Origin of the sequence: Leptobacterium flavescens (genome assembly GCF_010671605.1) — a bacterium.
GTDB lineage: Bacteria > Bacteroidota > Bacteroidia > Flavobacteriales > Flavobacteriaceae > Leptobacterium > Leptobacterium flavescens.
On the sequence record NZ_JAABOO010000001.1, the window covers coordinates 519,045 to 576,715 of the forward strand.

37 protein-coding genes and 6 tRNA genes (1 of these 43 only partly in view) are annotated in these 57,671 nt (G+C 41.4%); 9 read left to right on the forward strand and 34 right to left on the reverse strand.

Features of this window, described 5'->3' with window-relative positions; all coding sequences use genetic code 11:
• From GWK08_RS02390 to GWK08_RS02420, 7 genes are all read left to right on the forward strand, one after another.
• Positions 1 to 1,227: the 3' portion of a serine hydrolase domain-containing protein gene (locus GWK08_RS02390; RefSeq protein WP_163605308.1), read on the forward strand. 105 nt of this gene lie to the left of the window's left edge; the window shows 1,227 of its 1,332 coding nt (coding positions 106–1,332); its start codon lies beyond the left edge, outside the window; its stop codon occupies positions 1,225 to 1,227.
• Positions 1,228 to 1,229: 2 nt separating this feature from the next.
• Complete coding sequence (locus tag GWK08_RS02395; protein WP_163605309.1) at positions 1,230 to 1,403, forward strand: Arc family DNA-binding protein; 174 nt, start codon at positions 1,230 to 1,232, stop codon at positions 1,401 to 1,403.
• A 62-nt stretch (positions 1,404 to 1,465) separates the two neighbouring features.
• On the forward strand, positions 1,466 to 3,655 hold the full coding sequence (locus tag GWK08_RS02400) for a DUF5916 domain-containing protein (RefSeq protein WP_163605310.1): 2,190 nt from the start codon (positions 1,466 to 1,468) through the stop codon (positions 3,653 to 3,655).
• Positions 3,656 to 3,664: 9 nt separating this feature from the next.
• Complete coding sequence (locus tag GWK08_RS02405) at positions 3,665 to 4,468, forward strand: Cof-type HAD-IIB family hydrolase (RefSeq protein WP_163605311.1); 804 nt, start codon at positions 3,665 to 3,667, stop codon at positions 4,466 to 4,468.
• Positions 4,469 to 4,511: 43 nt separating this feature from the next.
• Complete coding sequence (locus tag GWK08_RS02410; protein ID WP_163605312.1) at positions 4,512 to 6,380, forward strand: M61 family metallopeptidase; 1,869 nt, start codon at positions 4,512 to 4,514, stop codon at positions 6,378 to 6,380.
• A gap of 87 nt (positions 6,381 to 6,467) precedes the next feature.
• Entirely contained in the window at positions 6,468 to 7,727 is a 1,260-nt protein-coding gene (locus GWK08_RS02415; RefSeq protein ID WP_163605313.1) for a DUF819 family protein, read from the forward strand.
• A 48-nt stretch (positions 7,728 to 7,775) separates the two neighbouring features.
• Positions 7,776 to 8,492, forward strand: a complete 717-nt coding sequence (locus GWK08_RS02420) for a DUF4369 domain-containing protein (protein WP_163605314.1) — start codon at positions 7,776 to 7,778, stop codon at positions 8,490 to 8,492.
• A gap of 533 nt (positions 8,493 to 9,025) precedes the next feature.
• Here the strand turns inward: GWK08_RS02420 and GWK08_RS02425 are convergent.
• The 5 genes from GWK08_RS02425 to GWK08_RS02445 form a co-directional block, all read right to left on the reverse strand.
• Positions 9,026 to 9,099: transfer RNA gene (locus tag GWK08_RS02425), tRNA-Thr, on the reverse strand.
• 58 nt (positions 9,100 to 9,157) lie between these two features.
• A complete protein-coding gene (locus GWK08_RS02430; protein ID WP_163605315.1) occupies positions 9,158 to 9,427 on the reverse strand; it encodes a hypothetical protein in 270 nt (89 codons plus the stop codon).
• A 43-nt stretch (positions 9,428 to 9,470) separates the two neighbouring features.
• Positions 9,471 to 10,439: a type I phosphomannose isomerase catalytic subunit gene (locus GWK08_RS02435; protein WP_163605316.1), complete on the reverse strand. Its 969-nt coding sequence runs from the start codon at positions 10,437 to 10,439 to the stop codon at positions 9,471 to 9,473.
• Positions 10,436 to 10,894, reverse strand: a complete 459-nt coding sequence (locus GWK08_RS02440) for a peroxiredoxin (protein WP_163605317.1) — start codon at positions 10,892 to 10,894, stop codon at positions 10,436 to 10,438. Before GWK08_RS02440 ends, GWK08_RS02435 begins: the two co-directional genes overlap by 4 nt.
• On the reverse strand, positions 10,894 to 11,304 hold the full coding sequence (locus GWK08_RS02445; protein ID WP_163605318.1) for a 6-pyruvoyl trahydropterin synthase family protein: 411 nt from the start codon (positions 11,302 to 11,304) through the stop codon (positions 10,894 to 10,896). The genes GWK08_RS02440 and GWK08_RS02445 overlap by 1 nt, the downstream gene beginning before the upstream one ends.
• A 112-nt stretch (positions 11,305 to 11,416) precedes the next feature.
• Between GWK08_RS02445 and GWK08_RS02450 the strand changes: the two genes are divergently transcribed.
• A complete protein-coding gene (locus GWK08_RS02450; RefSeq protein WP_163605319.1) occupies positions 11,417 to 12,259 on the forward strand; it encodes an alpha/beta fold hydrolase in 843 nt (280 codons plus the stop codon).
• Here GWK08_RS02450 and idi read toward each other — a convergent pair.
• The 8 genes from idi to GWK08_RS02490 form a co-directional block, all read right to left on the reverse strand.
• Positions 12,245 to 12,766 (reverse strand): isopentenyl-diphosphate Delta-isomerase, encoded by a 522-nt coding sequence (gene idi / locus GWK08_RS02455; RefSeq protein WP_163605320.1) that lies wholly within the window; start codon positions 12,764 to 12,766, stop codon positions 12,245 to 12,247. The genes GWK08_RS02450 and idi overlap by 15 nt on opposite strands.
• A 338-nt stretch (positions 12,767 to 13,104) precedes the next feature.
• Positions 13,105 to 13,776 (reverse strand): response regulator, encoded by a 672-nt coding sequence (locus tag GWK08_RS02460; protein WP_163605321.1) that lies wholly within the window; start codon positions 13,774 to 13,776, stop codon positions 13,105 to 13,107.
• A gap of 34 nt (positions 13,777 to 13,810) precedes the next feature.
• On the reverse strand, positions 13,811 to 15,823 hold the full coding sequence (locus tag GWK08_RS02465; RefSeq protein WP_163605322.1) for a tetratricopeptide repeat-containing sensor histidine kinase: 2,013 nt from the start codon (positions 15,821 to 15,823) through the stop codon (positions 13,811 to 13,813).
• A gap of 119 nt (positions 15,824 to 15,942) precedes the next feature.
• Positions 15,943 to 16,110 (reverse strand): hypothetical protein, encoded by a 168-nt coding sequence (locus GWK08_RS02470; RefSeq protein ID WP_163605323.1) that lies wholly within the window; start codon positions 16,108 to 16,110, stop codon positions 15,943 to 15,945.
• Positions 16,111 to 16,418: 308 nt separating this feature from the next.
• Positions 16,419 to 17,153 carry a LytR/AlgR family response regulator transcription factor gene (locus GWK08_RS02475; RefSeq protein ID WP_163605324.1) on the reverse strand — a complete coding sequence of 245 codons (735 nt, stop codon included), beginning with the start codon at positions 17,151 to 17,153 and terminating at the stop codon, positions 16,419 to 16,421.
• A 229-nt stretch (positions 17,154 to 17,382) separates the two neighbouring features.
• Entirely contained in the window at positions 17,383 to 19,323 is a 1,941-nt protein-coding gene (locus GWK08_RS02480) for an OmpA family protein (RefSeq protein ID WP_163605325.1), read from the reverse strand.
• An 11-nt stretch (positions 19,324 to 19,334) separates the two neighbouring features.
• A complete protein-coding gene (locus GWK08_RS02485) occupies positions 19,335 to 20,294 on the reverse strand; it encodes a PorP/SprF family type IX secretion system membrane protein (protein ID WP_163605326.1) in 960 nt (319 codons plus the stop codon).
• Between the two features lie 47 nt (positions 20,295 to 20,341).
• Entirely contained in the window at positions 20,342 to 30,241 is a 9,900-nt protein-coding gene (locus GWK08_RS02490; RefSeq protein WP_163605327.1) for a DUF7507 domain-containing protein, read from the reverse strand.
• Positions 30,242 to 30,543: 302 nt separating this feature from the next.
• Between GWK08_RS02490 and GWK08_RS02495 the strand changes: the two genes are divergently transcribed.
• Entirely contained in the window at positions 30,544 to 32,133 is a 1,590-nt protein-coding gene (locus GWK08_RS02495; RefSeq protein ID WP_163605328.1) for a peptide chain release factor 3, read from the forward strand.
• Here GWK08_RS02495 and GWK08_RS02500 read toward each other — a convergent pair.
• From GWK08_RS02500 to GWK08_RS02600, 21 genes are all read right to left on the reverse strand, one after another.
• Positions 32,130 to 32,450: a DUF962 domain-containing protein gene (locus GWK08_RS02500; protein ID WP_163605329.1), complete on the reverse strand. Its 321-nt coding sequence runs from the start codon at positions 32,448 to 32,450 to the stop codon at positions 32,130 to 32,132. The genes GWK08_RS02495 and GWK08_RS02500 overlap by 4 nt on opposite strands.
• Positions 32,451 to 32,557: 107 nt before the next feature.
• Complete coding sequence (locus GWK08_RS02505; RefSeq protein ID WP_163605330.1) at positions 32,558 to 32,875, reverse strand: DUF3467 domain-containing protein; 318 nt, start codon at positions 32,873 to 32,875, stop codon at positions 32,558 to 32,560.
• Positions 32,876 to 32,877: 2 nt separating this feature from the next.
• Positions 32,878 to 37,176: a DNA-directed RNA polymerase subunit beta' gene (gene rpoC / locus GWK08_RS02510; RefSeq protein WP_163605331.1), complete on the reverse strand. Its 4,299-nt coding sequence runs from the start codon at positions 37,174 to 37,176 to the stop codon at positions 32,878 to 32,880.
• Positions 37,177 to 37,246: 70 nt separating this feature from the next.
• Positions 37,247 to 41,056: a DNA-directed RNA polymerase subunit beta gene (gene rpoB, locus GWK08_RS02515; protein WP_163605332.1), complete on the reverse strand. Its 3,810-nt coding sequence runs from the start codon at positions 41,054 to 41,056 to the stop codon at positions 37,247 to 37,249.
• Between the two features lie 133 nt (positions 41,057 to 41,189).
• Positions 41,190 to 41,567, reverse strand: coding sequence for a 50S ribosomal protein L7/L12 (gene rplL / locus GWK08_RS02520; RefSeq protein WP_163605333.1), 378 nt, complete (start codon positions 41,565 to 41,567; stop codon positions 41,190 to 41,192).
• A 50-nt stretch (positions 41,568 to 41,617) separates the two neighbouring features.
• Positions 41,618 to 42,133, reverse strand: coding sequence for a 50S ribosomal protein L10 (gene rplJ, locus GWK08_RS02525; RefSeq protein ID WP_163605334.1), 516 nt, complete (start codon positions 42,131 to 42,133; stop codon positions 41,618 to 41,620).
• A 22-nt stretch (positions 42,134 to 42,155) separates the two neighbouring features.
• Positions 42,156 to 42,845 (reverse strand): 50S ribosomal protein L1, encoded by a 690-nt coding sequence (gene rplA / locus GWK08_RS02530; protein WP_163605335.1) that lies wholly within the window; start codon positions 42,843 to 42,845, stop codon positions 42,156 to 42,158.
• A 19-nt stretch (positions 42,846 to 42,864) separates the two neighbouring features.
• Positions 42,865 to 43,302 (reverse strand): 50S ribosomal protein L11, encoded by a 438-nt coding sequence (gene rplK / locus GWK08_RS02535; RefSeq protein WP_163605336.1) that lies wholly within the window; start codon positions 43,300 to 43,302, stop codon positions 42,865 to 42,867.
• Between the two features lie 69 nt (positions 43,303 to 43,371).
• Positions 43,372 to 43,923, reverse strand: coding sequence for a transcription termination/antitermination protein NusG (gene nusG / locus GWK08_RS02540; protein ID WP_163605337.1), 552 nt, complete (start codon positions 43,921 to 43,923; stop codon positions 43,372 to 43,374).
• A gap of 19 nt (positions 43,924 to 43,942) precedes the next feature.
• The gene (gene secE, locus GWK08_RS02545; RefSeq protein ID WP_163605338.1) at positions 43,943 to 44,134 is read right to left on the reverse strand and encodes a preprotein translocase subunit SecE; all 192 of its coding nucleotides are present in this window, start codon (positions 44,132 to 44,134) and stop codon (positions 43,943 to 43,945) included.
• A 90-nt stretch (positions 44,135 to 44,224) separates the two neighbouring features.
• Positions 44,225 to 44,297: transfer RNA gene (locus GWK08_RS02550), tRNA-Trp, on the reverse strand.
• A gap of 53 nt (positions 44,298 to 44,350) precedes the next feature.
• Positions 44,351 to 45,538: an elongation factor Tu gene (tuf, locus tag GWK08_RS02555; RefSeq protein ID WP_163605339.1), complete on the reverse strand. Its 1,188-nt coding sequence runs from the start codon at positions 45,536 to 45,538 to the stop codon at positions 44,351 to 44,353.
• 57 nt (positions 45,539 to 45,595) lie between these two features.
• A tRNA-Thr gene (locus GWK08_RS02560) sits at positions 45,596 to 45,667 on the reverse strand.
• 5 nt (positions 45,668 to 45,672) lie between these two features.
• Positions 45,673 to 45,745: transfer RNA gene (locus GWK08_RS02565), tRNA-Gly, on the reverse strand.
• A gap of 545 nt (positions 45,746 to 46,290) precedes the next feature.
• A tRNA-Tyr gene (locus tag GWK08_RS02570) sits at positions 46,291 to 46,373 on the reverse strand.
• 28 nt (positions 46,374 to 46,401) lie between these two features.
• A tRNA-Thr gene (locus tag GWK08_RS02575) sits at positions 46,402 to 46,475 on the reverse strand.
• A gap of 91 nt (positions 46,476 to 46,566) precedes the next feature.
• A complete protein-coding gene (hpf, locus tag GWK08_RS02580; protein WP_163605340.1) occupies positions 46,567 to 46,869 on the reverse strand; it encodes a ribosome hibernation-promoting factor, HPF/YfiA family in 303 nt (100 codons plus the stop codon).
• 32 nt (positions 46,870 to 46,901) lie between these two features.
• The gene (locus GWK08_RS02585) at positions 46,902 to 47,798 is read right to left on the reverse strand and encodes a tyrosine recombinase XerC (RefSeq protein ID WP_163605341.1); all 897 of its coding nucleotides are present in this window, start codon (positions 47,796 to 47,798) and stop codon (positions 46,902 to 46,904) included.
• 175 nt (positions 47,799 to 47,973) lie between these two features.
• On the reverse strand, positions 47,974 to 55,305 hold the full coding sequence (locus GWK08_RS02590) for a zinc-dependent metalloprotease (RefSeq protein WP_163605342.1): 7,332 nt from the start codon (positions 55,303 to 55,305) through the stop codon (positions 47,974 to 47,976).
• 691 nt (positions 55,306 to 55,996) lie between these two features.
• Positions 55,997 to 56,191 carry a 30S ribosomal protein S21 gene (gene rpsU / locus GWK08_RS02595; protein ID WP_163605343.1) on the reverse strand — a complete coding sequence of 65 codons (195 nt, stop codon included), beginning with the start codon at positions 56,189 to 56,191 and terminating at the stop codon, positions 55,997 to 55,999.
• 77 nt (positions 56,192 to 56,268) lie between these two features.
• Positions 56,269 to 57,645: an alpha-amylase gene (locus GWK08_RS02600; RefSeq protein ID WP_163605344.1), complete on the reverse strand. Its 1,377-nt coding sequence runs from the start codon at positions 57,643 to 57,645 to the stop codon at positions 56,269 to 56,271.
• Positions 57,646 to 57,671: the final 26 nt, after the last annotated feature.

Here is a 57,671-nt window from a genome sequence, read left to right on the forward strand (position 1 = left end):
ATAAACCCCTCCATTGTATTGGGAGTATGGACTCCTCAGTCTGAGGACTATTATGTTTACGGTTATGCCGATAAGGAAAAAAACGTAAAGGCCGGAGAAGAAACCCTTTATGAGATCGGGTCGATTACCAAAACATTTACAGCGCTGCTTTTGGCAAGATATGTTGATGAGGGGTCGATAAAACTATCGGATGCGGTTGACAGTTTTTTACCGGATGGTATTCGTTTAAGGGATGATGAAGGCAATGTCATCACCCTGGAACAGCTATCTACACACACCAGCGGGTTACCGAGGCTACCTAACAATATGAAATCGCTATACACAGCCAATCCTTATCAAGATTATGGAAGGAAGGAGCTTTTCGAATTCCTTAAAAGCTACAAAGCCGGGAACATAGGAAAGGATTTTGCTTATTCCAATCTGGCAGTAGGTCTACTCGGAGAAGCACTGGCACTTCACAAGAAGGGCGATTATAAAGAACTTATACAAAAAGATATCCTGGATGTTCTGGGGTTAAAAAACACCTATTTCGAGATACCGGAAGAGGCACAGAGTAAATTTGCAACTGGCTACGCCGGAGAAAAGCCCACTTCTGCCTGGGATTTCCAGGCTATAGCTGCGGCGGGCGCACTAAGAGCAGACATCAGGGATCTTGTTAAATACGGAAGATCCTATCTCGACAAGGGCAATTCCCTGAAAAGTGCGATGGAGCTGACCTCTAAACCTTATTTTACGGATAAAAACGGATTAGGTCACGGCCTGGGGTGGTTTATCAACCCCGGAGAAATACTCGTTCACAACGGAGGTACCGGCGGATTCAGGACTTTCATCTCTATAGATAAGACAAATCAGAAGATTGTGGCAATTATGACCAATTCGGGTTCCAATCCGACCGAGGATATAGCGATACATTTAATGAATCCGGAAAAAAATAAATTAATTGCTACAAAGGACGAACAGGATTTAAGTGAAGAAGATCTGAATACCTATACGGGTTCTTTTGAAAACAGCCAGTACGGCTTAAACTATTTGCTTTCCCTAAAGGAAGGAAAATTATTTGCTAAATTGGGAGCACAGGATGCCTTTCAGCTTTTTTATGAAGGCGATGATACTTTCTTCTATAAAGTAGTAAAAGCGAAAGTAAGTTTTCAGAGAAACGACAATAAAGAAATTACAGGATTAACCCTTTTGCAAAACGGGCAGGAAATTCCGTTTACCAAAAAATAATTATGTCAAAAAAGAAAGCATTTGCATTGCGGATAAATGAAGATATGCTGAAGGCTATTGAGAAATGGGCTGCCGATGAGTTCAGGAGTACCAACGGGCAGATCGAATGGATGCTTATGCAAAGTTTAAAACAGGCAAAAAGAGAGCCCAAAAAAAGAGAAAATCCCGAAAGTTAAATTTTGGGATTTTCTTAACGTTTTAAGGTGTAAATTTGGGCTTCAACTAACTAATCAATCCAGTGCGCCTTCTTTTTTTCTTTTTTTTGATCCTCCCCTATCTTTCTCACAGTCAGGAAAAACAATTCAAAGTAAAATATATTAACGAACCCATAACCATAGATGCCGTTCTGGATGAAGGGGTATGGGAAACCGCAGAAAGTGCCGCAGATTTCTGGCAATACTTCCCTTCCGATTCCTTACCCGCCGCACAACAGACGGAAATAAAAATGCTCTATGACGATAAAACACTTTATATAGGTATTAAGGTGTATGCAGAGGGAAATGATTACATTATTTCTTCCCTGCGAAGGGATTTCCGTGCCGGAGGGAACGATAACATCAGTTTGTTGTTCGATACTTTTAACGACGGGACCAATGCTTTTCTTTTTGGAATAAACCCATATGGAGTGCGAAGAGAAGCCCTAATATCCGGAGGAGGTTCCGAATTAAGGGGATTTAATACTACCTGGGATGTAAAATGGAAAGGCGAAGCCAAAATATACGATCATTATTATATAGCCGAAATGGCCATCCCCCTCACTTCTTTTAAATTCCGGGAAGGTGAGACCAAATGGCGGTTTAACAGCTATCGCTTCGATACACAGACCAACGAACAAAGTACCTGGCAACATATTCCGAGAAACCAGTTTATTTTTAACCTGGCCTTTATGGGCGATATGGTCTTCGAAAAACCCCTGGGAAGGTCCAGGACTCCTCTGGCCATTATTCCTTATGTAAATGCACTGGCCGCAAAAGATTTTGAAGAAGACAATGATTTTACCGATTTTAAAGTAGGTGGAGATGCCAAAGTAGCCATCGGTAACGGAATGAACCTGGATATTACCGTAAACCCTGACTTCTCCAATGTAGAAGTGGATAATCTGGTAACCAACCTTACCCGTTTTGAAATATCGCTGCCTGAACGCAGGCAGTTCTTTATAGATAACAGCGATCTTTTTGCCAATTTCGGTAACGGAAGAGATGCAAATCCCTTCTTTTCCCGGCGGATAGGAATTGCACAGGATATTGACGGTAATTCCATTGAAAACAGGATATTGGGAGGAGTACGCCTGAGCGGAAAGCTCAATAAAGACTGGAGGCTGGGTTTTCTGAATCTGCAGACCGAAAAAGATGAAGCCAATGAGATTGCCAGTAATAATAATACGGTACTTGCATTGCAGCGAAAAGTATTTGCCCGTTCCAATATCGGTTTGATATTCGTTAACCGTCAGGCATTCGGAGATGAAGATTTTCTGGAAGAAGGAGATCGTTACAACCGGGTACTTGGAATAGATTACAACCTCGCTTCTAAAGACAATACCTGGGTAGGGAAGTTCTACACGCATAAATCCTTTGCATCCAATGGCGGAAATGCCGATTTCTCGGCAGGTCTCAACCTGAATTACAATTCGAGGCATTACAGGATCGGTGTGGATGGAACCTACGTGGGTGCTGACTTCCGTTCGGATCTCGGTTTTATAAGACGCTCGGATATTTTGCGGATACAACCCAGTGTTGAACGTATTTTCTGGGCAAAGAACGGAAAGCTGAACAACCATCGTTTTGAGCTTAGTCCTGCATTTTTATGGAGGCCCGGCCTGGATTTTCAGAATACAGATTACAATCTTCAGGCGTCCTGGAATGCAGAGTTCCGGAATACAGCCAGGATCTCGGCAGGTGTTAACAGCAGGTTTACATTCTTAACAGACGATTTTGACCCTACGGGTACGGACGGAGCTATTCCCCTTCCCGGAGATCAGGGTTATTATTACACCAGTTATCGCCTCGAATATCAATCAGACCGGAGAAAGGCTTTCTCTTTCAGCATTGAGCCTTCGGGCGGAGCCTTCTTTAACGGAGATATTTATTCCATCCGCGGGCAAATGAGCCTCAGGGTACAACCTTATTTTTCGGCTTCCTTAAGAGTAAATTACGATCGCATAGAATTGCCCGATCCTTTTCCGAGTGCAGATATTCTCCTGGTAAGCCCCAGGTTCGATATTACATTCAGCAAATCCATCTTCTGGTCCACCCTGGTACAATACAGTAATCAGAGTGATAATCTGGGCATTAATACCAGGCTTCAGTGGCGTTTTGCTCCTCTCTCCGATTTATTTATCGTTTATAATGATAATTATTTCACACTTAATACCTTTGCGCCAAGAAACAGGTCTATCAATCTGAAACTGACCTATTGGTTAAATATTTAATCGCAAAAAATGAGCTATAAAATTCTATTTTCCGATCTGGACGGTACCCTGCTGTCCCTGAAGAACGATGTATCCGATTTTACTGCAGGGGAGTTGAAAAGGATCAAAGATCAGGTCCCGATCGTTCTGGTATCTGCCAGAATGCCAAAATCTATGGTTTACCTGCAGGAGCGCCTGGGTATAGAACAGGAGCCCATGATCTGTTATAACGGAGCCCTTATCCTCAAGGAAAACAGAGTTATTAGTTCTATTACCATAGAAATGCCGGTTATTGAGGCCGTTTTCCAGTGTTCCCGGGAGAATAAAGTAGGACTGGGACTTTATTTTGAAGATGAGTGGTATGTTGAGGAAATGACGGAAAGAGTCAGGAAGGAGATCTTTAACACCCGTGCAGAGCCCGATTTTATGGCGATGGAAGAGGTCATAAAAGAATGGAAAACAAAAGGTAAAAGCGCCCATAAGATCATGTGTATGGGCACCGAAGAAAATATAGATCGCATCTTTCCCGTTTTAACAAAAGAATTTGGTCATACCCTGCATATTTACAGATCGAACGCTACGCTGATAGAGATTGCAGATAAAAGAGTATCCAAACTGTCGGGTATCAAAACCGTTCTGGAGGAATTCTATCCCTTCTCCCTAGAAAATGCAGTGGCTTTTGGCGATAACTACAATGATATGGAAATGATAGAAGCCGTAGGTTGTGGTGTGGCAGTAGATAATGCCAGGGAAGAATTAAAGGAAATAGCAGATGTGGTAACCGATCATTTTAAAGAAGATGGGGTAGCCAAATATGTTAAACAACTGTTTTAATTGTTCTAAAAAGAGTTTCTTTGTAATTATTAAAATCCATAAAATGAAGAAAGTAGTTTACATTTTTGCCGTATCTATTTTGTTATACGGCTGTCCTCCCAAACTAAATGATCAGGCAGAGTATGTTCCGGTAACCGCAACCATAGATCTGGTTAATGTTACCGATGATAAAGTGGCTGTAGAGATCGATCCCGGAAGGTTCTCAGAGGAAAGCACTACATTCTATATCCCCAAAACGGTACCCGGAACCTATAGTACGGACAATTACGGTCAGTATATAGAAAACTTCAAAGCTCTGGATTACGACGGAAATGCATTGCAGGTAACCAAGCTGGATGAGAACTCCTGGCAAATAGATAATGCAAGGCAACTGGATAAAATTACCTACAAGGTAAATGATACTTACGATACCGAAACAGAAAAGAAAGAGCCCGTATTTTCCCCTGCAGGGATGAATATTGATGCTGGAAAGAATTTCGTTTTAAACCTTCATGGTTTTGTGGGGTATTTTGAAAAGTTGAACACACACAGCTATAAGCTGATCATCAACTCCCCCAAGGACTTGAAAGGAAGTACGACATTAACGCGTTCTCAAAGCCTGGTAAATGAGACTTTTGATACCGATATCTATGTTGCCAACAGGTATTTTGAGATCATCGATAATCCCATTCTTTATGCATCTCCGGATATTGCTAGTTTTAAGATAAATGATATCGAGGTGACCCTGAGTGTATATTCTCCTAACAAGGTGTATACGGCAGAGAGTATTAAAGGAGACATGGAAAAAATGATGCGGGCGCAAAAAGCCTATCTGGGCGATATTAACAGTACTAAAAAATACAATATCCTTCTTTATCTGTCTACCCTGGAGCAGACAGATGCACAGGGTTTCGGAGCCCTTGAGCACCATACCTCAACAACTGTTGTCCTTCCCGAAGCCATGCCGAGGGCAAACCTTGTACAGGCCATGGTTGATGTGGTATCTCACGAGTTTTTTCATATCGTAACCCCACTCACGGTGCACTCGGAAGAAATTCACAACTTTAATTATAATAACCCGAAAATGTCGGAGCACTTATGGATGTATGAAGGTGTTACCGAGTATTTCGCCAATATTTTCCAGATCAAACAGGAACTGATAGACGATAACGATTTCTATCAGCGTATCATGTCTAAGATCAACGGAGCCAAGGCTTATGACGATCATATGTCCTTTACAGAAATGAGTAAAAACATCCTGAAAGACCCGTATAAAGATAACTATGCCAATGTATACGAGAAAGGAGCCCTGATAGGAATGTGTATTGACCTTATTATGCTGGAGCAGAGCAATGGCGAGAGAGGAATACTCGATCTTATGAAGGATCTGTCTCAGAAATACGGAAAAGACAAACCTTTTGAAGATGAGAAGATCATAGATCAAATTGTTTCCCTTACCTACCCTGAGGTGGGTGAATTTTTTGAAAAACACGTTATCGGTAATACTCCGATCCCTTATGATGATTTTCTAAATAAAGTAGGCCTGGCCTTCGAAACCAAGGAAGTTGAATCTGGATATTTCCTGAACGGACAGGATCCTTTTATCAATGTTAACCAGGGGAACGGCGATATCTTTTTCAGAGCTGAAGTCCCGTTGAACAGTTTCCTGGTAAAACTGGGAGTAAAAGGAAATGATATTATCAGGTCTATTAACGGAATGAACTACAAGCTCGATAATATCAGGGATATGGTAGGAACTTCTTTTGCATGGAATCCGGGAGATGAGATTAATATGGTATTGATAAGAGACGGAGAAGAGATCACCCTTAAGGGTAATATTACCAAACCTATGGTATCAGTTTCTTCTATTGTTCCGGTGGAAGGTGCTTCTGCAGCCAGTTTAAAACTGAGAAATGCCTGGATGAAGCGTTAAATAGTATAATTTTAAGATATTAAAAGCGGCCGGTGCCGCTTTTTTTATTTCTCAATTTTGTATTTTGCCCAAAATACACGATTTATTATGGATCCTTTTTTTAAGAATGACACTATTACTTTCGGACTTCTTATGCTGGCACTCGGGCTGGTTTTTTACACTTCATCAAGGAAAAGCGGTTTCTGGTATAGCTTTTACAAAGTTATACCCGCACTGCTGATGTGCTATATGATCCCGGCCGTATTCAATTCGCTGGGCCTTATTTCCGATAAACTTTCACAGACCTATTATGTTGCCAGTCGTTTTTTATTACCGGCTGCTTTGGTACTTATGACCTTAAGTATAGATCTGAAAGCTATTTTTAATTTGGGGCCAAAAGCCCTTATTATGTTCTTTACCGGAACGATAGGGATCATTCTGGGAGGGCCGCTTGCCATCTTACTGATCTCCCTGGTTTCTCCCGAAACCCTTGGTGGTGTTGGTTTTGATGCTATCTGGAGAGGATTATCCACCCTCGCGGGAAGCTGGATAGGCGGAGGTGCCAATCAGGCTGCCATGCTGGAGATCTTTGAGTATAATCCGGAAAAATACGGAGGAATGGTCCTGGTAGACATTGTGGTGGCCAATCTGTGGATGGCTATTATCCTACTGGGAATTGGAAAGAATAAAAGGATCAATAACTGGTTAAAAGCCGATGATACTGCCATAGAGGAATTAAAAGTAAAAGTGACGGAATTCAGTGAAAAAATTACCAGGAATCCTTCACTCAGCGATCTAATGATCATTCTTTCCATAGCATTTACTGCTGTGGGGCTTGCACATTGGGGAGCGAATAATATTTCGGGCTTCCTCACCTCTACCTTTGAAGTGGTGAACGATAAAAAAAGTGCTTTGTCCTCCTTTGGATCTCAGTTTTTCTGGATGATCACTATTGCCACTGCCATAGGTATCCTGTTGTCTTATACCAAAGCAAGAAATTATGAAGGTGCGGGTGCCAGTAAAATTGGTAGTGTCTTTATCTATATTCTGGTAGCGACCATAGGAATGAAAATGGATCTTGGAAAAATACTTGAAAACCCGGGTCTAATTGCCATAGGACTTGTCTGGATGAGTTTCCATGCTATCTTGCTGATCGTGGTAGCCAAACTCATAAAAGCCCCGTATTTCTTCCTGGCCGTTGGAAGTCAGGCCAATGTGGGAGGAGCAGCATCTGCACCGGTAGTGGCAGCGGCATTTCACCCTTCCCTGGCAACCGTAGGGGTTTTACTTGCAGTGATGGGATACGTAGTGGGAACCTACGGAGCACTGCTCTGTGCCTACCTTATGGAATTTGCTTCAAAAGTTTAGTTTTTTAAATAGAAATAAAGATATTTGCGGACCAATTCAATTATACGTATGAGACAATATTTAGTTCCGATCTTAATGATACTTGCTGTAGTTTCCTGTAGCAAGAAGGAAAATTTGATGAATGTAAGCGGTTCGATAGAAGGTTTGAAAAAGGGAACGATCTATCTTCAGAGAATAGTAGATACTTCCCTGGTAACGATCGATTCTACAGTGGTTGACGGGGATAGTAATTTTGCATTTTCCACGGAACTTGAAAGTCCGGAAGTTTTCTACCTCTACCTGGACAAAAATGACGGGACCGTTTTTAATGACAGGATCATTTTTTTCGGAGAAGTTGGAGATATTGTTATTACCACCAGCAGGGAAAGATTTGAGAACGATGTGGAAGTAACCGGATCGGAGACTCATGTAAAACTGAAGGAATACAAGGATATGATCTCCAGATTCAACAAAAGGAACCTGGAATATCTGCAAGCCGGATTTGAAGCGCAAAAGGACTCTAATCTCCTTAAGATCGATTCAATTCAGAGATTGATAGATAAGAATGTACTAAGTGGTTATCTGTACACTCTTAATTTTGCACTTACCAATAAAGATTCCTATGTAGCTCCTTATGTGGCTCTGGCGGAAGCTTTTGACGCCCGTATAAAATACCTCGATACAATTTACAATTCCCTTAGCCCGGAAATTGCCGATTCCAAGTACGGAAAGGCCCTGGCCGATCATATAAAAAAGATAAAAGAGGAAGAAAAAGAGGCTAAGTAAACAACAAAAGACTTTAAGATATATGACTCCGGTGAAACTCTCATCGGAGTTTTTTATTTAGTACCGAGTACAGAGTATTGAGTATTGAGTACAGAGTATTGAGTACTTAGATATTTACGAAATACGATTTCGGATTTACGATTAGGAATATTGAATGTGTTGTTGGTTCATTTGAAGTGTCCCCTTAAGGGGACTTTCGGGGTGTAAACGATTATGTTAGTACTTAGTACAAAGTATTAAGTAGTGAGAGAGGTGTCACTTCGAGCGCAGTCGAGAAGCATGATTAGGAAATTTTGAATGTTAAATGTTGAGTGTTGAAGTGTTTCTATTAACTAACAACCAGCAACCAACAACTAATTCCTAACAACTAACAACCAGAACCAAAAAAGCCCCCCATTTCTGAGAGGCTTTGAAGAGCCGATGGAGGGACTCCCCTCGACGTTCGCTCGGGACAGGCTTCTCGTCCCTATATTTTTATTCTATATACACTTTATTCTAACAAAAAAGCCCCTCATTTCTGAGAGGCTTTGAAGAGCCGATGGAGGGACTCGAACCCACGACCTGCTGATTACAAATCAGCTGCTCTAGCCAGCTGAGCTACATCGGCAAAGCGGCTGCAAATATATAATTGAATTTATATTTTGCAAACCTTTTTTAATAAAAAATTATTTCAGTTTATTTACTTTTTCAATAAGCGCTTTGCTTTTCTCTTCTAACTCAGCATTTACAGCTTTCAGGTGCGCTTTTCTGTTCTCTACGGTCCTGTCATTTACCTTTACGATCAACTCGTCAAATACCGCAATTGTCTCATCAATAATAGCATTTCCTTTATCTGAGTTGTTCTTGTCGTTAATCATTTCCCAGATATATACCGCATCGATAATATCTCCCAGTACATTATTGATATCTTTCTTTAGATTTCTAATACTTGCCATAATTTCAATTTATTTAGCTGCAAAAATACACTTATTTGCAGAATTAGATATGTACTTCTAAAAGTTTCGCTGAAACAGCTTCAATATTTACTTCTTTACTGTCGGCTGCAAGCAACAGGGTCTCTCCTTTTTTCAATTTCTCTTCTCCGTTCTCATTTGCGATCTTTGCCTCCCCCTCAACACACATATAAATGGTGAACGAATCCCGGTCCGAAATATTCCGGGTCAGATTCCCATCGATATTCAGGTAATTAGTGGTAAAATAAGGGCATTCAACCATAGAATTGACCTTATTCTTTTCTCCGGTATAATTTACTTTAAAATCATCCTTTTTATCGTAATCGATCGCATCCAGGGCAAGTTCGGTATGTAATTCCCGTGTATTTCCGTCTTTGTCCTTCCGGTTCCAGTCGTATACCCTGTAGGTGATATCGGAAGTCTGCTGTATCTCGGCCAGCATAATACCGGCACCAATTGCATGCACTTTTCCGGTATTTATAAAAAAGGTATCTCCTTCCCTCACCTTTTCGTAATTAAGGATCTCTTCCAGCTTATTGTTCTCCAGGTGATCTACATATTCGCTCTTCTCCACATCCTTATTAAAACCTACGATAAGCTCAGCACCTTCATCGGCCTGCATGATGTACCACATCTCCGTCTTCCCGAAAGAATCATGCCTCTTCTTTGCCAGTTCATCGTTAGGATGAAGCTGGATAGACAGGTCTTTTTGGGCATCGATAAATTTAATAAGGACGGGAAAATCCTCTCCGAAGTGTTCATATACCTTTTTACCCAGGAGTTTCTCTTTATAGATGCGTATTAAATCGGTCAGTCTCTTTCCTTTGAGAGCTCCGTTAGCCACTTCGGAAACATCTCCTTTAACCGCCGAAAGTTCCCAGCTCTCCCCTATCAGATCGCCTTCGGCATCTTTGTTCAATACATCTTTCAATTTCGATCCTCCCCATAATCGCTCTTTGTAGATCGGTTTGAATTTTAAAGGATATAAACTCATTGTTCAAGTTGTTTTAAGGCATGTAATGCTTTCTCAATATGCCGAACGGCATTCATGCTGTTAAATAACATAATCAGTTTAGCTTCCTTATCAAATACAAAAGTCTCCCTTCCCGGTAATAATCCCAACAGATCATTGGAAACCCCAAAGAGTTTCCTCACCTTGTTAGAGCGATCGGAAAGCAAAACAAAAGGCAATTGATAATTCTCAGAAAATTTGCGATGCCTCTTTTCGGAATCAGAGCTTATTCCGATGACCTCAGCGCCCAGTTCGGTGAACTCTTCATAACGGTCTCTGAAAGAACAAGCTTCTTTGGTACATCCCGGAGTAAAATCTCTCGGATAGAAATAAACTACAAAGGGGCGCTTTCCTTTGAGGTCTCTAATATTAAAATCCTTTCCGTCCTTATCTTTCAGAGTAAAATCGGGAACTGAATCTCCAATAGACAAACGCATTATTCTCCTTTAAAGCTTACAAAATTACGAGGGGTCTCATATAATACAACTTCCAGCTCCAGCTCCTTTTTAATATGAGGGCGAAGCTTGTTCCAGATAACAACTGCAATATTCTCTGCGGTCGGGTTCAGTTCACTGAATTCCGGAACTTCAACGTTTAAATTCTTATGATCAAAAGCTTGTTCTACTTCTTCATAAATGAGGTCTTTCAACACCTTCATATCCATTACAAAGCCGGTCTTAGGATCTATTTCTCCCTTAACCCCAACAACAAGCTCATAGTTGTGTCCGTGATAACTGGGGTTACTGCATTTTCCAAAAACCTTCAGATTTTCCTCATCGCTAAAGTCCTTTCGGTATAACCTGTGAGCTGCATTAAAATGTGCCTTTCTGTGTACGGTGACTTTCATCTACTAATCTAAATCTTTTATACTAACTAAAAATGAGTAAAATTTATTCTCATTTCATTATTTTTATGTCGTCCAGAAAATAATTTCCTGAATGAAGCTATTTAAAAAAATCATGAAATACCTTTTACTCGTATTAGGTATTGTTTTTATTGTTCTCTATATACTGTTTTATCGCTTCTCTACACCAAAGAGTAATGAGAAGATCATATCTTCCTTTTCGGAGAAAAACTATACAGCTAAGATACAGTATTTGGAGTTTGATTCCAGAAAAGTGCGGATTCTTTCTTCCAAAGAAAAAATAGATCCCGATTTGCCTACCGTTTTGTTTATTCACGGGGCAATAGGTTCGCTGACAGATTTTGAAAAATATATGACCGATACAGAGCTCAATGAGAAAGCTAATCTTATTTCTTATGACCGGATCGGTTACGGGCCGCGTCAGAAGGGAGAAGTGCTCAATTCTATTGAACAGGAAACCCTGCTGGTTAAAAAGATCTCGGAAAAGCTGGGAATAACTGATATAATCCCGGTGGGTTATTCCTATGGAGGGCCCATAGCTCTTAATTACGCCATTGACAACAAGCTTGAACAGGTGGTTTTATGTGCTCCGGCACTTTACGGTTCCTATGAGATGATCCCTGCCATGATCCGTTTTTACAAATGGAGGCTTACGCGTTTTATGGTGCCTAATGTCTGGAAAAGTGCTTCCAAGGAGAAATTATATCACGCAGAGGACCTCTTACATTATGAAAACAAATGGAGTTCTGTAGATTCCAGGATCATTGACATTCATGGCAATGCAGATTGGATAGTACCTTATGATAATTCAATCAAATTGCAGAACGCAATTCCCAATAAGGAACAATTTAAACTGGTAACTATAGAAGAAGAAGGCCACGGCCTTGTGTGGAGCAGTTTTGATATTATAAGAGCTCAGCTGTTAGAATTGCTCTAAGTGTTTGTAAAAACGACTAAAAATAATCTTAAACCAGGCAGTATACAGATCCGGATTTGCTTCTATATCATCCTTAACTTCATCCAGGGGCATCCATTTCCAGGAAGCAACTTCTTCAGGGTTGATTACGGGGTCTTCATCATATCGGCCCATTAAAACATAATCGTATTCGTGTTCGGTGAGTCCGTTATCAAAAGGAGCCTTATAAATAAAGGATACCAACTCTTTAAGAGGAGCAGTAAAGCCCATTTCCTCAAATAAGCGCCTTTTCCCTGCCTCTAAGTTACTTTCTCCATCCCGTTGGTGACTGCAACAGGTATTCGTCCAAAGTCCCGGAGAATGATATTTATGCAAGGCACGTTGCTGAAGCATCAGTTCGTTCTTATCATTCAGGATAAAAACAGAGAACGCTCTGTGTAAGAGTCCCTTTTCATGAGCTTCCATCTTAGGCATCAAACCTATTTGCTTGTCATTTTCGTCAACCAGTATTACTTTTTCTTCCTCCATACGCTGAATAAAGGCGCTAAATTACAAAATAGCCAATGCAATTCATAATAAGTAAAAAGTATAAAATAAGGAGAGAGGATGATGTTAAGTACGGTTCGGCCCCGGGATCATTCTTGCGAACAATCCCAGAAACTTCACCGTTGATTGTTGGCCCCCCAACAATTAATTTTCACCTAACATTATATGAAGAATATTGTTATTCTTTCTAAAGAGCATAGAGATTGATGTTGTCTTAGCATCAATCATATATTCAAAATTATTAATAAAGTTTGAAAAAATCCTGCGTCTCTCACGCAAAATAAATACGGGTTTACCGTAGCAGATCCTTTGTTTATTACCTATACAAAGCCTCTGTTCCTGGCTTCTCTTAGCAGATCTTCATCATCTCCCTGCGAAATGCCGAACAGTCCTTTCAGATGGTTTTTACGTTTTTCAATAGCACTCAGAGACAAGCCTATATAGTTGCTCAGACTTTTAGTTTTTACCCCACGAGACAGGTGATAAAGAATTTTCATATTCTTCTCATCCAGTGAAAAATCGCTGGTGATCATTTGTCTGATATGGTTTTTTACCGTGCTGCTGTAATAAGGCGGGTTTTGCAGAACCATTTGAAAAGCAAGCAGTAATTCAGTAGAAGTGAGGTCGCTTTTTATCAGGAAACCGTCCGGGTCTATGGTTTTAAGAATATTATAGATCCTGTGGTTCTCATTATACATTGTAAGAATGATGATCTTGGCATTCGGAAGGAACTTTTTAACTCTCAGTGCCAGGTCTTCTCCGGAAGTTATGGCTTCGGTGGTAGACGGAGGCAGGTTAATATCTATAAAAACCACGTCATAGGGATTTTCCGAATTAGCAGACTGTTTAATCTCTTCAAAGGCAGAGTCGCAATCTGCCGCTGTTGAAATTTCAATAAAATAGTCCAAATCCGCCCCGAGAATGGTGTTTTTATACCCCTCAAGAATCATTGGGTGGTCGTCAATCATCAAGATGTTGAGCTTTTTTTCCATAAATCATAGTATTAATATGTCTGGGGGGCTATTGTTAAACAGTTATACTTATGTTAGTTCCTTTTCCTTTTACCGAAGTAAAACGAAGTTTTCCGTTGAGTTCTTTAATTCTGGATTTAATATTTTTCAATCCAATTCCGTTTTTCACTTTATTATCATCAAAGCCAACCCCATCGTCTGCAATATCCAATTGGATCTTCTCATCAATTTTCTGAAAGTTAACAGTTACGTTTTTGGCCCTTGCGTGTTTGTTGATATTCTGCAAAGATTCCTGGAGTATTCTGTACAGGTGAATTTTAACCTTATTAGAAACTTCTTCCCAGTTAATAAGCTTGTCTGCATTAAACTGGTACTTGACATCCTTGATCTTTGTCTGATTCGTTATCAAGTTAGTTATAACTTCCGTATATCCCAAATTTGAATCGAAAATTTCACCGTTCAGATCGTGGGAAACTTGCCTAATTTCCTGTTCTATAACCTTTAAGTCTTCCAGATATTTCGCACGTGTATCTACCGCTTCCGTATCACTTCTGTTATTCAGACTGTCCAGGCTTAGTCGGGTGCCGAACAATTTACTTAGCACTCCGTCATGTAATTCTCTTGAAACCCTTTGTTTTTCCTGTTGGCGTCCTTCTTCCAAACGTTGCTGCTGGGCGATCATGAGGTTATAGATCTCTTCATTGGACTTCTGCTGAAGCTGATCAAAACGCAATTGTTTGTTCCTGGATTTTTGTTTAAAGATAATATATACAAGGGCTCCGATTACAAAAAGAATAAGTGAAGTGATTAAGTATAATTGTTTTTGCCTTGTAATTTCTACATTTCTCTTTTCAATTTGATCTGTATCAAAACGAATTCGCGCAAACTTATTTCGAATGGCTCTTTCTGTTTTCTGAAGGCTATCGCTTATTTTAATATACTGCTGAGCATAATCCAGTGCTTTTTCCCGGTTGTCTATTTCCGAAAGCATTTTCATTGGTTTAAGTCTATCTCCATAATTACTACTTCCTAAAGCCAGTTTATTAGCTACTTCCGCATATTCAATGGCTTTAAGCGTATCTTCAGTAGACAAATAATACTCTGCTAAGTGCATATTATTTGTAATTAAACCTGCTATATCATTAAGACTATCTCGTATACTAAGAGCTTCCTTAAAACCATCAAGCAAATCTCCTTCATAATTACCCAAAAACTTTGAATATGTCAGATTATCCAGTAGTCGAGCATATTCCAGTGGAGAGAATTTTTTAATATTTTGATAGGTTAATCCCTGATTAAAATAATCAATTGCTTTATCATAGTCTCCTGATCTAATATATACTACTCCAATATTATTAAGTGAAGTTATCTCACTAGATTTATTTTTTCCAAGTTTACGATCATACTTTAAGGACTTGAGGTGATAGTTAATCGCGTCTTCATAATTTTCTAATTCATTTGAAGTAATGCCCAAATTATTATACGCTGACGCCAAATATTTATCATCATTTGATGATATCAGGTAGTTTAGTGATTCTATTGTTATCGTTTCACTTCCAATATAATCTTTTACATTTTTTTGTATGATAGCCATACTCAATAACATTCGCCCTGTATTCCTATCATCATTAATAACTCGATAGGCTTTTTCAGCTCTAGAATAAAAATGATATGCACTATCTAAATTATTTTGGATATCGTAATAACTTGCTAAATACTTTAAAGCTTTTGCTACATTTACCGAATCTTTAATTTTAGTAGATAAATTTAACCCTTCTTGACTTAATTGTTTATAATTTTCTAAGTCATCAGATAAAAAGTTAAGTATTGCTAATTGTAAAGTTGTGCAGACTTCTAATGAATCGTTACTCTGCTCTTTAGCAAGAACATAAGCCAATTTTGCGCTTTCAATTCTTTCAGATAGTGAGATCGTTTTATCTTTAGCTTTCTCCATCAGAAAAACCAAACTATCCTTTTCGTGCGATTCCTTATGCTGGCCACTCAATTGAGTCGTCGCTACAAATAGCACCATTAAAATCGTGTGTCTAATTTTAATGTATTTAATCATTATAAAGCCCATTTCAATAACCTAAAATTACTAAAATAAATGTTTTTCGGTGTTGACGAAAACAGATCAGCCTACCAAAAAATTGGTAGGCTGATCTATTTTTAATTTAGTAATGTTATTTAATCATCAGATGGATCAACTTTTTTATCTCCTTGATCACCTGTAGTGGCAGTAATATTATCATTGTTATATGCCTCTTCATCAGTGGAATCCGGTGAGCATGAAACAAATGCAGTCGTAAAGCATGCAAAGGCAAATAGCAGGCATAATTTTTTAGTTACTTTCATTTTTTCTGGTTTTAAGGTTTACAATTTAGATTTAGTTATAAGAGGGCCTGAAAAATGTTACCCAACATTTCTCTTAAAATCACGAGTTTTACTGTTTTTTAAACATCGTCTTCCGATGGTTTTACCGTAATTCTCTTTTTAGAAATTTCTGTTTGTCGTACGAGTAGTAATAGCTATCTTTCTACAATTCGAAAATACAGCCTTTGTGCCTGCTTAGCACAATTTTAAAGTCCCTATATAGTAGATAGCGGGCTTATAGAAGTAACTGACCTGATTTTAAGGGTAGATGACCGAAAAGTGAAGTTTTACTAAAATTCAATCACACTTTTTCGGTTCATGACATTCTTGATCGACTCTACATTTTTCTTGTAGGAGCGGGAGAAGGGAACCAGTTGCTCGGAAGATTTAAAAGAGCATTTAGATTTACCGAAGTGTATCCTGGAAACTCTGTTCGTATTAATGATATAACTGTTATGGATCCTCACAAAATTCTCAGGAAGGGTCTGTTCAAAATATTTAAGGGTCTTAAAGGCACTTATTTTATTTCCATTCTTCATAAAGAAATCGGTACAGTTGTTATCTGCCTTTAAGAATTCTACATCGGCAATCTCAATAAAACGGTAATCGCCGTAGGATTTAATGCAAATTGTCTCGGGGCCATCCACTTTTTTCTTTTCATAACGCAACAGAGATCTCCTGAATTCTCCAACGTTGGTGGGTTTTAAAATATAGTCGGAAACATCGTTCTTGATGGCCTGGATCGCATAGTCGGCAGTTTTGGTCAGCACAAAGATATCCGGCAGTTCTTTCAGATAATGTTTTAATTCGCCTAAAAGAGAAAAACCGCATTTATCATTGTAAATACCGGGAACCTCTACTTCAAGGAAAATGATCTTGGGCATTTGCTCAAGGATCAAATCGATAGCAGCTGCTTCGTCGGAAGCAACGCCTCTACAGTAATAGTTGGGAAAGTTTTTAAGAACGGCTCTTAAATCGTCTACTGCTTTCTCATCATCATCAATAATAACATACGAATATTTCATAACGCTTGGGGTCTTTATTAACACCCTTTTTCCTCCAGTTTAACCAGGTAAGAATGAGGGCTTAACAAATTTAAAACACTGGGTTCTAAATATTTGTTCAAGTTACTACTATAAAATATTTTTTTGATGCGGTTTTACCACAAAATAAATATGGGTTTCGTGGTGAATTAACAAAAAACACCCTCATTTTGAGGGTGTTACAGTATTTTCAATTTAAAAAAATTGTAATTTATTGAATTATCACAAATTCAGATCTTCTGTTTAACTGATGTTGTGCTGAAGAACATTGCACTCCATTTCCGCATTCATTCACCAGTTGAGTTTCTCCATATCCCTTACCTGTAATTCTGGAAAGATCTATTCCGTTCTTCACCAGATAATCTACCGTAGCCTTAGCTCTTCTTTCCGATAAACGAAGGTTGTAATCATCACTGGCTCTACTGTCTGTATGTGATCTTACATCGATCTTAAGCTGAGGATATTTCTCCATTGCAGCTATTACCTTGGCCAACTCTATTTTAGCATCATCGCGTATTCTCGATCTGTTCAGGCTAAAGTAAATGGGTTTCAGGTCCAGTATCTTAGCCAGGTCATCTCCCACATCGGCAGTTACCTCATCTTTTTCCAGTTCGAAGTTAATGGTGAGTTCCTCTTCTTCAAATGTAGCTTCTACCAGGGTTTCCTGTGTAGAATATCCGGGTTTAACCGCTCTTATAAAATGATCTCTGGTACAATCGAGGGTTACTATATATATTCCTGTATCATCCGTTACGGATCTCTCTATAATCTTATTTTCCTCGTCTATTACCAGTACTTCAACACGTGCAAGAGGTTCCGAGGTGTCCCGGTCTGTTACCGTACCTTTTACTTTTTGCCTGCATTCATTCTTTACAGGCGCTATCTCCGTTAGCCTGTAGATATCGTCACTTCCGACTCCGCCTTCCCTGTTAGAGGCAAAGAAACCTTCTCCTGTTCCGTCATTGATTATAAAGGTAAAGTCATCACTTGAGCTGTTAACCGGCTCTCCGATATTTACCACATCAAACTGGCCGTTGGAATTCGCATCGGCTCTAACTACAAAGACATCCAGGCCTCCCAGACCGGGATGACCGTCGGAAGCAAAGTAGAGGTTCCCCCTGTCGGAAACAAAAGGAAAAGTCTCTCTTCCTTCGGTATTTACCGAACTTCCAAGATTCTGAGGTTCTCCATAGGTACCATCAACATTTATAGTCACCATATAAAGATCGGATTGTCCTAAAGACCCTTCCCTGTCGGAAGCAAAGAACAATCTTCTTCCGTCCGGGCTCAAAGCCGGATGAGCAGTAGAAAAATCATCGCCGTTAAAGGGAAGTTCCGTAATATCTCTCCAGACACCATTTACGATGGTAGCCCTGTAGATCTTTAATTTATTTACACCAAGGCTGTCTCTTTTGATCTTACGCCCTACGGAGTTATTTCTCGTAAAGTAAACTGTTCTTCCGTCTTTTGTAAAAGCTGTGGTTGACTCGTGATATTTTGAATTCAGCTCCTTGGAAAACTTCCTGATCCCCTGAACCGGTCCATCAGAATCCAGCGGACCTCCGTAAAGATCGAGGAAAGGCTGGTCGTTCCAGGAGTGTTTAAACCTGGCAAAGGTACCTGTATCCCTTGCTGAAGAAAACACCAGGCTTCTTTCGTAAAAGGAAGGAGCAAAATCCGAATACTCGGAATTTGCGGGGAAGTTCTCTATCTGATATCTTCCTGACTGGAACTTAATATATTCCAGATATTCCGGTTGTTCACTGAACAACTCCGCTCTTTTATCACTTGTCTTGGAATCGCGGAACTTCTGCATCATGGCATCAGCTTCACTGTATTTCTTTATGGCTTTAAGAGACTGAGCATATCTGAAGTAGTATTCTGATTCTATTTCAGTATCTTTTAATTTATGCAGTTCACCATACCACTTGGCAGCATTGTCATAATCTGCATTAAAGTAATAGGCGTTTCCTAATTTCTTAAAGATCTCCTCCGATTTAAATCCTTTCTCTGCCACTCTTTCATAGATATCTATGGCCTTAATAAAGGAGTATTTATCGTAATTTTTATCTGCTTTGGTTATCTGACGTTCCTGTGAAAAGCCCAGAAGGGAACACAGCAGGAACATATATATAGTAGTAGTTTTTTTCATAGTCTGAGCTTTTAGAAGAATCTAGGTGAAACGAGTTTGTCAACTTTTTTGAAGAGTTCAAAACGAAGGAAAACTTCAAATGATCCATCATTGAATTGTGTTCTTCCCAATTCTGTTATCTCCCTGTCGTAGGCAAGTCCCAAAAGGAGAGAATCCGATATCTGGAAACCGAACAATCCGCTAAAGGCAGCATCCCATCTGTAAGCCGCTCCAAAAGTAAATTTGTCGTTAAACAGGAAATTAGCAGAGAGATCCACCTGAAGGGGAGCTCCCGAAACTGCTTTGGTTAAAACTGCAGGCTTAAATTTAAGGCTGCTGTTCAGGTTAAATACATAACCCGCGATCAGGTAATAATTAATACGCTCTCTCGCAATATAAGACACCGGTCTTCCGGTAGCATCTTGCAACGGAGATTCATCAAAGTGATCGGTCTCCAAAAGGTTGGGTGCCGATAGTCCCAGATAGAATTTATCTGTGTGATAATACAGTCCCAAACCTATATTCGGGGAGAATTTATTGTCAATATTATTATCGGCCACTAATTCTGTCGTAAACTGGTTTAAGCGTGTAAAATCTATATTCAACAACTGTCCTCCTGCTTTCAGTCCGAAAGACAATTTTGCTGCTTCAGAAGTCTGGATCGTATAGGAGAAAGCCACATCAAAATAGGTTTCCTGATTTACCCCATCTCCTATCTGGTCATTAACAATAGATAATCCCAGTCCAACTTTTCCCTTTCCTACCGGAGAATGAACGTTCAGGGTCTGCGTTTCAGGAGCTCCGTCCAGGCCAACCCACTGGCTCCTGTAAAGTCCTGCAAAACTTAATACTCCCCTGCTCCCTGCATAAGCCGGATTTACGCTAAGCGTATTGTATATGTATTGAGTATACTGCGCATCCTGCTGAGCTTTGGTTTCCTGAACCGTCAGTATCAACAGGAATATGATTGCTATATAGTATCTTTTCATCATTTATAAGTTGTTTTTGGGAAGGGGCTTCCCCCTCCCCTTTTCTGATATTATCTATTTATATAAAAATGACCTGCTTTGCTTTTTCTCACTCCGTTAGCTACATACTCTACCACGTAGAAATATGTACCTGCCGGTAATAATTCATCCTCACTTACGGTCGCTCTTCCTTCAGATCTACCATCGAAGAAATTATTCACCGGATTATATCCTCTGGTCTCGAATACCTGAACACCCCATCTGTTATAGATCCTAACTGTGTTATTAGGGAAGTCCTGGATATTTCCGATGATCAGTACATCGTTTGTTCCGTCACCATTCGGTGTTACCAATTCATATACCACGATGTCATCGTCTTCTTCAATCGGATCTATCGGATTATTCGGATCCAGGTAGTCCGGAACTCCGTCTCCATCAGTATCTACCGCGTCATCAGGATTTCCGTCTCCGTTTGGATCGGCGTCCTCATCTTCGGTAGGAATACCATCACCGTCATCGTCATCATCCAGGTAATCAGGATCTCCGTCTCCATCCGTATCATCAGGTCCGTTTCCGTCTCCGTCCGGATCCAGTTCTTCTTCCGTATTAACTCCGTCGCCGTCGTCGTCAATATCTCTGTAATTAACATCTTCGGTTCCGTCTGTGTCGGGCAGATCATTAGCTGGGTTATTGATCTCATCATTCACATCAAACCCATCGTCATTGTTTCCTCCTTCGAAAGCATCATCCAATCCGTCAAAATCAGCATCATTACCCGAAGCTACTGCATCGGCAACTCCATCTCCATCGGCATCGTTACCTTCAATAACATCTACTACCCCGTCATTATCACTATCATCATCCAGGTAATCGGGAAGGTCTGTTCCGTCGGTATTTACCGGATCCAAACCATCGCTGGTAGCGTTATCATAGGCATCATCCAGTCCGTCTCCGTCCGAATCGTTTCCGCTTGGCGGAATATATCCTGAAGTAGACTGCGCCTCAATATTGTCCGGAATCCCGTCATTGTCGGAATCAATATCCAGAGAATCTATAAATCCATCGTTATCACTATCTCCGTTTCCTTCCAGTACATCAAGGATACCGTCATTATCATCATCTATATCTACCTGATTCGGTATTCCGTCTCCATCCGTATCAAAAAGGATTATTGTAGGATCATCAGGATCCCCGTCGTTATCCGGATCGACATCTGTAGGATCGTTCGGATCATCAGAATCGTCTGTTGTATTCCCTGCTACAGAATCGGCGGTTACCTGTGCCGTATTCGTAAAACTGGCATTGTCGATTTCTGTTTGTGTAATTACATACTCTGCTGTTACCATAGCGGTCTCTCCAGGAGCAAGGGTTGCTATCGGAGAACCTCCCGTAATGGTAGCATTGGCATCTGTTACTATAATATTATTCAGAATAACATTTCCTGTATTAGTCACCACAAGATCGTAGGTGATCAGATCTCCAACCCTGCTATAGGTTAACCTGTTTGCTGTTTTGGTCAGTGAAACATCAGCCACTTGAGGTAATGTTGTTACTGTAGCATCATCAGGGTTACCATCGGTATCACTGTCATTATCGGTTGGATCATCCGGATCATCAGATAAACTGCTTATCGGATTCGTGAGAGGATCGGTTCCGGTTACCGTTGCGGTATTCTGGAAGCTGCCGTTCTCAATGTCTGCCTGAGTGATCACATAGGTTGCAGTGAAAGTAGTATTATCTACTGCTCCCGGTGCAAGGGTAGCTATCGGACCTCCGCTAACTGCTACCAGCGGATCGGTTACCGTTACATTAGTAAGGGTTACGTTTCCGGTATTGGTCACTGTAAATACATAACTGATCGTATCTCCTGCATCTACTCTTCCGTCACCTCCGTCATTTAAGGTATCTACCTTGGTTAAGGTGATTCCTGGTTCCTGTGGAAGTACAGTTACCGTAGCATCATCAGGGTTACCATCCGCATCACTGTCTGCATCTGTAGCATCATCCGGATCATCGGACAGGCTGCTTACCGGATTCGCGTTAGGATCGGTTCCTGTAACCGTAGCTTCATTCTGGAAACTACCGTTATCGATATCTGCCTGCGTGATCACATAAGTTGCTGTAAAGGTCGTGTTATCTACAGCTCCCGGTGCCAGACTGGCAATCGGGCCTCCGCTTACTGTTACCAACGGATCGGTTACCGTTACATTCGTAAGGGTTACATTTCCGGTATTGGTTACTGTAAACACATAACTGATCGTATCTCCTGCATCTACTCTTCCATCGCCTCCGTCATTTAAGGTATCTACTTTAGTTACTGTGATATCCGGTTCCTGAGTAATGGTGGTTACCGTAGCATCATCGGGATTACCATCGGTATCACCATCCGCATCTGTAGGATCATCCGGGTCATCAGACAGGCTGCTTACCGGATTCGCGTTAGGATCGGTTCCTGTTACCGTAGCCTCATTCTGGAAGCTACCGTTATCGATATCTGCCTGCGTGATCACATAAGTTGCTGTAAAGGTCGTGTTATCTACAGCTCCCGGTGCGAGGTTGATCGGTCCGCCACTTACGGTTACTAACGGATCGGTTACCGTTACATTCGTAAGGGTTACGTTTCCGGTATTGGTTACCGTAAACACATAGCTGATCGTATCTCCTGCATCTACTCTTCCGTCACCTCCATCATTTAAAGTATCTACTTTAGTTAATGTAATGCCTGGTTCCTGGGTAATGGTCGTTACCGTAGCATCATCAGGGTTTCCATCGGTATCGCCATCTGCATCGGTAGCATCGTCCGGATCATCAGACAGGCTGCTTACATCATTGGCATTCGGATCGGTTCCTGTTACCGTAGCCTCATTCTGGAAGCTGCCGTTATCGATATCTGCCTGAGTGATCGTATAACTCGCGGTAAAAGTAGTGTTGTCTACTGCTCCGGGTGCCAGACTGGCAATTGCTGTACCACTTACGGTTACCAGCGGGTCAGTTACTGTTACATTGGTTAATGTTACGTTTCCTGTGTTTGTGATCGTAAATACATAATTGATCGTATCTCCTGCATCTATACGTCCATCTCCACCATCATCTACTGTATCAACTTTAGTTACTGTGATATCCGGATCCTGGGTAATGGTCGTTACTGTCGGATCATCAGGATTTCCGTCTGTATCGTCATCCGCATCGGTCGGATCGTCCGGATCATCAGACAGGCTGCTTACATCATTGGCATTCGGATCGGTTCCTGTTACCGTAGCCTCATTCTGGAAACTACCGTTATCGATATCTGCCTGAGTGATCGTATAACTTGCTGTAAAAGTTGTGTTATCTACCGCTCCCGGCGCAAGACTCGCTATAGCTGTTCCGTTTACGGTTACCGACGGATCGGTTACCGCTACATTAGTTAATGTTACGTTTCCTGTGTTTGTGATCGTAAATACATAGTTAATAGTATCTCCGGCATCGACACGTCCGTCACCTCCGTCATCTACGGTATCTACTTTGGTTACCGTAATATCCGGCTCCTGAGTAATGGTCGTTACCGTAGCATCATCAGGGTTACCATCCGTATCATCATCAGCATCGGTCGGATCGTCCGGATCATCAGACAGGCTGCTTACATCATTGGCATTCGGATCGGTTCCTGTTACCGTTGCTTCATTCTCGAAACTACCGTTATCAATATCTGCCTGAGTGATCGTATAACTCGCTGTAAAAGTTGTGTTATCTGTTGCTCCAGGTGCCAGACTGGCAATTGCTGTACCGCTTACGGTTACCAACGGATCGGTTACCGCTACATTAGTTAATGTTACGTTTCCTGTATTTGTGATCGTAAATACATAGTTGATCGTATCTCCGGCATCTACACGTCCGTCACCTCCGTCATCTACGGTATCTACTTTGGTTACCGTAATATCCGGCTCCTGGGTAATGGTTGTTACCGTAGCATCATCAGGGTTCCCATCCGCATCACTATCCGCGTCGGTAGCGTCGTCCGGATCATCAGACAGACTGCTTACATCATTGGCATTCGGATCGGTTCCTGTTACCGTTGCTTCATTCTCGAAACTACCGTTATCGATATCTGCCTGAGTGATCGTATAACTCGCGGTAAAAGTAGTATTGTCTACTGCTCCGGGAGCCATTGTAGCAATTGCTGTTCCGCTTACAGTTACCAATGGATCTGTTACCTCTACATTAGTTAATGTTACGTTTCCTGTATTTGTGATCGTAAATACGTAGTTGATCGTATCTCCTGCGTCTACTCTTCCGTCACCTCCGTCATCTATAGTATCTACTTTGGTTACCGTAATATCCGGCTCCTGGGTAATAGTTGTTACCGTAGCATCATCAGGGTTACCATCCGCATCCCCATCTGCATCGGTAGCATCGTCCGGATCATCAGACAGGCTGCTTACATCATTGGCATTCGGATCGGTTCCTGTTACCGTAGCTTCATTCTCGAAACTACCGTTATCAATATCTGCCTGAGTGATCGTATAACTCGCCGTAAAGGTTGTGTTATCTGTTGCTCCTGCAGCCAGATTAGCAATCGGAGTTCCTGTTACCGTTACCAGAGGATCGGTTACCGTTACATTGGTAAGCGGAACGTTTCCTGTATTGGTTATGGTAAATACATAGTCAATGGTGTCTCCGGCATCTACTCTTCCATCACCGCCATCATCTACAGTATCTACTTTAGTTACTGTAATATTCGGGAAAATATCCTCTCTCCAGTTAGGTTCTCCTCCGGGAGAATCTGTATCCGGGAATGGGTTCGCTGCTGTTTGCCCGTTATTGGTCGGGTTATCCGCAGGATTCGCAGCCAGGTCGATAAGATCGAAATTATCATCCAATCCATCTCCATCGGCATCTGCACCTGCAGGCGTAGTATCTGCGGTTCCGTCATCATCGGTATCATATGCTTCAATGGTGTCGGATTCTCCGTCTCCATCCGAATCTGTATCTAAATAATCCGGTACGGCATCACTGTTGGTTAATGTAGCATCTGTGTTGGTCGGTGTGATTGGAGTTCCGTTTGTGTCGTAACTATCATCCACTCCGTTTCCATCCGAATCCGTATTTGAAGGAGCCACATAAGCTGCTGTTGTTTGTGCCTCTATATTATCTACAATTCCATCGTCATCGGCATCAATATCCAGATAATCTGCACCGTCTGCAACGTTAGAATCGGAATTTACCGGGCTGAAACTCACTCCGGCTCCGTCAACTCCTCCATCTTCGGCAGCATCCGGAATACCGTTGGTTCCAACAACTCCGTCAACTATTCCATCCTGATTGGCATCTGTAAGACCTGCTCCACTCTCCACAACATCATAGATCCCGTCATTATCACTGTCAAGATCCAGGTGGTTCGGTACTCCGTCTCCATCAAAATCTGAAGCAGTACATCCCCAGCTCAGATCGGAGATCAGAATAGCGATCGGATCACCACTTGCGTTCGGAACGATGTCTGTATAGGTAATTACAATACTATCTACAGGATCTACGAAATTAAAATTCACATCGGCATCCGTACTGATAGTTGCACTGTTTACAAAACCGTTCCCTTCAAATACTCCTCCGCCTGTATTATCTACAAAAGGTCCGAGGTTAAAGTTAAGCGGTACAGCATTACCGTTATAGGTTGCCGTGATTGTTACTCTTTCGGTAAAAAGGTCATAATCCAAAGTATTTAAACTCGCATCGATATCTACTATAGAGAAAGCAAGATCGGTTACTCCCTGTGAGAAATCCAGTTGATATGTAATGGTTTCTCCTCCGTCGAGTTCATTGATCCTTCCTTCAATAGCAAGACCTTCGGTCCCGTTCTGAGTTGTATAAAATGCGTTATAGTTAGCTGTGATCCCGGCTGTAATGCTACTTGTAGCAGTTACCGTAGTTCCATTAATAGTAGCTGTTGCCACATTTGGAGAACCAGGTGTCGGATCTGTTCTCGGGTCACCGGTAAATACCGCAGTATCCCAATCCAGAACAGAGCCACCTGCCGGGCAGTCTATTTCTTCCGTATCTAAAATTCCGTCATTATCATTATCACCGTCTGCTGTATCGGAGATCCCGTCCCCGTCAGAATCCGTATCAACGATCACTGTAATAATTGCAGTATCACAAAGCACGGTAGCTCCGGCTTCACAAATCCTGTAAACAATCGTATAATCTCCTGCGGGAACCCCCGGTGCAACGGTAACTTGTCCGTTAGCTACATTCAATACCACTCCGGCATTGGATGCAGGTGTTACCACTGTAAGGTCTACATTGGCCAGTGTTGCCGGGTTACCTCTTAAAAGGTCATTAGCCAGTACATTGTTTATAGCAGTCCCGCCGTTAGTTTCATTTACGGCGGTATCGTTTACATCGTTTACGGGCTGGATAGCACATACTGTAAATATTCTGCTATCGGTAACCGAAGGATCCGTACCTGTATAGCCATCAACCCCTGAGGTTACTACCCCATCGGCATCTACGGTTACAGGTGCGCTTCCGAGAATACCATCATCATCGCCATCGGTAAATCCGGCTTCCAGGACGTCACTACATCCGTCGCCGTCTGCATCTGTTTCGCGGAAATCGGGAGTCCCGTCCGGTATTTCTTCAGAATCGGCCAGTGTATAGTTTACGGTTCCGCTATTCTCATTTCCTGCTCCCTGAGCTGCATCCGGCACACCATCGGTACCAACCGCTCCGTCTACTCTTCCGTTAGTATGAGATTGTCCGTGTCCGGCTTCAACAGCATCGTAAATCCCGTCGTTATCTGTATCAAGATCAAGGAAATCAGGAACATTATCTCCGTCCGTATCTGTCGCCTCACAATCCCAGCTTACATCAGAGATCACAACCGCTGTCGGGGTTGCTGCCACTGTAGCAAGGGCATTGGTATATACAATAGTTACATTATCTACCGGTTCCTGAAAAGAAAAGATCACATCGGCAGTAGTACCCGGAGGCACACTGGATACGAATTCATTCCCCTGGAATACCCCTCCGCCAAGATCGCTTACTGCAGATCCTATAGTATAATTAAGAGGAACGGCATTTCCATTATAAGTTGCCGTTACGGTAACCTGATCGATAAAGGTTCCTGCAGTAAGGTCTATATCCACGATAGAGAAGGAAAGATTGGTTACGCCTTCTGTAAAGTCCATTTGATATGTAATGGCCTCTCCACCGTCGAGTTCATTTACCCTACCCTCCAGGAATATACCATCTGTACCGTTCAGGGTTCCGTAAAAAGCATTGTAATTTGCCGTTATTCCGGCTGTTATACTGGTAGTTATCGTTAAGTCTGTTCCATCAATCGTTGTGGTAGCCACATTCGGGCTTCCGGGAGTCGGATCTGTTCTCGGATCACCTGTAAAGGTCTCAACATCCCAGTCCAGAGTCGAACCTCCTGCACAATTCGATTCATCTGTATCGAGGATACCGTCATTATCATTGTCCTGATCGGCAGTGTTTGTAATTCCATCACCGTCCGTATCAGAATCGACAATTATTGTTATTGCAGCAGTGTTACAAAGTGCAGTTGCTCCGGCCTCACATATCTGATATACAATCCTGTATGCTCCGGCAGGTACACCTGGTGCTACGGTTACCGCTCCGGTACCTGTATTCAATACTACTCCCGGATCGGAAGCAGCTGTAATAACAGTAAGGTCTACATTTGCCAATGTTGCGGGATTCCCTCTTACAAGGTCATTAGCCAGTACATTGGTAACAGCAGTACCTCCGTTAGTCTCATTTACGGCAGCATCATTGGAGTCATCATCCGGTTCTATTAAACACGTAACAAATACGGTATCATCAGTAACTGCCGGTTGTGTTCCCGTATATCCATCCGGTGCAGAAGTAACTACACCATCCGAATCAACGGTAACAGGCGCATCACCAAGAATACCATCGTCATTATCATCTGTAAATTCGGCTTCTCTTACATCATTACATCCGTCTCCATCGGCATCTATTTCCAAATGATCCGGTATTCCATCCGGTGTAGATTCAGAATCTGCCAATGTATAATTTACGGTTCCGCTGTTTTCATTTCCTGCACCCTGAACAGCATCCGGAATACCGTCTGTTCCAACAGCTCCGTTTACTTCTCCGTTTGTATGTGCCTGTGCGTGACCGGCTTCTACAGCATCGTAGATCCCGTCATTATCGGCATCAAGGTCCAGGTGATTAGGAATTCCGTCATCATCTACATCGTAAACATCGGGTATTCCATTCCCGTCTGCATCTGTATAATCTGTGGTAGAACCATCACCAGTACCATTATCCACAGCATCTATAAAGTTAGGCGCTCCGTCTCCATCCTCATCTCCAAAAGGATCGTTCCCTCCGGTATGCTCGGCAAGGTCCAGAATACCATCGTTATCGTCATCTAAATCAACATCATCTATTATTCCGTCCCCGTCATTATCCGACGGGTCTCTCCAATCTCTGTCTCCTCCTGGAGAATCATCATCCGGGAAGGAAGCAGGAGTCTGACCGTCAATTGCTCCGGTATTAGGGTCTCCGTTTATTGAAGCTTCAGGATCTGTGGTCCCATTTCCGTTCAGATCGAAATTATCATCCAATCCGTCAAAATCAGTATCATTGCCGCTCGCCGTAGTATCGGCAATATTATCTCCGTTTGTATCATAAGCCTCAAGGCTATCGGATAATCCGTCATTATCACTATCGGAATCCAGATAATCCGGTACGGTATCTGAATTTGCAAGAGCTGCATCACTATTAGTAGGTGTAATTCCTGCATCTCCCGCACCTTCATATGCATCGTCAAGACCATCCATGTCTGCATCTACATTGGTAGGTGGTGTATAACCAGCAGTGGTCTGAGCTTCAATGTTATCTAAAATACCATCATTATCAGAATCTATATCAAAAGAGTTTGGAATCCCATCTCCGTCAAAATCGAACTGGCGTTCCACCATTCCATCATCATTTCCAATTGCTCCGTTGGTATCATCGTCATCAATAAGAATGGAAACACCGTCGCTATCTCCATCCGTACTAAGTAAAATACCGTTATTTTCAACAATATCAAGGATACCATCATCATCGTCGTCTATATCAAAACTATCATCAACCCCATCCCCGTCATAATCGAGAGGATTGGCCTGAATTTCACAACCGAAACCATCATTTTGTCCGGATGGGTTTGCATTCAGGATCCTTTCCAATGTAGTTGATGTTCCAAGTTCTACATCCAGAATTCGGTAGATACCTCCATCTCCGTTATTAAAGGAGTAGAAGTTACCATCCCTATCCTGCCAGGAAGCACCCCATGAACCTCCGGTAGAAGCATCATCCCCTACTAAAGTCAAAGCTCGTGTTGTGGTAGCTCCTGTTGTTACATTAATAATATTTAAGGTAGTTCCGCTTACCCCGAAAAGGAAATCATCCGGAGAGGAAGTTTCAAGCAATGCGTAATCTGCTGCGGCCCCTATCGCAGGGCCCGTACGGGTTGTTACCGTAGCGGCAACTGATGCCGGATAAGCTGCAATACCAGTAACATCGAAGGTTACGATATTATTTCCGTTAATAAAACCTACCAGGCCGTCCTTGGCAAAAAGTACATTATTAAAAGTAATAGCTGTTCCGGTAATTGTAATATCACCCACAACCGCAAAATTGTTTGCCGGGTCATAAACCCTTACTACCTGTCCTCCAGAAATAGCGGAGTATACAAATTGTGTGGTAGCATTATACGCCGAGTTGGAGGCTGTATTCCCCCCTGCATTGTTATCGGCAAGGGTGCCGATCATCACATACTCTTCCAAAAAAGGATTATATCGGAATACTTCAGTGACATCTCCGTTACCAATCGTCTGATAGAGCGTATTAATAACACCACATTCTATCTGCGCTTTGGTAGAAGAAGGCAACAAAAAAGTACATAATAAAAGGAAGAGTGAATAAGAGAGTCTTATTCTCCAAGTAAAATTTTTCATAGGCCTGTTATGTTTGTTTTAACATTTACGCAAAAACTGTTGGGAAGGTTTTAACATAAATGCAGTCTGTTGTTTGGACGATCTCCACAATTAACGCCCTTCTGTTAAATTGTGTTAAATCATTACGAAAATACATTCTAAACAAACTGAAACCATGAAATATGGTTGAAATACAAATGTTTTTAGACCAATGACTATTTTTGATCGATTAAGAGTCGAAATTTCGCATTTTATTAATGTCGGTCATTTTCTTTATTTCTGAAAACAAAATAGTATTTTTGGCGCCTTAAACGCAGTGTTCTATGGATTTCACACAGGAAATAGCTAAGAGAAGGACTTTTGGGATTATTTCACACCCTGACGCAGGAAAAACTACACTTACGGAAAAACTACTTCTTTTCGGTGGAGCTATCCAGGAAGCAGGTGCTGTAAAGAACAACAAGATCAAAAAGGGCGCAACCAGCGACTTTATGGAGATCGAACGCCAGAGAGGGATTTCGGTTGCTACTTCCGTACTGGCCTTTAACTATCAGGAGAAAAAGATCAATATCCTGGATACTCCCGGTCACAAAGATTTTGCCGAAGATACTTTCAGAACACTTACGGCGGTAGACAGTGTAATTGTAGTTATTGACGTAGCCAAAGGGGTTGAGGAACAAACGGAGAAACTGGTTGAAGTATGCCGGATGAGGAATATTCCGATGATCGTGTTTATCAACAAACTGGACCGTGAAGGAAAAGACGCTTTCGACCTTCTTGATGAAGTAGAGCAGAAACTGGGATTAAAAGTAACTCCCCTGAGTTTCCCCATAGGAATGGGATATGATTTTAAAGGGATCTACAATATCTGGGAAAAGAATATCAATCTGTTTAGCGGAGACAGCAAGAAAAATATAGAAGAAACCATTGCCTTTGACGATATCAATAATCCGGAACTCGATACTATTATCGGCGACAGCGCAGCCTCCGAATTAAGAGACAACCTGGAGCTGGTATATGAGGTATATCCTGAGTTTAACCGTGATTCCTATCTTGACGGAACATTACAACCGGTATTTTTCGGTTCTGCCCTGAACAATTTCGGGGTTCGTGAATTACTGGATTGTTTTATAGATATAGCACCGGCTCCGAGGGCAAAAAATGCTGAAGAGCGCCTGGTGGAACCCGAAGAAAATAAATTCAGCGGTTTTGTGTTCAAAATACACGCCAATATGGATCCCAAGCACAGGGACCGCCTGGCGTTTATTAAGATCGTATCCGGAACTTTTGAACGCAATAAACCCTATCTTCATGTAAGGAATAATAAAAAATTAAAATTCTCCAGTCCGAACGCCTTTTTTGCCGAGAAAAAGGAGATCGTCGATATCTCTTATGCCGGTGATATTGTAGGACTTCACGACACGGGGAACTTTAAGATCGGGGATACGTTAACCGAAGGAGAAAACCTTCATTTTAAGGGAATACCGAGCTTTTCTCCGGAACATTTCCGATATATTAACAATGCCGATCCAATGAAAGCCAAGCAGTTGATGAAAGGTGTGGATCAATTAATGGATGAAGGTGTCGCACAATTGTTTACCCTGGACCTTAACGGGCGAAAAATAATCGGTACCGTAGGAGCACTACAGTACGAAGTAATTCAGTACAGGCTGGAGCACGAATACGGAGCTAAATGCTCTTATGAGAATTTCCCTGTTCACAAAGCCTGCTGGGTAGAGCCCGAAGATGAAAAAAGCGAAGAATTTACCGAATTTAAAAGGGTTAAGCAGAAGTTCCTTGCCAGAGACAAGCACGGGCAATTGGTATTCCTTGCAGATTCTGCCTTTTCCATTCAGATGGCACAGCAAAAATATCCCAGCGTAAAGCTGCATTTTACTTCAGAATTCAACTAATCTTTAGCTCCGTCGAAGGATCTTTTTCCGAAAAGGATCTCGAAAAACAGCTTAAAATCTGAGATCAGGCTCCAAAGCGGGTATTTAAAGGTTGCGGGTTTATTCTTTTCAAAGAAATAATGCCCCACCCAGGCGAAACCGTAGCCTACAAGAGGGACAAATACCCATTTCCAACCTCCTCCATACCAGATAAAAAGGCCTGCCAGCACAAAAACCAGGAAGGTACCAACAAAATGAAGGGTTCTGCTTGTTTTATTCTGATGTTCGGTCAGGTAAAATTTGTAAAACTCGCCATATGTCTTAATTCTTGTTTCCATAAAATACGTATACGAATTCTAAAGATACAAAAATTGAAAGAGCCAAATACGGGCATAAAAAAAGCCCTGACAATTACTGTCAGGGCTTCTTATACATTTTAAAAAAACTACGCCTCACCTGTAGGCCCGAAATTAAGGGGGATCTGAGGTTGTTCGTAATCCTTTATCTCACCATGAGCGGACTCGAAACGATTGATGTTATCGTTCAGCGCCTTTAAAAACCTTTTGGCGTGCTGCGGAGTAAGGATAATCCTGCTCTTCACTTTAGCCTTGGGTGTTCCCGGCATCATACTGATAAAATCGACCACAAATTCAGATACAGAATGATTGATGATCGCCAGATTGGAATAAGTCCCTTCGGCTGTATTCTCATCAAGCTCAATATTGATCTGCCCTTGCTGTTTTGTATTGTCCTGATCGCTCATTATTAAAAATTAACTTCTTCTTTACCGGCCATGATCTCATCATACTCCTCTTTAGAACCTACGATAATATTATCGTATTCTCTCATACCGGTACCGGCTGGGATCTTATGACCAACAATTACATTTTCTTTTAATCCTTCAAGTGTATCCACTTTACCATTTACTGCTGCTTCGTTCAGTACTTTTGTTGTTTCCTGGAAGGAAGCTGCAGAAATAAAGGACTTGGTCTGAAGTGATGCTCTGGTAATACCCTGAAGTACCGGAGTAGCCGTTGCAGGAACTGCATCTCTAGCAATTACCAGGTTCTTATCAGATCTCTTAAGGATGGAGTTTTCGTCTCTCAATTGTCTTGAAGTAACGATCTGTCCGGCCTTAAGGCTTTCAGAATCTCCAGCGTCCTCAACCACTTTCTTACCGAAGATCTCATCATTTTCATTGATGAAGTCATCTTTATGCACCAGTTGGTTTTCAAGGAAGATGGTATCTCCTGAATCTTTGATCTCTACCTTACGCATCATCTGACGAACAACCACCTCGAAGTGCTTGTCGTTAATCTTTACACCCTGTAAACGATATACTTCCTGAACTTCATTTACCAGATACTGCTGAACTGCAGAAGGTCCCTGAATATTAAGGATATCATTAGGTGTTACAGAACCGTCCGAAAGTGGCATACCCGCTCTTACAAAGTCATTTTCCTGAACCAGGATCTGATTGGAAAGTTTTACAAGATACTTCTTGATCTCTCCTATCTTAGACTCTACAATGATCTCACGGTTACCTCTCTTGATCTTACCGAATGAAACAACTCCGTCTATTTCCGATACAACTGCCGGGTTAGATGGGTTACGCGCTTCGAATAATTCGGTTACACGTGGAAGACCTCCCGTAATATCACCTGCTTTAGCCGATTTACGTGGGATCTTAACAAGAATCTTACCTTCCTTGATCTTCTCACCGTCATTTACCATAATGTGAGCACCTACAGGCAGGTTGTACGAACGTAAAACCTCTCCTTTATTACTCTTGATCAATAAGGTTGGAATAAGCTTCTTATTTCTGGATTCTGAAATTACTTTCTCCTGGAATCCTGTTTGCTCATCGATCTCTACCTGGTAAGTTACCCCTTGCTCTATGTTCTCGTAAGCGATCTGCCCTGAGAATTCTGAGATAATTACCCCGTTATAAGGATCCCACTGACAAACTACATCTCCACTTTTAAGCTCTGCACCGTCTTTAATAAAGATGGTTGAACCATAAGGAATATTGTTTGTACTTAAAGTGATCCCGGTTTTCTTATCCATAAGCTTGATCTCTGCAGTACGTGAGATCACGATATCTGCAGGATTTCCATCTACATCTTCTCCTTTTACGGTCTTAAGTTCTTCGATCTCTGCAATACCGTCGAATTTAACCGCAAGTTTATTTTCTTCCGAAATGTTACCTGCAATACCTCCCACGTGGAATGTACGAAGGGTAAGCTGTGTACCAGGCTCTCCAATTGACTGAGCTGCAACTACACCTACTGCTTCACCTTTCTGTACCATTTTTCCGGTAGAAAGGTTACGTCCGTAACACTTGGCACAAATACCTTTTTTAGCTTCACAGGTCAATGCAGATCTTACTTCTACTGCTTCTACAGGAGAAGCATTGATTCTCTTAACTGCATCTTCGGTCACCTCTTCGCCTGCATGTACAAGAATTTCTTCGGTAAGCGGATCGTAAACATCGTGTAGTGAAACACGTCCGAGGATACGCTCTCCAAGAGATTCAACCACTTCTTCATTTTTCTTAAGGGCCTTAACTTCAATTCCTCTTAGCGTACCACAATCTTCTACATTGATGATCACATCCTGAGATACGTCAACAAGACGACGTGTTAAGTAACCTGCATCTGCCGTTTTTAATGCGGTATCCGCAAGACCTTTACGTGCACCGTGAGTAGAGATAAAGTACTCAAGGATCGAAAGTCCTTCCTTAAAGTTAGAGAGGATCGGGTTCTCGATAATCTCACCTCCACCTGCTGTAGATTTTTTCGGCTTCGCCATCAACCCACGCATACCGGTTAACTGACGGATCTGTTCTTTAGATCCCCTCGCTCCGGAGTCAAGCATCATATATACCGAGTTAAATCCTTGCTGGTCTTCACGAATTCGTTTCATAGCTAATTCCGTAAGTCCGGCATTGGTAGATGTCCAGATATCAATTACCTGATTATAACGCTCATTATTTGTAATAAGACCCATGTTATAATTCATCATAATACCATCTACCTGGTTGTTTGCTTCATCGATCATTCCCTGCTTTTCCTGAGGAATGATGATATCTCCAAGACTGAACGACAGTCCACCCTGGAATGCAAACTTATATCCCATATTCTTAATTCTGTCCAGGAATTCCGCTGTTGCGGGAACGCTGGTCACTTTAAGAATATTACCGATAATATCTCTTAGCGATTTTTTGGTAAGTACCTCATTTACATATCCCGCTTCATCCGGTACCACCTCATTAAACAGAACTCTACCCACGGTAGTTTCTATAACCTGAGGAACCAGTTCTCCAACTTCATTAAAATCTTTAGTTCTTACCTTTATTATTGCATTAAGGCCTACACGCTTCTCATTATGAGCAATGATCACCTCTTCTGAAGAATAGAAAGTAAGTCCTTCTCCTTTGATCGGGTGTTCTTTGGTAGATCTTCTTGCCTTAGTCATATAGTACAGCCCTAATACCATGTCCTGAGAAGGTACGGTAATAGGAGAACCGTTGGCCGGGTTAAGGATATTGTGAGAAGCCAGCATTAATAACTGTGCTTCAAGAATAGCCTCAGGACCAAGTGGTAAGTGCACCGCCATCTGGTCACCGTCAAAATCGGCGTTAAATGCCGTACATACCAATGGGTGTAACTGAATTGCTTTACCTTCAATAAGTTTCGGCTGGAATGCCTGAATACCCAAACGGTGAAGTGTGGGGGCACGGTTCAGAAGAACCGGATGTCCTTTTAACACATTCTCCAGGATATCCCATACCACAGGCTCTTTCTTATCTATGATCTTTTTGGCCGATTTAACCGTTTTTACAATACCTCTTTCTATCAGTTTACGGATAACGAAAGGCTTGTAAAGTTCGGCAGCCATATCTTTTGGAAGACCACACTCATACAATTTCAGTTCCGGTCCAACAACAATTACCGAACGCGCCGAGTAATCAACACGTTTACCAAGTAAGTTCTGACGGAAACGTCCCTGTTTACCTTTTAGGGAATCTGAAAGGGATTTAAGCGGTCTGTTAGATTCTGTTTTTACAGCAGAAGCTTTACGCGTGTTATCGAACAACGAGTCAACCGATTCCTGAAGCATACGCTTCTCATTACGCAAGATCACTTCAGGAGCTTTGATCTCCATCAGTCTCTTAAGTCGGTTGTTTCTGATGATCACACGACGGTAAAGGTCATTCAGGTCGGAAGTAGCAAATCTACCTCCATCAAGTGGTACTAAAGGTCTTAATTCCGGCGGGATCACAGGAACTACCTTCATGATCATCCACTCGGGTTTATTTTCCCTGTTTGTCTGAGCCTCACGGAAGGCTTCTACCACCTGAAGACGCTTTAAGGCTTCTGTTTTACGTTGTTTAGACGTTTCGTGATTAGCCTTGTGCCTCAATTCGAATGACAACTCATCAAGGTTTATTCTAGCAAGAAGGTCTATAAGACATTCTGCTCCCATTTTAGCGATGAATTTATTCGGATCTGTATCTTCCAGATATTGATTTTCTGCAGGAAGGCTGTCCAGAATATTCAAATACTCTTCTTCCGTAAGGAAATCAAGCTTGCTTAATTCTTCTCCTTCTGCATTTTTAGCGATACCCGGCTGGATAACCACATAACGCTCGTAATAGATGATCATATCGAGCTTTTTGGAAGGTAAGCCCAATAAGTATCCTATTTTATTTGGTAAAGAACGGAAGTACCAGATATGAGCTACCGGTACTACCAGGTTGATATGACCTACACGATCTCTACGTACCTTTTTCTCGGTAACTTCCACTCCACATCGGTCACAAACAATTCCTTTATAACGTATTCTCTTGTATTTTCCACAAGCACATTCGTAATCCTTTACAGGACCAAAAATACGCTCACAGAACAAACCGTCGCGCTCAGGCTTGTGCGTACGGTAGTTAATGGTTTCAGGTTTTAACACCTCTCCTCTTGAAGCTGCAAGGACAGATTCGGGAGAAGCCAAACCTATAGAGATCTTGTTAAATCTCTGAACTGTATTCTTATCTTTTGCTTTTGCCATAATATATGGTGATAACGAATTAAGTATATAAAATGATTAAAGAAGCGGAGCTTTGCAGCTCCACTGCCTTTTATTCTTCCAATCTGATATCTAAACCTAGACCTTTAAGTTCGTGCATCAATACGTTAAATGATTCCGGTAATCCGGGATCCGGCATTGTTTCACCCTTAACAATAGACTCGTAAGTCTTGGCCCTACCTATCACATCATCAGATTTTACGGTCAGGATCTCTCTCAGTGTACTGGATGCTCCATAAGCCTCTAGTGCCCATACCTCCATCTCACCGAAACGCTGACCTCCGAATTGTGCTTTACCACCAAGTGGCTGTTGCGTGATCAGAGAGTAAGGTCCGATAGAACGTGCGTGCATCTTATCATCTACCATGTGGCCCAGTTTCAGCATGTAGATCACACCAACGGTTGCCGGCTGATCAAAACGCTCTCCTGTTCCTCCGTCAAACAGATACGTATGTCCGAATCTCGGGATCCCTGCATCATCGGTCAGTTTGTTGATCTCTTCAAGAGAAGCTCCGTCAAAAATTGGCGTAGCGAACTTCTTACCGAGATTAAGACCGGCCCAACCAAGTACTGTTTCGTATATCTGCCCGATGTTCATACGCGATGGTACACCAAGTGGGTTCAATACGATATCTACAGGAGTTCCGTCTTCAAGGAAAGGCATATCTTCCTCTCTAACGATACGGGCAACAATACCTTTGTTACCGTGACGTCCCGCCATCTTATCTCCTACCTTAAGCTTACGTTTCTTAGCGATATAAACCTTGGCAAGTTTGATGATTCCGGCAGGTAGCTCATCACCGACAGAGATCGTAAATTTATCTCTTCGCAATGCTCCCTGAAGATCGTTTAACTTGATCTTGTAATTGTGTAAAAGGTCTGCAACCAGTGTATTTGTATGATCATCTGTTGTCCAGCTTCCACCCACCAGGTGAGCAAAATCGTCAACAGCATGAAGCATTTTAAGTGTGTATTTCTTTCCTTTCGGAAGGATCTCTTCTCCAAGATCGTTCAGAACTCCCTGAGAAGTCTTTCCGTTGATCAGAGAGAAAAGCTTTTCGATAAGGACATTTTTAAGATCCTCAAACTTGTTGTTGTATTCCATTTCAAGTTTGGTAATATCTTCTTTATCCTTAGCTCTTTTACGCTTGTCTTTTATAGCTCTTGAGAACAGTTTCTTATCGATCACTACTCCTCTTAATGAAGGAGAAGCTTTCAGGGAAGCGTCTTTTACGTCGCCTGCCTTATCCCCGAATATAGCTCGAAGTAATTTTTCTTCCGGCGTAGGATCAGACTCTCCCTTAGGAGTGATCTTACCGATAAGGATATCTCCCGGTTTTACTTCGGCACCGATCCTGATCATACCATTCTCATCAAGATCTTTAGTTGCTTCTTCGGAAACATTAGGAATATCATTAGTCAATTCCTCAGCTCCCAGTTTTGTATCTCTAACTTCAAGAGAGTACTCATCGATATGGATAGAAGTAAAGATATCTTCTCTTACCACTTTTTCCGAGATCACGATCGCATCCTCAAAGTTATATCCTTTCCAGGGCATAAAGGCCACCTGCAGGTTTCTACCCAGGGCAAGTTCTCCTTTCTGAGTAGCATAACCTTCACAAAGTACCTGTCCTTTAGCAACCCTGTCTCCTTTCTGTACGATAGGTTTAAGGTTGATGGAAGTACCCTGGTTTGTTTTTCTGAATTTAATCAACTCATAAGTCTTGGAATCATCTTCAAAGCTTACCAATCTGTCTTCTTCGGTCCTGTCGTATTTGATGATAATTTTATTAGCATCAACATACTCAACAACACCGTTTCCTTCTGCATTGATAAGTACTCTCGAATCCGAAGCCACCTGGCGCTCCAATCCTGTTCCTACAATCGGCGAATCAGGACGTAACAGCGGTACGGCCTGACGCATCATGTTAGATCCCATCAGGGCACGGTTCGCATCATCGTGCTCAAGGAAAGGAATCAGGGATGCAGAGATAGATGCTATCTGGTTAGGAGCAACATCGGTATAATGTACCTGAGTTGGCTCTACTACCGGGAAGTCACCTTCTTCTCTGGCAATAACCTTATCTGTAGATATGGTTCCGTCATTTGTTAACGGGATATTCGCCTGAGCGATCAGTTTTTCTTCTTCTTCCTCCGCGCTCAGATAAATAATCTCATTCAGGTCTACCTTTCCTTCTTCTACCTTGCGATACGGAGTTTCGATGAATCCCATATTGTTCACTTTTGCAAACACTCCAAGAGAAGAGATCAAACCGATGTTCGGTCCTTCAGGAGTCTCGATCGGACATAAACGCCCGTAATGCGTGTAGTGAACGTCACGAACCTCGAATCCTGCTCTTTCTCTGGAAAGACCTCCAGGCCCCAGTGCAGAAAGGCGACGTTTGTGCGTAATCTCGGCTAACGGATTCGTCTGATCCATAAACTGAGATAACTGGTTCGTACCGAAGAAGGAGTTAATTACCGATGACAATGTTTTTGCATTGATCAGGTCGATAGGAGTAAATACCTCATTATCGCGAACGTTCATACGCTCCCTGATGGTTCTTGCCATACGGGCAAGACCTACACCGAACTGAGCAGAAAGCTGCTCTCCTACGGTACGTACACGTCTGTTAGATAAGTGATCAATATCATCGATCTCTGCTTTAGAGTTGATAAGTTCGATCAGATATTTAACAATCGTGATTATATCTTCTTTTGTCAGCACCTGCTTATCCATATCGATATTCAGGCCTAACTTTTTGTTCATTCTATAACGACCTACTTCTCCCAGGTTATAACGCTGGTCGGAGAAGAACAACTTGTCGATAATACCTCTTGCCGTTTCTTCATCCGGCGGTTCGGCATTACGAAGCTGACGGTAAATGTGTTCTACCGCTTCCTTTTCGGAGTTGGTCGGATCTTTTTGTAATGTATTGTGGATGATGGCATAGTCTCCAGACTGATTCTCCTCCTTGTGTACAAGGATCGTTTTTACGTCTGCGTCTAATATCTCATCAAGATGTTCCTTTTCAAGGACTGTGTCCCTGTCTAAAACAATTTCGTTACGCTCAATAGAAACCACCTCTCCTGTATCCTCATCAACGAAATCTTCATGCCATGTGTTCAAAACACGCGCTGCAAGTTTTCTTCCGAGAACTTTCTTCAATCCGCTTTTGGAAACTTTTATTTCCTCGGCAAGATCAAAGATCTCTAAAATGTCCTTATCTCTTTCAAACCCGATCGCTCTGAATAGTGTAGTAACCGGTAATTTTTTCTTTCTATCAATATAAGCGTACATTACGCTATTGATATCTGTTGCAAATTCAATCCAGGAACCTTTAAACGGGATTACCCTGGCCGAATATAATTTTGTTCCGTTAGCGTGGAATGATTGTCCGAAGAATACTCCGGGAGAACGGTGTAACTGAGAAACTACAACACGTTCCGCACCATTTATTACGAAAGTACCGCTAGGAGTCATATAAGGGATAGTACCCAGGTATACATCCTGAACGATAGTTTCAAAATCCTCGTGTTCCGGGTCTGTACAATAGAGTTTTAATCTTGCTTTAAGAGGCACACTGTATGTAAGTCCTCTTTCAATACACTCCTGGATGGTATATCTCGGAGGATCGACAAAATAATCTAGGAACTCTAAAACAAATTGATTACGTGAATCTGTGATCGGGAAGTTTTCCATGAAGGTGTTGTAAAGACCTTCATCACCTCTTTCCTCTGGTTTTGTCTCTAACTGGAAGAAATCCTGGAAGGATTTAATCTGAATATCCAGAAAATCGGGATATTCCGGTGTATTCTTTGCAGAGGCAAAATTTAATCTTACAGTCTGATTTGTGAACATCAATGGACGAAATTTTGATTAAAATAAAAAATAAACCGTATAAAACCGTATAATATGTTTATATACGCAAAAGGGTTTAGGCCTTAAGGATACCTTCCTAAGACCTAAACCAAGTTTTTAAAGCCTGGCGAGCTTACTTAAGCTCAACCTCAGCACCAGCTTCTTCTAAAGACTTCTTAAGACCTTCAGCCTCATCTTTAGAAACGCCTTCTTTGATAGCTTTAGGAGCGCTATCTACTATGTCTTTAGCATCTTTAAGTCCTAAACCAGTAAGTTCTTTTACTAATTTAACTACTGCAAGTTTAGAACCACCTGCTGCTTTAAGGATTACGTCGAATTCTGTTTTCTCCTCAGCGGCTTCACCACCTCCGGCAGCAGCACCTCCAGCAACAGCAACAGCTGCAGCAGCAGGCTCAATCCCGTACTCCTCTTTTAATATATCAGCTAACTCGTTAACTTCTTTTACTGTTAAGTTAACTAATTGTTCTGCAAAATCTTTTAAATCTGCCATTTTCTATCGTTTTAAAATTTTAAAATATAATTTGTTAAGTGCGTACTATTTTACTTTTCAGATAAAGTCTTAAGGACTCCTGCAAGTTTACCTCCACTCGATTTAAGAGCAGAAACAACATTTTTAGCAGGCGATTGTAACAATCCGATGATATCCCCAATAACTTCTTCTTTGGATTTGATATTCACCAAAGTTTCCAGTTGGTCTTCACCAATAAAGATGGCTTCTTCAACAAAAGCACCTTTTAAAACAGGCTTTTCAGCTTTCTTTCTGAAATCTTTGATCAATTTTGCCGGAGCATTACCAGTTTCAGAGATCATCAAAGATGTATTCCCTTTAAGTATAGTTGGTAATTCGCCAAAATCCTTCTCTGAAGCTTCCATTGCTTTAGCAAGCAATGTATTCTTTACAACTGCAAGTTTGATATTTGCTTTAAAACAAGCCCTTCTTAGATCTGAAGTCTTCTGAGCATTCAATCCTGAAATATCAGCTAAATAAATAGTTGAACTTTCAGCTAACTGTGCAGTTAAATTTTCTATTACTGTTGATTTCTCTTCTCTAGTCATGATTAAAATAATTAACTACCAATTAACCTACTTTAGGATCTATCTGAACACTCGGGCTCATTGTACTGGACATATAAATGCTCTTTATATAAGTACCCTTTGCCGCTGTAGGTTTTAATCTGATTAAGGTTTGAATAAGTTCTTGTGCATTTCCTGCAATCTTATCGGCAGTGAAAGACGATTTACCAATTCCAGCATGAACGATACCGGTCTTATCTACTTTAAAGTCGATCTTACCAGCTTTTACTTCAGATACCGCCTTGGCAATATCCATAGTTACCGTACCTGTTTTTGGGTTAGGCATTAAACCTCTCGGACCTAAAACTCTACCTAGAGGTCCCAGTTTACCCATTACACTTGGCATAGTGATAATCACATCAACATCTGTCCATCCGCCTTTAATTTTCTGCAGATACTCGTCTAACCCTACATAATCAGCTCCAGCTTCTTTAGCTTCAGCTTCTTTATCCGGGGTTACCAGCGCTAAAACTTTTACATCTTTTCCGGTACCATGAGGAAGTGTTACAACCCCTCTTACCATCTGATTTGCTTTACGCGGATCAACTCCTAAACGCACAGCTAAATCTACAGATGCATCAAATTTTACGTTTGTTATTTCTTTTACTAAAGCAGAAGCCTCATCAACGGAATAGAGTTTGTTCTTATCTATTTTAGCTAAAGCTTCTTTTTGCTTTTTTGTTAATCTTGCCATTTTCTGATTCTTTTAAGATTTAAAAAGGCTTTTCACCTGTAACCGTTAATCCCATTGATCTAGCAGTACCTGCAACCATGCTCATAGCTGATTCTACGGTAAATGCATTTAGATCCTGCATTTTGTCTTCTGCAATAGTTCTAACCTGATCCCAAGTTACTTTTGCTACTTTTCTTCGGTTTGGCTCTCCGGATCCTTTTTTAATCTTAGCCGCTTCCATAAGCTGAACTGCCGCTGGCGGTGTCTTCACAACAAAGTCGAATGACTTATCTGTGTATACGGTGATAACAACTGGTAAAACCTTACCTGGTTTGTCCTGTGTACGTGCATTAAACTGCTTACAGAACTCCATGATGTTAACTCCGGCAGCACCTAAAGCGGGTCCAACCGGTGGCGATGGATTCGCAGCACCTCCCCTAACTTGTAGTTTAACTACTTTACTTACTTCTTTTGCCATTGTTTTAATTTAGTTTTGAAATGCTTCAAATCTGGAAGCTGAAGCACTCCTCTTTTATATGTAACAGTTCTAAATTTTCTCTACTTGCATATAGCTCAATTCTAATGGAGTCTTTCTTCCGAAGATCTTTACCATTACCTCGAGCTTGCGTTTTTCCTCGTTGATCTTTTCAACCGTTCCGTTAAAACCGTTAAAAGGTCCATCTATTACCTTAACAGTTTCTCCAAGAACAAAAGGAATAGCCACATTATCAGTTTTTACAGAAAGCTCATCAACTTTTCCTAGCATTCTGTTTACTTCTGCTTTTCTAAGTGGCACAGGGTCTCCCCCTTTTACTTCACCAAGAAAACCGATAACACCGGTTATCGATTTAATGATGTGTACTATCTCTCCGCCCAAATTCGCTTTTACCATCACATAACCAGGAAAATAAACTCTTTCCTTGTTAATTTTCTTTCCGTTGCGAACCTGAACAACTTTTTCGGTAGGCACAAGTACTTCATCCACGTAATCTGAAAAACCAAGGCGAGCAATTTCATTTTCAATGTATGTCTTCACCTTATTTTCCTGACCGCTTACAGCCCTAACCACATACCAATTTTTCACTAACGCTTCTGCCATTACCCTTAATTCGTATTAGTTAACCTATTAAATCGAAATAGAGACTGATAAGTTTCTGAAAACCTGTATCCACACCCCAAATAGCCAAAGAGAATATAATAGAAAACACAGCTACAACCACCATAAGGTTTTGACCTTCCGCCCATGACGGCCAGGTTACATTAGCCCTTAATTCTTCATATGATTCTCTGATGTATCTAATTATTCCCATATTTCTTGTCTTTGTACGGAGAGGGATTTCCCATCTCCTACCGGGTTAAACTTTTTGTTCGACCCATATTTTAATCTTAATCTCTAATTGCACGGGAGGAGAGACTCGAACTCCCGACACCTGGTTTTGGAGACCAGTGCTCTACCAACTGAGCTACACCCGTATTTAAAAGCATCCCGCCTTACGCGGGATACTTTATATATAATGACTATATAATTAGTCTAAAATTTCAGTTACCTGACCAGCACCTACTGTTCTACCACCTTCACGGATAGCGAAACGTAGTCCTACGTTCAATGCGATCGGGCTTAAAAGATCTACAGTAATAGTAAGGTTATCACCAGGCATTACCATCTCAACTCCGTCAGGAAGGTTAATAGTTCCTGTTACGTCAGTTGTACGTACGTAGAACTGAGGACGGTAGTTGTTGTGGAATGGAGTGTGACGTCCACCTTCTTCTTTCTTAAGGATATACACCTCAGCTTTGAATTTAGAGTGTGGAGTTACAGAACCTGGCTTACAGATTACCATTCCTCTTTTGATATCAGATTTTTCAATACCTCTAAGAAGGATACCTACGTTATCTCCAGCTTCACCTCTTTCAAGGATCTTACGGAACATCTCAACCCCTGTAATAGTAGAGCTTAATTTCTCAGCCCCCATACCGATGATATCTACAGCATCTCCAGTGTTAGCAACACCAGTTTCGATACGTCCAGTTGCTACTGTACCACGACCTGTAATTGTAAATACATCTTCAACAGGCATTAAGAAATCCTTATCTACATCTCTCTGAGGTAATTCGATCCAGTTATCAACAGCATCCATTAACTCAACTACAGTATTCACCCACTTCTCTTCACCGTTAAGAGCACCTAGAGCAGATCCAGAAACAACAGGTCCGTTATCTCCGTCATACTCGTAGAAAGAAAGTAATTCTCTTACTTCCATCTCAACAAGCTCTAAAAGCTCTTCATCATCTACCATATCTACTTTATTCAAGAAAACTACAATTCTTGGAACTCCTACCTGACGTCCTAAAAGGATGTGCTCACGAGTTTGTGGCATCGGACCGTCTGTAGCAGCAACAACAAGAATAGCTCCGTCCATCTGTGCAGCACCAGTTACCATGTTCTTAACATAATCGGCGTGACCAGGACAGTCTACGTGTGCGTAGTGACGATTCGCTGTTTGATATTCTACGTGAGAAGTATTAATAGTAATACCTCTTTCCTTTTCTTCAGGAGCGTTATCAATAGTTGAGAAATCTCTCACTTCAGAAAGACCTTTCTCAGCTAACACTTTAGTAATAGCAGCAGTTAAAGTAGTTTTACCGTGATCTACGTGTCCAATAGTACCAATATTTAAGTGCGGTTTGGAACGATCAAAAGTTTCCTTTGCCATGATTTAATTAATTTTAATCTTAGTTATATATTAGTGTTCAAATTTAAGCTAATAATGAGCCAATGACGAGATTTGAACTCGTGACCTCTTCCTTACCAAGGAAACGCTCTACCCCTGAGCTACATCGGCTTTTGAGCGGGAGACGAGGTTCGAACTCGCGACATTCAGCTTGGAAGGCTGACGCTCTACCAACTGAGCTACTCCCGCATTATTTTTCAGATCACCTTACACCTTATTTATTTTGATGTAAAAGCTACATTCAGCATCCTTGTCCAACCTCAAAAGTTGCCTTTCAACCGGCAAACTTTCCTTGTAGTATAAGGACTACCTTACATCTTCACATCTGTTTCGATGTACAAGTCACACTCAGTATCCTTTTATAACCTTAAAAGTTACTTTTCGATCAGCAAACTTTCTTTGTACTATAAGGGATTACCTCACATCTTCACATCTGTTCGATGTACAAGCCACACTCAGTATCCTTTTATAACCTTAAAAGTTACTTTTCAATCAGCAAACTTTCCTTAGTACTAAGGATTACCTTACATCTTCACATCTGCTTCGATGTACAAGCCACACTCAGTATCCTTTTCCAATCTTAAAAGTTACCTTTTAATCAGCAAACTTTCTTTGTATTATAAAGGATTACCTCGTTGCACTCGGTGATCCGTTCGGGTGCCCCCGAACATTAAAGTTTTTCGTCCAAACCTTACAAAAGTGAACTTTTGACGGTTTCTCCTCAAAACTTTATGTGGGGAGAGCAGGATTCGAACCTGCGAAGGTAAAAACCAACAGATTTACAGTCTGTCCTCGTTGGCCGCTTGAGTATCTCCCCGAAACCACTATTTTTAAGAACTTTTTTGAGCCGATAGAGGGACTCGAACCCACGACCTGCTGATTACAAATCAGCTGCTCTAGCCAGCTGAGCTACATCGGCTTACAACAATAAAAAAAGCCCGCTATTTCTAACGGACTGCAAATGTATAGATTTATTTTTTTATTCAAAACATTTTTGAAAAAATTTTGGGCTAAATATGGGCCCTTAATTTTTCCTTTCTTTTCAATAACACTCTTTCCAAAGAATTTGCTGCCGTATCAATACCTTCCTCAAATGTTTTACATTGTTTCTTTACCATAAATTCATCACCTGGAACATGTACTTTAACCTCTACTATTTTATTCTCCTTCACGCTTGTGTTTTGCACTTTCAGGTAAACATCTGAATGAATAACTTTATCGTAAAAATTATCAAGTTTATTCATTCTTTTTTGGATAAAATCAACCAACTTACTATCCACCGTAAAATTTACAGACTGAGTGTTTACTTCCATCTTGTTTGGTTTTAGGTTATACAATTTTTTAATCAAGAGTTACTCTTGTTTCTCGGATGAGCATTCTGGTAGGCCTTCTTTAGCTCGGATATACTGTTATGAGTATAAACCTGTGTAGATGCTAAGCTTGCATGACCTAATAATTCCTTTACCGAGTTTAAGTCTGCACCTTGTGAAAGCATATGAGTTGCAAAAGTATGTCTTAAAATATGCGGACTCTTTTTTGCCTTTGAAGATGCCATACTAAAATAAGTATTTATTACTCTATAAACAAGCGTTTCATATATTTTATTTCCATTTTTAAGCAAAAAAAGGAAATCGCCTGATACCGATGATTCTACCCCCTCCTTATATTCCAGATATTCTTTTATCTTGTCCAAAACCGACGCCAATAAAGGCACTATTCTCTCCTTATTTCTCTTTCCCAGTATCTTAATCGTTCCAGAAGAGAAATCCACATCTTGCATCTTTAGGTTAATCAGTTCGCTTCTCCGCATCCCGGTAGCGTAAAACAGTTCAATTATCAGTTTGTTCCTCCTTCCTTCAAAATCGTCTTTAAAAGGTACGGAAACAAACATGTATTCCATTTCCTGTTCGGAAAAAGGCACCTCCACTTTTTTAGGCACCTTAAGTGCCTTGTGTTTTAAAAGCGGATTCTCATGTATCTGTTCTGTTTTTAGCAGGAATTTATAATAAGCTTTAAGCGATGCTATTTTCCGGTTCACAGACCGATTTGAAATTCCCTGATCCACCAGACTTACGATCCAGCTTCTTATAACAGAATAATTAACCATATCTATTTCTGAGAGTTCATAATGTTCCTTGCAGAAATCCAGGAAAGCGTTCAGATCGGCACTATAGGATACAATGGTATGGGGAGAATATTTTTTCTCCAGCTGAAGATAATCCAAAAACGCTTTAAAAGGCATAGAAAACCGTTATATAACAAAGTTAATAAACTTTATACAGCATATCTAAAAAGTAACAATACAAGCTTTATTTCTTTTCAAAAAGAAAGAGGCCGCCCACCGGGCAGCCTCTTCACAAGCCAACTTAACTAACTAAACCTCCTTAACCCCAAAACACGGGTTCGTTTTATAAAGCTTACTGCTTTATAATTTTTCTGGTTACGGTTTTACCATTATTACTGATACGCATAAAGTAAACACCTCTAACCAATTCATTAATATTAATTACAGATTCCCTTCTGTTCAACTCTCCCAGCTTAACCGTTTGTCCAAGGAAGTTAACAATGGAGTAAGTTCCTTTGTTCTGACTGTTCATACGCACAGTCAGGATATCGGTAGCAGGGTTAGGGAAAATGCGGATTTCATCTGATAATATTTCATCTCCTGCACCTAAAACAGAAGGGTCCTGTAACAATGCCGCAACCGGAGCTGCCTCTGTTACATTAAGGGTATAGTCTTCAGCTTCACCCGAAAGACTAAATCCACAGGCCCTCTCCTCTGCAGGTAGAGCGTTATAGGGAGCATAATCTGTCATCCTGATCCTCATTCGGGTATTACCCTCCACAGCATCATCCGGAACGGTAATACTGGCAGAAGCCGTGTTGTTAACAAGATCAAGCGTTAACTGGGTTTCCTCGGTCACTTCAAAAACGCCATTGGCATTCCAGTCAATCCAGGCATAACTTCTCAGATCACCTCTGCTATTTGTGAAATTAAGCGCCAGACTCAGCGTATAACTTTGTCCCTTACTGACATTCGTACTTATATTAGTGAAGTCTCTGTAATGTATATCACTAAATGATGTCCAGGCCGGAGAGTCATTATTAATATCTGCAAAAGTTACATTGGTCATATTAGCTCCCAGGTCTCTGGAACTTGCTTCTCCACTACAGTATACAAGCGGAGGGATCACTCTAACAGAATAATCTTCAGTTTCTCCGAGATATGCCTGCGCACATGCTCTTTCTTCCGAAGATAGTGCATTGTAATCAGCATCTCTTGTAACACGTATACGCATTCTGGTTGCTTCGGCAACAGCATTGTCGGGTGCTTCAATATTCCCTTCCGCGCTACTGAAGTTTTCTGAAAAAGTGAGCTGCGTTTCTTCGGAAGCCTCAAAAACACCATTAGCATTCCAATCTACCCAGGCATAAGCCCTCAGATCTGCATCATTACCTATATTAATACGATTTACTGCTAATTTAAGCTTGTAACTTCTTCCTTTTCTGATATCGGTACTCACCGCGGTATAATCTCTGTAACCGGGATCGGCAAAAGCCGTCCATACCGGAGAATCATTATTAATATCCCCGAACTGTACATTGGTCATATTAGTACCCAGGTTAACCACGGTCGCATCACAGTAATCCAAAGGAAGGAGAATATTTACCGAATAATCTTCAGTTTCTCCCAAATGCGTATTACCACAGGGCCTGTCTTCCGCGGACAGATCATTATATCTATCGCTATTGGTCATCCTCAAACGCATTCTTGTTTTCCCTTCCACGGCATCATCCGGAACAGTAATAGTTGCTGTTGCCAGGCCGAAATCGGGAGATATCGCAAGCTGGGTTTCTTCCGCCGGTTCAAAAGTGCCGTTGGCATTCCAGTCTATCCAGGCATAACTCCTCACTCTTTCGCGGCCACTTATATTGTTACCTCCCAGAGTCAGGGTAAGGTTATAGGTATTCCCTCTTCTGACATCGGTACTTATAGCAGTAAAGTCGTTATACACTTTATCAGAATCGTTTCTTTGCCTGTCGGGAGAGTCGTTATCAATACCCGCGAACTGAACATTGGTCATATTGATCTGCAAAATATTCACAGTACTCTCTCCGTCGCAATAGGTCAGAGCAGGCCTGATGTTTAATGTATAATCTTCCGTCTCCCCTCCTAAAGCAAAACCACAAGCTCTTTCCTCTGCAGGAAGTGCATTGTAATCTTCATCTATTGTAATTCTGATACGCATGCGGGCACTTCCCTCCTGAGCATTTTCCGGAACCGTAATAAAAGCTGTAGCCTCAGAATAATCTGCAGAGAATTCTAACTGTGTTTCTTCCGAAGGTTCGAAAAGACCATTGGAATTCCAGTCCACCCAGGCATAACTCCTGAGCTTTTGCCTGCCGATAACGTTAAAAAAGTCCAGCGTCAGGGAAAGTCTGTATTCCCTTCCTTTTCTCACATCGGTTTCCACATCGGTAAAATCTCTGTAATGAGTATCATTATAAGAAGTCCATGCCGGAGAATCATTATTAATATCTGCAAATGTCACATTTACCATATTGGTCGACAGATCCCTTACAGTTGCTTCTCCGCTACAAAAACTCAGTGGAGGAACGATGGTAACCGTATAATCTTCAACTTCTCCCCCCAAAGCATAACCACAGGGCCTTTCATCTGCAGGTAAAAGATTATATCCGGAATCACTTGCGGTTCTTATACGCATTCTTGTACTGCCTTCCACAGCGTCGTCCGGCACGGTAATAGATGCTGTTGCTATAGTATTTCCTGCCGATAATACAAGCTGAGTCTCCTCATTTTCTTCAAATATATTATTGGCATTCCAATCTATCCACACATAAGCGATATCGTTCGTCCTACCCACGTTGTCCAGTTCCAGCCTAAGGTCATAAGTATCTCCTTTTCTTATTTCGGTACTTATGCTTGTAAAATCCCTGTAATGTATATCGGAAAATGATGTCCACGCCGGAGAATCATTGTCGATATCCACGAACTTAACGTTAGTCATATTAAAACTCAGGTCTCTGGAAGTAGCATCTCCGTCGCAGTAGCGCGTCTCGGTTTCAATAGCTCCGTAAGGCTCTTCCGAATAAGCATAATCTACCAAAGACATTTTATTACCATCTTCGCTTACTTTCAATTGTAGCCAGCCGTAGTGCAGCAAGCCGTCTATAGGGAATCTAACTCCCACAAATGCCTGATTCCCGTTCCATGCCGTATAAGAGGCATTAGAAATATCATGTAAATCAGGATAAGCTCCACCTTTAACAAAATTACTTTCATCATTAATTATTGTTTTCGCAGGGAGAGCACTCAGGTTAAGGCTGGATCCATCGGTAATTGCATCTTTCTCATAAGTTTCCAATTGCATACCCGACCTTGAGGAATTATAAAACAACCCGTAGTCTGCCGTAGCAATACCATTAAGTTGAAATCTCTCAAACTCCTTGGCGGGCGTTACAAAAAGATCTCCCGGTCTGCTGGCAATATCATCCGCTATTCCATAAATCACATTATACGATTGATCGGTATAATGAATCCTGAATGCCATGGCCTGTCCCCGTGGAGAGGATCCCTGGCCGGATGCAAAAGCCGTGCTTTTAAATTCCACAATAATATCCTGAATTGCATCGGTCTTTGCATGCGCAGATGCGGAACCATTAAGCTTTATTTCTGCCGAATCCTGTCCTGTAGTTTCTACGGAAAGATTCAAGCCTGCCGGAATTGTAGTTCCCCGAAGCACATAATGAATTCCTTCGGTCAATGTTCCGGTAGTTGCAAAAGTCTCCCCGTCCAGGGTTATTTTGATCGGATGCAGGCTTCCGTTATTTTCCGTTTTCTCTACGAAAGCTATTCTGTTATAGATGATATTAGCTCCCATATCTCCGGTAGTGATAGGAGCATCGGGATGAGTATTATAAGCCCACTCCAGGAATTCGATGGAGCTTCCGTCTGCTGCAACGCTGGTCCTTAACCATCCGTAGTAAATAGTGTCTTCACTACTTATAAGCTTTACACCAATATAAGCTGTTTTTCCATTCCATGCTGTATAATCAGGACTGGAGATCACATGCAGGTCCGGATAATTACCTCCTGCCACAAAGTTACTTTCGGGCCCGATCACAACACCCTCATTAAGAACCGCAAGGTTTTTAGAGTTAGGAACGGATACCATTTCCCTTTTAAATGCATCTACCTGAAAACTGTTTATGTTCTTATTGTAAAAGATATCGTGAAAGAAGACCCTCTTGGAATTATTATCCGAAGTTTTGTCTACGATCACATCAGGATTCAGGTCCCGGTATATAATACTGTAGGGGTCTCTGAAATCCAGTTTGATCTCTTTTTCCCTTGTTTCAGGAGCAGTTGTAAATATATTTTCGCCCAGACTAACTGTAAATGCACTGTTGTCCAGGTCCAGGTGATTTTCGGCATTTCCGGTTACACTAAGCTCCAGGGTGTTATCATCTTCTACCATAAGCTTTAGCTGTAAGCCTGCAGGCAGGTTGGAAACCGTATAGTCCGTACCCGAGCTCAACACGCCTGTTTTCACGAAAGTGGCCCCGATAACATCTATTTGTAAACTATCTTTAATAGACCCGTCATTGGCAAAAGATTCCCTTAAGGTATCCGTGCCGCAAAAAAGTACAGGATCTTCTATATTTCCGGTGGTGATAGGAGTATCCGGTAATTCGTCATGAGCGTAATCAATAATATCTACATATTCTCCGTTCTCACCTACCTTTACACGAACCCAGATATAGTACCTGAAACGCCCGCTCGCATAATAAAAGCCAAGATAACCTTCCTTACCGGCCCATTCCGTATAATCTTCATTATACAATACTATATCATCGCTGAAAATATCTACGGGAAAAGCAAAGCCTGCATTGGCATCCAGAAGTGTTCCTGCCGTTAATCTTTTTGCATTATTTGATCCGGGCGCCACCGGAATGAACTTCTGATGAAAACTCACCTTCTCTCCAAAACTCCCGGCTCCGATCACGATACTGGATTTAGGAACTGCTCCCCTGTTATCTACTCTAAACGAGAACGCCAGGTTTCCTGCTCCTATGGAAAAGAAGTCATTATCTTTATCTACCCGGCTATTGATCTTCCGGTAAAAATCCCTGGTTCTTTTTGTTCTAAAGTTGAACTCTCTTTCAAAAAGAAGATTCCCTGCATTTTGGGTATCGGTAAAAGCAGTTTCGTTCATTTTAATTTTAGTCACCACAGTTGCCGTATTATCGGGATCCGTATAAGAACCACTGAGATTAAATCTCAAGCGCTTCCCTTCATCCAAAGTAACCACAGAAGAAACACTAACTCCGGCCGGTAAGTCTGTAATGGTGTAATCTGAACTTTGAACCGTACTTTTAAAATTGTTTGACCCTCTCAGGACAAGCTCCATGGATCTCCTGTGCAGAGCTCCGTCATTCGCTGCCGATTCATTAAAATATGTATAGTTCGTATTCAACCAGTTGGTATCGGCACCTGTTGCAAGTTGTGCAGTATTTATAGATTGATCCGGAACTCCCGGGTAAGATGAATCTATCAGCTTAAAGGTCAGTTTGCCGTACTCTGTTTTAAAAACTACGAAACCAACCCATCTGTAAAAGGTCCTGCCCCCATAAGTAAGATAAGTTCCCAGGTACCAGATATCATTGAGATAAGTATCTATATCCGCCTGATTCTGAGAAATAATAAATTTCCAGTATTTCTCTCCGTTACCTGTATCTCCATTATCCACACTCCAGTTGGAAGCAGCGCCTATTTCGGTATTTCTGGGTAATACGGAAGCAATATCCATTCCCGGCTGGGCGCCATTATTATTCAAGACAATACCGGATCTTCCGGTTCCTCCTGTAACAGCCACAAATAAAGAATCGTTCTGAAACTTAAATTCAAGTGCCGAATTCCCGTAGCCCAGATCTGCGCGATCTCTTTGGTAAAAACCGTATCTTTCGCCATCGGAGTTATTGTATAACGGATTCCTGTCTATCAGGAAGTTAAAAGGGTATACATCTATGGCCCTGAACTCGATCCTGAAACCGATATCCGTGGCATTGGCAACATCAGCGGCCAGTTTTCCCTCGAATACAGCATCGGTAAAACCAAGGGTTAAATTATCTACCACATCGGTTGTGGCATGATTTACCGCGGCTCCAAGCAATCTGAACTCAGCCGTTTTCTCGTCCAGCACTTTGATCTCTGCCGTAAGACCTTCCGGTAAATTGCTAAGCTGAAAATGCTCAGGACTCGTAAGTGTACGATTGATAACCGGAGCTGCAAAAGAAGCGTTTTCCAGGAAAATGTTCACTTTGTTTTCCATTACTCCCGTATTAGCATCTCTTTCCTCCCTGAAAATATTGGTTCCGGCTCCAAGTTCACTGGAAACCACCACCCTCGAAATATTTGGCTGAGTGGTATACAGGGTCTCCTGAAGGTTAGCAGCTGAAACTACATTATTTCTCCCTGCAAGAGGACTGTTAAGAACAGCGATCATTACATCTTTTTGCCCTTTTGTAAACATACTTTGGCAGGGAGTATAGTTCATAAATTCGTTTACATTGGTCTCCACACCGCAGGATGAAAAAGTCGCGGTACAATCGGAATCATTCCGGGCTCCGGGATGTTGAAATCCAATGGTGTTTGGAGTATCCCTAATCCCGTCGTCCTTATTACAATTTGACGGGGAATTAATAGACGCAAACGGATCCCAGGTATGTTCCAGCCCCAGCCAGTGCCCCACTTCATGGGTGAAAATATGACGGAACCTTCGGTACCGGATGTCGTTCTCTACCTGATTTGCGATTACCCAATAAGAAAGGGTAATTCCCGTACCCGTTCCACTCGGTATAAGACCATTATCAATATTGGGCGGAAAACCATATCCCGATCCTCCTACAGGATCATCTCCTTCACTAAAGGAATAGGTAGAATGACGGTTTACGATCCAAACGTTTAAATATTTATTTGTAGGCCATTTGGTATCTCTTTTAAGAGCAGCAGAATTGGCCTGACTTGTACCGAATGTCCTGTAATTTACGCTATAGGTTACTCCTGTGGTGGGGTTTCCGTTCGGATCCTTTTGTGCCAGGACCAAACGAATTCCCACATTGGCCTCATCGCTCTTAAACTTGGGCTGTGCCATATCTCTGTACTCCCCCATCATATTCAGGTCTTCATTCACCCGTTTCAGAGCTCGTTTTGCCTGTTCTAATGTGAGTATATTATCGTCATCGCCGTCGTGAACCACATGAAAGACCACCGGAATGGTATATTCCGGGATAGTGGTATAATTAGGATCAACATCGGGATCCAGGGGTATCACCAGCTGATTCAGCTGATTCATATTTTGCTGGATGGTTGCTCTGGCCTGCCCCGTATTCCTTTCGATAAACGCGCTGATCTCCTTCTGGGATTGTTCTATCTGTTGAAGGTACTTTACTCTTTGAGCAGGCGAAAGTGTCTTGTAATATTCATATTTTTTTAAACTGGTCAGGCATTGTTCTGCTTCCAGTTTTTTGATTTCGGATTTTGTCATCGAATCATAATAATCTACCTGTGCATTTACAAAGTTGCAGCAGAGGAAGACAATACCAATAAGGAGGTTAAGTAGTCCGGTTCGGTGCTTTGGTCCGGGGGGAGAAATTGTCAGTTTTATTATCCCCTTCGGAAACGAAAACCTTTTAACAATATTGGTTGTACGTAATTTGGGTCTCATTTTGTTCTGTTTATAGTGTGATGGATAGTGTTAATTGTTAAGCATCAATGCCAATCCCGGTGAAAGAAGTCAATAATCTCCCAGTCCGTTTTCTTTGAATTTTTCAAAGAGAACAGATATAAGAATAGTAAAACGGTATATTTTCCTGGGGTATCTTTAGGTTATATCATGGCTGGAATCTAATTTGATATTCAAATCAGAATATTCAGATCTGATATGGTCATAAAGCTGATGCTGTTCCAAGAAAAAAGACCTTTCCCATAAAATCATTTTTTTCTTTAACCATTGAGTCATCTCATTACTATCTGATCGTGCCTAGGTTGATCGTATAGTATCATTAAAAAATTAACCAGTTAATAAATATTCCGGGTGGAAAGGAAAGTATAAGAAGTATAAAAGTTTAGCAAGGTAAAAGTATCAATAGATTTGTTAAATATTTAGTCGAATCTCCACATGTTTTAGTATTATCTTAACATATAATCAATATTTTAACATTTATTCTATATTATTATTAGATAAATAAACAAAAAGTTATGTTATTCACTTTTTAAGAAGAAAATTAACACAAGAATATCTGAATCCGGGTGAAAGAAGTAAGGAGGATTCTACAGGGCATAAAAAAACCGTCAGCAAACAAAGTTTTTACACTTTCTTTTCTAACGGTTGTATATTGTGGACAGAAAGAAATATTCTAGATCTCTTCCTGATCTCTCAAATGCTGAATGTATTGAGCTTTCTGAATTTGAGTTCTTCTCTGAACAGAAGGTTTTGTGAATTGCTGACGACTTCTAAGCTGACGCATAGTACCTGTTCTGTCAAACTTTCTCTTAAAACGCTTTAAAGCTCTATCTATATTTTCTCCTTCTTTTACTGGTATAATTAACATATCTTATCCACCTCCTCTCGTTTAGGACTGCAAAGATAATTGTTTTTCAAGAAATAAAAAGAAGAATATTCATTATTTTATTTTACCGACCAAACGGAATAACTTTTAGGAGGCACCTGTATCTTAACCCATTTTCCGGCCTGTGTTACCGGCTCCCAGTTTGAGTGTCCGGTATAGTCCTTTATTCTGGTATTGGACCAGTTGGTTTCTATCCATCTCTCCTGCCAGTGATCGGCATTATTAATGTATACGATCAAGCCCGGTCCGTTGTGCCCGTTCCTTCTGGCAATATATTCATTATCGTCTGTATAAAGAATAGATGTATTACCACTGGCCAGGTTATTATGTATCCAGATCAGGTTATTCAATCGTTCCTTATTGAGCCATTCTTCGTAATCCCTGTAAAAGACAGTAGGATACCCTTCATGAGTAAGTATATATGCATAAGCCAGCATCTTACCGTTAAAGATCTCATCGGTATCGTGATTGGTAACAAAAGTAACTGCTCTTTGGGCGTTTCGCTTCCACAGCATATCTTCATTCAGCTGATTCAGGTTATTCCCTTCAAAGGCATCTCTCATTCTGTAGTAGCAGGCAAAATCAAAAGCGGAAACCTCTGCCTGTCCGGCCCACCAATCGAGGGTAGCTGCATTTCCATCCCAGTACTCTCCTACCGAGAATCCGCCAACTTCATTTTTCCATTCCTTAACCACCCAGGGTTCAAATCCTTTTACATAATCGAATCTCCACCCGTCAAAGCCCATGGTATTCTTATAATATTTGGCTACGGAATTGGCATCTTTCCACAACCAGTCCTGCACATAGCTTTTATGATGGCATACATCTGCAAAACCTCCGAAAACTCCCGTATCGTTATTGTGGTAATCGTTCGGGTGGAAATCATAGGCGGTCCTGTTAAACATGCCGGATGCCGGATTGTAATCTGTATAGGTATCGCTATTGGTAAAAATATTGAATTCTGAATCTCCTCCGCTATTGTGGTTTATCACAATATCTGCAATCACACTTATATTGTGATCATGAGCGGTATTGATAAGCGACTGTAATTCTGTCTTGGACCCAAAACGGGTTTCTACCGATCCTTTCTGATCGAAATTCCCGAAATCAAAATAATCGAAGGGATCATAACCCATAGACATAGGGCCGTTAAGGGCTTTGGATACCGGCGGGAGCCAGATCGCATCTATCCCTGCACTTTGCCAGGAAGGGATCTTACTTTTCACCACATCCCACCAGGTTCCTCCGGCAGGAACATCCCAGTAGAAGGCCTGCATCATTACCTTGGATCCTACAGATAAATTAGAAGTAGTTGCGTTTGCTGCTACCAGTTCGTTCTGGACAGCACCAGATTCGGGCAGCGTTTCGTTGATGTCTTCATTATCACAGCTTATTATAGCAGCGGCGGCGATAAGAATTGAAAGTGTTTTTTTCATGTGTTTTTGTTTTTTTGCTTTTCTAA

Excerpts from the sequence above, each read along its gene's own strand:
- GWK08_RS02440 (WP_163605317.1), bottom strand. The coding sequence starts at position 10,894 with ATGCGTTTGTCTATTGGAGATTCAGTTCCCGATTTTACTCTGAAAGAT.
- GWK08_RS02415 (WP_163605313.1), top strand. The coding sequence starts at position 6,468 with ATGGATCCTTTTTTTAAGAATGACACTATTACTTTCGGACTTCTTATG.
- GWK08_RS02490 (WP_163605327.1), bottom strand. The coding sequence starts at position 30,241 with ATGAAAAATTTTACTTGGAGAATAAGACTCTCTTATTCACTCTTCCTT.
- rpoC (WP_163605331.1), bottom strand. The coding sequence starts at position 37,176 with ATGGCAAAAGCAAAAGATAAGAATACAGTTCAGAGATTTAACAAGATC.
- GWK08_RS02495 (WP_163605328.1), top strand. The coding sequence starts at position 30,544 with ATGGATTTCACACAGGAAATAGCTAAGAGAAGGACTTTTGGGATTATT.
- GWK08_RS02470 (WP_163605323.1), bottom strand. The coding sequence starts at position 16,110 with ATGAAAGTAACTAAAAAATTATGCCTGCTATTTGCCTTTGCATGCTTT.
- rplA (WP_163605335.1), bottom strand. The coding sequence starts at position 42,845 with ATGGCAAGATTAACAAAAAAGCAAAAAGAAGCTTTAGCTAAAATAGAT.
- GWK08_RS02395 (WP_163605309.1), top strand. The coding sequence starts at position 1,230 with ATGTCAAAAAAGAAAGCATTTGCATTGCGGATAAATGAAGATATGCTG.
- idi (WP_163605320.1), bottom strand. The coding sequence starts at position 12,766 with ATGGAGGAAGAAAAAGTAATACTGGTTGACGAAAATGACAAGCAAATA.
- GWK08_RS02430 (WP_163605315.1), bottom strand. The coding sequence starts at position 9,427 with ATGGCAAGTATTAGAAATCTAAAGAAAGATATCAATAATGTACTGGGA.
- GWK08_RS02405 (WP_163605311.1), top strand. The coding sequence starts at position 3,665 with ATGAGCTATAAAATTCTATTTTCCGATCTGGACGGTACCCTGCTGTCC.
- GWK08_RS02465 (WP_163605322.1), bottom strand. The coding sequence starts at position 15,823 with ATGATTAAATACATTAAAATTAGACACACGATTTTAATGGTGCTATTT.
- GWK08_RS02505 (WP_163605330.1), bottom strand. The coding sequence starts at position 32,875 with ATGAGCGATCAGGACAATACAAAACAGCAAGGGCAGATCAATATTGAG.
- rplJ (WP_163605334.1), bottom strand. The coding sequence starts at position 42,133 with ATGACTAGAGAAGAGAAATCAACAGTAATAGAAAATTTAACTGCACAG.
- GWK08_RS02500 (WP_163605329.1), bottom strand. The coding sequence starts at position 32,450 with ATGGAAACAAGAATTAAGACATATGGCGAGTTTTACAAATTTTACCTG.
- GWK08_RS02445 (WP_163605318.1), bottom strand. The coding sequence starts at position 11,304 with ATGAAAGTCACCGTACACAGAAAGGCACATTTTAATGCAGCTCACAGG.
- hpf (WP_163605340.1), bottom strand. The coding sequence starts at position 46,869 with ATGGAAGTAAACACTCAGTCTGTAAATTTTACGGTGGATAGTAAGTTG.
- GWK08_RS02600 (WP_163605344.1), bottom strand. The coding sequence starts at position 57,645 with ATGAAAAAAACACTTTCAATTCTTATCGCCGCCGCTGCTATAATAAGC.
- secE (WP_163605338.1), bottom strand. The coding sequence starts at position 44,134 with ATGGGAATAATTAGATACATCAGAGAATCATATGAAGAATTAAGGGCT.
- nusG (WP_163605337.1), bottom strand. The coding sequence starts at position 43,923 with ATGGCAGAAGCGTTAGTGAAAAATTGGTATGTGGTTAGGGCTGTAAGC.
- GWK08_RS02410 (WP_163605312.1), top strand. The coding sequence starts at position 4,512 with ATGAAGAAAGTAGTTTACATTTTTGCCGTATCTATTTTGTTATACGGC.
- rpsU (WP_163605343.1), bottom strand. The coding sequence starts at position 56,191 with ATGTTAATTATACCAGTAAAAGAAGGAGAAAATATAGATAGAGCTTTA.
- GWK08_RS02485 (WP_163605326.1), bottom strand. The coding sequence starts at position 20,294 with ATGATGAAAAGATACTATATAGCAATCATATTCCTGTTGATACTGACG.
- GWK08_RS02420 (WP_163605314.1), top strand. The coding sequence starts at position 7,776 with ATGAGACAATATTTAGTTCCGATCTTAATGATACTTGCTGTAGTTTCC.
- rplL (WP_163605333.1), bottom strand. The coding sequence starts at position 41,567 with ATGGCAGATTTAAAAGATTTTGCAGAACAATTAGTTAACTTAACAGTA.
- rpoB (WP_163605332.1), bottom strand. The coding sequence starts at position 41,056 with ATGTTCACAAATCAGACTGTAAGATTAAATTTTGCCTCTGCAAAGAAT.
- GWK08_RS02480 (WP_163605325.1), bottom strand. The coding sequence starts at position 19,323 with ATGAAAAAAACTACTACTATATATATGTTCCTGCTGTGTTCCCTTCTG.
- GWK08_RS02435 (WP_163605316.1), bottom strand. The coding sequence starts at position 10,439 with ATGAGTTTATATCCTTTAAAATTCAAACCGATCTACAAAGAGCGATTA.
- GWK08_RS02460 (WP_163605321.1), bottom strand. The coding sequence starts at position 13,776 with ATGGAAAAAAAGCTCAACATCTTGATGATTGACGACCACCCAATGATT.
- rplK (WP_163605336.1), bottom strand. The coding sequence starts at position 43,302 with ATGGCAAAAGAAGTAAGTAAAGTAGTTAAACTACAAGTTAGGGGAGGT.
- GWK08_RS02590 (WP_163605342.1), bottom strand. The coding sequence starts at position 55,305 with ATGAGACCCAAATTACGTACAACCAATATTGTTAAAAGGTTTTCGTTT.
- tuf (WP_163605339.1), bottom strand. The coding sequence starts at position 45,538 with ATGGCAAAGGAAACTTTTGATCGTTCCAAACCGCACTTAAATATTGGT.
- GWK08_RS02450 (WP_163605319.1), top strand. The coding sequence starts at position 11,417 with ATGAAATACCTTTTACTCGTATTAGGTATTGTTTTTATTGTTCTCTAT.
- GWK08_RS02585 (WP_163605341.1), bottom strand. The coding sequence starts at position 47,798 with ATGCCTTTTAAAGCGTTTTTGGATTATCTTCAGCTGGAGAAAAAATAT.
- GWK08_RS02475 (WP_163605324.1), bottom strand. The coding sequence starts at position 17,153 with ATGAAATATTCGTATGTTATTATTGATGATGATGAGAAAGCAGTAGAC.